The organism is Salinicola sp. CPA57, from assembly GCF_003206035.1.
Lineage (GTDB): Bacteria > Pseudomonadota > Gammaproteobacteria > Pseudomonadales > Halomonadaceae > Salinicola > Salinicola socius.
The window spans coordinates 115,343-173,013 of the sequence record NZ_PZJR01000009.1 but is presented as its reverse complement, the minus strand read 5'-3'; the positions used below and the strand labels follow the sequence as shown (position 1 = coordinate 173,013).

Below are 57,671 nucleotides of genomic sequence, written 5' to 3'. Positions count from 1 at the left end.
CGATGCCACATAGGCATCGCCGAGCATGCCGGAAAGTCGGGCACGATGTGCCGTATCCAGCGCGGTCAGGGTCAGGCGGTGTGCGGTTTCCGGCTCTAGCCGGAACAGCAGCGAGCGAACGAGGGCGTACATGAATGGATCTCGTCGGTAACGAAAGAAGTCTGTCGCGGCGGGCGAGTATATCCCAACCTGGTACCTCGGAACGAACCCTGCGCGCTCGAACCCGAAAGTCGAGGCCTGGAGACGAAAGCTTCGAGACCAGAAGCTTCGAGGCCAGAAGCGCTTGAGCGGAATACTCTGGGACGAAGGTGCCGAAGGAGCGGTTAGAGCGAGTGGTAAAACCCGGTGCCATGACCGACAGGCCCGGNNCCGGGCCTGTCGGTCTTTTCAGGACTTACTGCGTGTCGAGTTGCTGAACCCGAAGCGTATAGTTGTTGGCGCCGTTCATTGCCGACCCGAACCGCTGGCCCTTCACCCAGACGCGGTAGCGACCAGGCTGCAGCACGCTCTCGATATCGAAATTGCCATTGGCGAGCGAGCCTTCGTCACTGGCCACCGTCCTGCCATTGGCGTCGAGAACCTTGGCCTGAAGGCGATACGTACCCTCGTTGCCGGGGAAGGTCGAACTCTCGATCGACACCGTGCCCGCTTCGGCGACATCGAAGCTCAGGACCTCGCCTTGCTGGCGAATCATGATGTCGGCCACGATCTCGTCGAACGCGTCCGGCATCTGCGGCTGCTCGCTGGCCGAGGCGCTGTGGCCGCTTGCGGCAGTGGCCTCGGCGCCCGAACTCGGCGTCGCAGCGGCCCCGGTGTTGGTGGTACCGAAGGTGGCGTCTCCATCGTCCTGTCCTGCCGATCCGGTCCGAGGCGCGGTGCCGCCACCTGCGGCAACACTGCTGGCAGCCTGACGGCCCGGTGCACTCAAGGTTGCGACCTGATCGCCCTCGTCGACGAACGCCGTCGTCCGGCCGCTGGGACCGGGGCCACCGAACATGATGCCTCCGCCATTGTCCACGCCACCTTCATCACTGGTAACCACGTTGCCGCTGGCGTCCAGTCTCGCCACGTCGATATTGAAGCTGTTGCCACCGGTCTTGGTGGTGCCGAACTTCTGTCCGGAGACTTGCAGGGAGTAATCGCCGGGCTCGAGCGTTTCCGTCATCTTGAGGCCACCGGTGTTCCCCAACCCCGAACCGCTGGCCAGTACGTTGCCATTGCCGTCCACGAGCTTGGCGGAGATCTTGTAATCGTCCGATTCGCCCGGCAGAGTCGAGCTGGAGAACTGATACCGGCCCGCCTTGTCGACGCTGAACGGGTGCTGGTGGAGCCCACCGAAGAAGAAGCTGCGGCTGCGCGCGTCCGAACTGGACTTGAAGAACTTGGTCAGATCGACCTTGCTGGCCGCTTCCTGGGCATCCTTCAATGCCTCGCTCTGAGCCAGAGCCTGACTGCTGGCGCCGGCCAGACTCAACGCCACGAATAAGGTGGTAAATACGCGATACTTCATGGGGCCTCTCTGCACTCTGCGACCGAATCGGAGCCAAAGCATACCAGAGACGCCCGCCGGAGCACCTTAAAGGCTGGCCGGCGAACCCCTCTGAACTGAATAAACGCATGACTTGACGGTGCTCACCCGGCAGCCCTTAGCGTTGCCGAATGGCACCATCCAACATGGGCGACATCGCTGCCGCCCGGTCTGCAGGCCACCTTAGCCCTCGCTGTCACTCTCGGCAAGGTCGACCAGTTCACGGATGGCGACGGCAACCAGCGGGAAACTGATCTGCGCCCCCGTTCCGATTTCCGCCAGCAACGCATTCCAGCGGTCGAACAGCGGCGCATGCTGCTCCTGCCAGTGCTCGACTCGGGGTTCGATTTCCCGCGGGGCGTCCGACATGCCCAACACCCTGACCGTCAGTGCCAGCTGCTGACGATCGAGATCGTCGCGGAACGTCTCCCGCGCCTGCGCCTGCCAGCTATCGCGGACTTCCAGCGTGTTGATCTGCTGCATCATGCGTGGCAGTTCCAGACGCTGGCCGATAGCGTAGTAGGTCTCGGCCACCCGCTGGATCTTGTCGCCGCTGGTCCGTGCGGCCTGAATGATGCCGAGCCCCGCGTAGAGACTGGAAGCCGCCGCAACGATCGACGCCAGCGCTTCCGGCACCTTGGCCTCGATCAGCGCATCGCGGCGCTGACTCCAGGCTTCCCGCTCGTCGCCGCTGAGACGGTTGCCGATATCTTCCTGCAGCTGGGCCAGCTGCGGCGCGTACTGTTCGACGCACTCCTTGACGCCGAGCGAACCCCGATGACGCAGGAACCAGCGCGTCGCCCGGCGCAGCAACCGCATCAGATCGAGCATCATGGTGTACTGGGTCTGGCTGTCGACACGATAGTCCAGCGCCTCGATCTGCTCCCACAGCGGGTTGAGACCGAAGCTGTCGCGGGCGATGACGTACGCCTGGGCGATCTCGACCCGCGAGGCACCGGTGGAATCGCGCAGCTGACGCACGAAGGTGATGCCCATGTGATCGACCAGATCGTTGGCAATCTGGGTCGCCACGATCTCCCGGTTGAGACGATGCTGATACAGATCGTCCGGATAGCGCTCCGCCAGCGTCGCCGGGAACGCCTTGGCAACGTGCTGCTGCAATTGCGAATCCGCCGGCAGCTCGGCCGCGATAAGATCGCTCTTGAGCGTGCTCTTGGCATAGGAGATCAGTACGCTAAGTTCCGGCAGCGTCAGACCGCCATCGGCATTGCCGCGTTCGATCAGCTGTTCGTCGCTGGGCAGGAACTCGAGTTCACGATCGAGACTGCCGGCCGCTTCGAGTTCATTGATGAACCGACGGTACGGGCCGAGCCCCTCTTTCGACTGCAATTCGGAGAGCGACAGCGCCTGGGTCTGACGATAGTTGTCGCGCACGACCAGCTCGCCGACCTCTTCGGTCATCTCGACCAGCAGCTGATTGCGCTGCTTTTCGGTCATGTCGCCGCGCTGAACGATGCCGTCCAGCAGAATCTTGATGTTGACCTCGTGATCCGAGCAGTTGACCCCGCCCGCGTTGTCGATGAAGTCGGTGTTGACCCGAATGCCCCTTTCCGCCGCTTCCATGCGGCCGCGCTGGGTCAGCCCCAGATTACCGCCCTCGCCGATCACGCGGCAGTTGAGCTCGCGTCCATCGATGCGCAGGCCATCGTTGGCCTTGTCGCCGACATCCGCATGGCTTTCGCTGGAGGCCTTGACGTAGGTACCGATACCCCCGTTCCAGATCAGATCGACCTTCGACTTCAACATCGCGTTGATCAGGTCGTTGGGCGAGAGCTTGTCCTCCTTGATCCCGAAGACTTTCTTCATCGCCGTCGAGAGAGGGATCGATTTGGCATCGCGGGAGAAGATACCGCCGCCTTCGGAGATCGTCTTCTCGTCGTAATCCGACCAGCTCGAGCGCGGCTGGGCGAACAGCCGGTTGCGCTCGGCGAAGGACTTGGCGGCGTCGGGTTTGGGATCGACGAAGATGTGGCGGTGGTTGAAGGCTCCCACCAGCTGAATCTTGTCGGACAGCAGCATGCCGTTACCGAAGACATCACCGGCCATGTCACCGATACCCAGCACGCTGAAGGTGTCCTTCTGGGTATTCAGCCCCATCTCGCGGAAGTGGCGTTTGACCGACTCCCAGGCGCCACGGGCCGTGATCGCCATGCCCTTGTGGTCGTAGCCCTGAGCGCCGCCGGAGGCAAAGGCATCGCGCAGCCAGAAGTCATACTCGATCGAGATCGCATTGGCGTAATCGGAGAACGTGGCCGTGCCCTTGTCGGCGGCAACGACCAGATAGGGGTCGTCCGGATCGTGACGCACGACCGTGCGCGGCGGCACGACGGTCGTCCCGTCGAGATTGTCGGTGATGTCCAGCAGACCGCGAATCAGGATCCGATAGCACTCGATCCCCTCGGCCTGAATGGCGTCACGGTCGGCGTTTTCCGGCATCCGCTTGCAGATGAAGCCACCCTTGGCGCCGACCGGAACGATGACCGAGTTCTTGACCTGCTGCGCTTTCATCAGACCCAGAATCTCGGTACGGAAATCCTCGTTGCGATCCGACCAGCGCAGGCCGCCGCGCGCGACCTTGCCACCGCGCAGATGCACGCCTTCCATCCTCGGCGAATAGACGAAGACCTCGAACATCGGCCGCGGCTTGGGCATGCCCGGCACCCTGCTCGGTTCGAGCTTGAACGAGATGTACTCCTTGGCGCTGCCATCTTCACGCGGCTGGAAGAAGTTGGTCCGCACGGTCGCCTGGATCAGATCGACATAGCGACGCAGCAGCAGGTCGTCGTTGAGGCTGGCAACCTGGTCGAGCATCGCATTGACCTCGTCGATGCAGCTCTGGCACTGCGCCTCGCGCGACTGGGTCTCGGGCAACTGGGTCTCGGGCGAGAAACGCAGCGTGAACAGCCGCGTCAGCCCCCGCGTGATATCGGCATGGGTCGCCAGCGTATTGGCGATGTAGGCCTGCGAAAGCCCGATGCGCAGCTGCTTCATGTAACGTGCATAGGCCCGCAGCACGGCGACCTGACGCCAGTCCAGATCGGCGCCGATGATCAGCCGGTTGTAGGTATCGTTCTCCGCGTCTCCCACCCAGATCTTGGTGAAGGCATCGATGAAATTGTCGCGCATGTCGCCCAGGTCGACCTCACCCACGCCGTGATACTCGAAGGTGAAATCGTGGATCCAGTAGGTCTGCTGGCCGCTTGCGATGCGATAGGGGCGCTCGCTGATGACGCGCAGCCCCAGGTTCTCGAGGACCGGCAGCATGTCGGAGAGCGGAATCGGCGTATCTTGATGATAAAGCTTGAGATTGACGCTGTCGGCGGCGCTTTCGGCCAGATGGTAGAGGCTGACGCCGATCGGGGAGCCATCGTCGAGCGCTTCGAGATGGCGAATGTCATTGGCGGCGGTTCGCGCCGAGAAATCGTCCCGGTAGCTACCCGGGAAGGCGTCGCGGAAGGCCTGGGCACGGCGGTTACCCGCTTCCTCCCCCAGGGCCTCGATCAGCGCCCCGTGGAGCTCCTCGCGCCAGTTGCGGGCCAGGTTGATCACCTTCTTCTCCAGCGCACGCGCGTCGAACTCGACCGGCTTGTCGCCGTTGAATCTCAGCGTGAACTGGATCCGCGCCAGAATCGACTCGGAGAGGTACGGATTGAAATCGGCGAAGGTCGCGTCTAGCTCCTCGCACAGCAGATTCTGAATACGCAGACGCAGGTCCGTCGAGAAGATGTCACGCGGCACGAAAACCAGACAGGAATAGAACTGCCCGGCACGATCCTCGCGGATGAACAATCGCACCCGGCGACGCTCGCGGATATTGAGAATACCGAACGCGGTCCGGCTGAGCTCTTCGGTGGAGCTCTGGAACAGGTCATCACGCGGGTGCACTTCCAGCACCTGCAACAGCAGCTTGCCATTGTGACCTTTGGGATTGACCCCCGCTGCATCGATCACTGCCTGGACCTTGCGGCGAAGGATCGGCACGGTGCGCGGCGACTCGTTGTAGACCAGCGAGGTGAACAGCCCGAAGAAGCGCCACTCGCCGATCACCTTGCCTTTGCTGTCGTGGCGGGTGATGGCGATGTAATCCGGGTAGGTCGGGCGATGGACGCGAGCGTGATAGGCGCTCTTGGCGAAGTGCAGCAGCGCCGAACCTTCGTCCTGCTCGAATCGCACCGGCTCCTGGTAGCGCGGCTGGTCGAGCTTCAGCACCCCCAGTTCGCTACCGTCGACCCGTTCTTTGCGGGCCTTCTTGCCGCTGCCGACGAAGCGGCTCTCGGCGTACCCGAGAAACGTGAAGTGTTCGTCCAGCAGCCACTTGAGAAAGGCGACGGTTTCCTGCTGATCCGCCTCGGAGATAGCGTTCGCCGGCTGATTCTCCAGCTCGCCGATGACCTCGCGAACCTGATCGCACATCGGGTCGAAATCAGCGACGGCGGTACGCACGTCGAGCAGTACGTCGCGCAGCCCTTGTTCGAGATCGGAGAGCGTCTCGCTATCGGTATGCCGATCCACCTCGATCAGAATGATCGACTCGCGGGCCTCGGGGGCCTGCGGGGCACGGGTGCCGGTGATCCGCACCGCGTGGTGACGGGAATCACGTTCGACCGCCAGCACCGCGTTGTGGATCGCATGCAGGGTCAGACCGCGGCGATTCAGCTCCATGCGGACCGAGTCGACCAGAAACGGCATGTCGCGATGCAGCACCGCCACCACCGTATGCGGCGATTGCCAGCCGTGGGTTTCGAAATTGGGATTGAAGACACGCACCTTGGCTTCGTCGGGATCGAAGGTGCGCATGAAATGCCAAGCCGCCAGCGTCGCGCCGTAGATATCGTCGAGCTGCCGGTCCGCTGCCTCTTCGAAAGGCGCGGTGGCATAGAGATCCTCGGCGAATGCCGTGATCCGCTTGACCTTATCTTCGGGGAGTCGCTTGGACAGCTTTTCCTGCAGCTGTTCCAGAAATTCCGTTTTTCCCTCGATCGCGACGTGTTGCATCTATCACCTCGGCTGGCATCGACCGTCAACATGGCGGCCGCATTCAATAGGCTGGAAGCTTACGTCAGCGCCGCATGGCGCCCTACTCAGTTGAAGCTTCGTCATGACGCATGTCGGTTATGCATCACCGGCGGCACTTCGCGAGCACGCCAACGGTTGACAAGTCTCGTCGTTGAGCCATGTCGCTGGCGACATGGCACTTCGGATCACGCGTTGGGCAGACGCTCGAGCAATACCCCGCACTCACAGTGGTCGGTCCAGGGGAATTGGTCAAACAACGCCATCCGGACCACCCGGTGCGTCTGACTCAACTGTTCGAGATTGACCGCCAACGTATCGGGGTTGCATGAAATATAGACGATGCGGGAATAGCGCATCAGCGGCGCGCAGCTCTCCGCGTCCAGACCGGCCCGCGGCGGATCCACCAGTACGGTGGAAAAGTCGCATTCGTCGAGATCCATGGCCGCCACTCGGCGCCCCTGCTTTTCCCCGATCAACGCCTGAGCGAACTCTTCGGCCGACATCCGCGCCACATGCACGTTGTCGATACCGTTGGCCTCGAGGTTGGCCTGTGCAGAGGCGACCGAGGTCCGCGAGATCTCGGTGGCGACGACACGTCGGAAATTCTCTGCAAGCGCCACCGTGAAGTTGCCATTGCCACAGTAGAGCTCGACCAGATCGCCCTCGCTTTCGCGGGTCACACTCCGCGCCCAGCTCAGCATCGAGCGACAGATCTCGGCATTGGGCTGGGTGAAGCTGTTCTCGACCTGCTGATAGCGAAACTCGCGACCCTCCACCTCCAGTCGCTCCCAGACGTGGTCACGGTCCAGCACCAGACGCTGCTTGCGGGAGCGCCCGATCAGCGATACGCCAAGCTCGGCCTGCAGCTCGCGAGCCCTGGTTTCCCAAGCGTCATCGAGCGGCTTGTGATAGATCATCGTGACCAGCGACTCACCGCTCAACGTGGTGAGGAACTCGACCTGGAACAGCTTTCGCCGCATCAGCGGCTCGTCCCGGATCGCGTCCAAAAGCTGTGGCATCAATTCATTGATGCGCTCGCCGGCAACCGGAAACCGGTCGACACGGATGATGCGTTGAGCGACGCGCCCTCGCTGAAGCGGCGCTTCCGGGTCGGCCTCGAACATCGCGTAGAAAAGATCGTCCCCCTCGTGCCAGATCCGGAATTCGGCCCGCATCCGGTAGTGCGACGGCGGCGACGCGAACACCTCCAGCGGCGGCGGCGAGAAGCGAGCGAACTGTCGTTCGATGCGTTCGCGCTTGGCCTCGAGCTGCGCGTCGTAACCAGAAGGATCAATATCGAAGATCACCAAACCATCAGTCCTTAACAAGAAGTCTTTGAATCAGGCCATCGGCAACCGGGCCAATCGGTAGTCGACAGGAGAGATCCCGGCCTCGCGGCTATGGCACCTTCGGTGATGCCACCTCGAGCGCGGCGGGCGGCGCATAGCCATAGCGCGCCAGCGCCGCCGCCAATCCCTGGACCGTGGCAGCCGTGGCCCAGCTGAAATCGAAACCCATGCGCGTGACGCCTCTGCCGAGCCTGGATTCTTCGACCGCCCCCCCTGTCGCCGCCGTCGTCACACCAGTCATCGGCCCGTTGGCGAGCACGGACTCGAGACGCCTGGCGATGGCTTGCCCCGAGTCGATCCAGGCGACCTCCGGCGGCATCAAGGGCGCCAGGCAGTCACGCAGCAGCGGGAAATGCGTGCAGCCCAGCACCACGACATCGACGTCTGGCGCGACCCTGAGCGGTTCGACGGCCTGATGCAGCCGCTCGAGATCCACCGCCCGCCCCTGAAGCCGATGTTCGGCCTCGATGACCAGTGCGTCAGCGGCCACGCGGACGACCCGACAGTCAGGCGCGTGGTCGGCGATCAGCCTATCCAGATAAGGGCGATGAACGGTTGCGTGCGTAGCGAGCAGGCCGATCGCGCGGCTTCGGGTCATCTCCGCGGCAGGCTTGATCGCCGGAACGGTACCGATGACCGGTATCGACAGCCGAGCCCTGAGCGCCTCCAGCGCCAGGGTGCTGGCCGTGTTGCACGCCACTACCAAGGCGCGGGGTCGAGCCTGCTGACAGGCGCGGATGCAAACGGCAACGATCCGCGCCAACAACCAGACCTCGTCCTTTGTACCGTAAGGCAGTGCGGCATTGTCACAGACGTAGCCCAAGGATAGCCACGGCATCCGACGACGAATATCGGCGCTGACCGAAAGCCCCCCCGCCCCCGAATCGAAAATCAGCGCATCAATCATATGGCGTGCCGCCACCGAAATAGTCGAGCAGGGCGTCGATCAGCGCACGCAGGCGAGCTGGCATGTAATCGCGCTCGGCGTACAACAGGTGAACGTCGAGCGGCGGCATCTCGAATGCCTCGAGTACACGAACCAGCTGTCCGCTCCTCTCTTCCGCTGCCGCCAGCGATGCGGGCTTTAGTGTCAACCCCATGCCCAGCACGGCCGCTTCGACCAGCGCGCGGCCGTTATTGCAGGAGAGCGCCGGCTGCAGCCGAAAGCGATGGAGCTCGCCATCGACCATGAACGGCCAGTGAAGCCCGTGTCGGGACAGGGTGTAGTACAGGCAGCGATGATCCTTGAGATCCCAGGGATGCTGCGGCGTACCATGGTGCTCGAGATAGCCCGGCGAGGCGTACAGATGCATCGGCATCCGCATCAGCGGCCGTGCGATCAGGCAGGAATCCTCCAGCTCGCCGATGCGCACGACCAGATCGAAATCCTCGGCCAGCGGATCGACTCGCCGGTCCTCCAGCACCAGATCGAGCGAAACCGCCGGATGTGCCGCCTCGAAAGCCTGCAGTGCCGGCATCAGCGAACGGGCGCCGAAATCCACCGGTGCCGAGAGCCGTAGACGACCCCGCACTTCGCCGCGCTGTTCGCCGATCCCCGCTTCCAGTTCCTGCAACTCGTCGAGCAGGCGACTGGCCGTCGTCAGGTAACGCTCTCCTTCCGCGGTGAGCTGTAGGCGCCGCGTGGTGCGCACCAGCAGCCGCACTCCGAGGGCCTCTTCCAGCCGGGACACCTGCTTGCTGACCATGGCGTTGGAGACGCCCAGACGCCGAGCTCCACCGGCGAAGCTACCGGCGTCGATGACCGCACGAAATACCTGCATCGCCTGCAGTCGATCCATCCTGCCTCCTGTCCCCGTTCCTGTGGCTCATTCTACGCAAGCGGCGACGATCGCGCAGTGGCGATCGTCGTCGGGAGAATGACAGGTTCGGCGGTGGATGACGTTCAGGCTACAGCGGTGACGGTGCCTCTCGGAATTCCGTGTAGAGCTCCGGATAGGCCTCCTGCAAACGCGCCAGCTCGGCGCCCGCCTGAGGCGGCAGCTCCTGGGCAAGCCGCGCCAGATCCTCTTCGTCGAAATGTTCGCGAATCAGCGGAAACAGCTCTTCACGCTCGGCACGCAGGTAGGCTCGATGCGCCTCGAGATAGGACTTGAGATCATCGGCAAACTTGTCCATCGGCATCACCCCATCCATCAGGATCATGTCGATGTTTTGAGACAGCTGCATCAGCTGCTGATGGAGATGCTGGTAGTCATCAGCCAGGCGATTGCTCAGATCGCCGATCTCCGACTCCCGCGCCACCAGTCGATCGCTGCAGATGCGTTCCAGCGGAATGGTGAAACCGCTCATGTAGTCGAGGATGTAATCCACGACTTCCCGAATCAGCCGAAAGTCCGGGCGTTCGCCATCGGCCAGTGTCTTATGCTTGAGTTGCAACACATGCAGCAGGCGCGCCATGTTGGCATGGTCCTGACGCAGTTGAGTCAGCATGGGCATGGTGAGTCTCCTGTCCGTGAAGCGCGATGTCGGGTAACACCGCCGTGTCCGCCTAGTGTAGCGTCTGTCTTCGGAGTTGGCTCTGGAACTCGTGACCGTGAATCCGGAACGCGCACGGCGGTGCCGGAATGCATCGTCCGCGCTCCGGAGATCGGACAACGACCGCCAGCAAGGCGCCTTTGCAGCCAGAACAGGTCGGTTGCGCCCAGCATCCCTTCCCACGATCGATTGGGTCTACCTCCAGCGACGCGCTAGAATTTCCTACCCTAGCGGGTTTTTCGATAAACGCTCTACGCCTAACGTCTGAATCGCTGTAGCGAAATGTACGCTTTCGCTGCCGACAGCCAGCCCGGAAGATGCCATGGACCTTTTTGCCGACGACGCCTCCCGAGGCGAATCCCGCACGGACAACGCGCCGCTCGCCTACCGTATGCGACCGCGCACGCTTGACGATTACATCGGTCAGCAGGCACTGGTCGGGCCCGACAAGCCGCTGCGACGCATGGCGGAAACCGCCAGCGTGCGTTCGATGATTCTGTGGGGGCCACCGGGCGTGGGCAAGACCACGCTGGCCGAGATCCTGGCCGAGGCCTCCGGCGCACGACTCGAGCAGCTTTCTGCCGTGATGGCCGGGGTCAAGGACATTCGCGCGGCGGTGGAGCGAGCGCGGGAAGGCCAGATGCGCGAGCGCCAGACGCTGCTGTTTCTCGACGAGATCCACCGTCTCAACAAGAGCCAGCAGGATGCCCTGCTGCCTCACGTCGAATCCGGCCTGCTGACCCTGATCGGTGCCACCACCGAGAACCCCTCGTTCGAGGTCAACTCGGCGCTGCTGTCCCGGGCCCGGGTCTACGTGCTGAAGACGCTCGACGAGAGCGAGCTGATCACGGTCCTGAAACGCGCCCTCGGCAACGAGACGCTGGGGCTGGGTGCACGCAACATTCGCGCCAGCGACGACACGCTCTCGATTCTCGCTCGCGCAGCCTCCGGAGACGCACGCCGCGCCCTGGGCCTGCTGGAAACCGCCTGCGATTTCGCCAAGAGCGACGAACATGGCGAACACCTCGATCGCGATGCCGTGGTCGAAGTGATCGGCCATCAGGGCGCCGCCTTCGACAAACAGGGAGAGCACTATTACGACCTGCTCTCGGCGATTCACAAGTCGGTGCGCTCATCGCGCCCCGATTCGGCGCTTCTTTACATTGCCCAGTTCATCAGTGGCGGCGGCGATCCGCTGGACATCGTCCGGCGACTGGCCGCCATCGCATCGGAGGACGTGGGTAACGCCGATCCGCGCGCGCTGCCTCTGGTCATCTCGGCGTGGGATGCCTACCTACGTCTGGGCGACTACGAGGGTCAGCGTGCCATTGCCCATGCCGCAATCCACCTGGCGATCGCGCCCAAGAGCAATCGCATCGATCAGGCCTGGAGCCAGGCCAAGGCATTCGTCGCCCAGCATCCCGACCTGGAAGTGCCGGTCTATCTGCGCAATGCACCGACCCAGCTGATGTCGTCGCTGGGCTACGGCGACGGCTATCGATATGCCCACAGCGAACCCAACGGCTATCCCGCCGGCGCCGAACACGACTGCTGGCCTCCAGAGCTGCCTAGAACCCGCTTCTACGAACCCAGCGACTACGGCCAGGAGAAGCGCTTTCAGCAGATGCAGGCGTGGCGAGAGGAACTGGATCGGCAGGCTGACGGCGGCGCCTGATCCGCCACGTTCGGAGCGGCAGGGACTATCAGCAAGAGCCGCTCGTGTCTGATGGCTGCCAAAAGCACTCGCCCCCGTCGTGGCAACCACGGCGGGGGCGAGTCGACTGACGGACGAAAGCGTTACGGCGTCGCGGGCGACTGCTCTCGGATCACGTCAGCGCCCTCGGGGGCCTGAAACTGGAACTGGGCGGGATCGATATCGACGTTGGTCTGCGCATTGTCGAAGTCGATCGCGGTGCGTTGTCCGGTGCTGTCGGTCATCTGCAGCGCATCGAGTTTCTCGCTGTAGAAGGTCAGCTTGAGCTGCTCGAACAGGGTATCGTTGGCCTGCGGCACCAGGGTGAAGGTCTCGCTGGCGCCCTGCTGCTGTCGCGACACGTCGTAATTGTCGGAGAGCTCCGAGGCGCTCCCGGAGAGCAGCAGTGCCGGCGTGTGGGTGACGCGGTCATCCAGCGGCTGGATGGTGACCTGCTCGAGATCGGGATCGTAAAGCGACACCTCGTCACCGTCGGAAACCACCAACTGGCGATACGGCTCGTTCACGGCCCAGCGGAAATGTCCGGGGCGAGACAGCCACATATGCCCGCTGGTGTCCTGCAGACTCGAACCCGATGCATCCAGGATCTGCTGCGTGAAGTCCGCCGAATAGGTCTTCAGCGGCTCGAGCAGATGGGTCAGGCGATCGGCGGAGGCCTGATCCGCCAGCGCCGCCTGGGTCATCAACACCGGCGTCAACAGCAACGACCCGGCAACGGCCAACATCTTCATCTTGCGCATGCGCATTCCTTATCGTGAATCGACGACCTTGCATCGACGATCTTGACTCAATGGCGTGGAATCATCGTGGTGATGAGACAGCAAAACGGCCGTAGGGTTTAATCTCACCCTGCGGCCGCTGGCACCCGATCAGTGGCCGAGGGGCGGCGGCGCGAGCACCTCTCGCGAACCGTTGTTGCCCATCGAGGAGACGACACCGGCCTGCTCCATCGCCTCGACCAGCCGCGCGGCGCGATTGTAGCCGATCTTGAAACGACGCTGGACGGCGGAAATGGAAGCCCGCCGTGTCTCGGTGACGAACTGCACGGCCTCGTCATAGAGGGCATCCTGTTCGGCATCGTCACCGTCACCGCCGTCGGCCTCGAGCCCGGCAAGCGCGTCGGCGGAGACCCCGCCCGACAGAATCTCCTCGATGTATTCCGGCTCGCCGCGGCGTTTCCAGTCCTCGACGATACGATGCACTTCATCATCGTCGACGAACGCGCCGTGGACGCGCTGCGGCATGCCGGCACCGGCCGGCAGATAGAGCATGTCGCCGTGGCCGAGCAGGTTCTCGGCGCCACCCTGATCGAGAATGGTGCGAGAATCGATCTTGGAGGAGACCTGGAACGCCATGCGCGTCGGAATATTGGCCTTTATCAACCCCGTCACCACGTCGACCGATGGCCGCTGAGTGGCCAGAATCAAGTGAATACCGGCCGCTCGTGCCTTCTGGGCCAGGCGCGCAATCAGCTCTTCGACCTTCTTGCCCACGATCATGAACATGTCGGCGAATTCGTCGATCACCACCACGATGTAGGGGAGCTTGCCGAGCACCGGTGGCGGCTGATGCATCTCCCACGGCTGCGGCTCCCACATCGGGTCCTGAACCTGGGCACCGTGGCTTTCGGCCTCGTCGAGCTTGGCATTGAAGCCGGCGATGTTACGCACGCCCATCGCCGCCATGAGCTTGTAGCGTCGCTCCATCTCGGCGACACACCAGCGCAAGGCATTGGCGGCCTCTTTCATGTCGGTGACGACGGGCGCCAGCAGATGCGGTATCCCATCGTAGACGGAAAGCTCGAGCATCTTGGGATCGACCATGATCATGCGAACCTCGTCCGGCGTCGCCTTCAGCAACATCGACACGAGCATGGTGTTGATACCCACCGACTTGCCCGAGCCGGTGGTGCCGGCGACCAGCAGATGCGGCATCTTGTTGAGATTGGCGACCACCGGCTTGCCGCCGATGTCCTGACCCAAGGCCAAAGTGACCGGCGATTCGGCATTCTGGTAGACATCCGAGTCCAGCACCTGACGGATGCGAATCATCGCCCGGTTGGGGTTGGGAATCTCGATCCCCACCGTCGGCTTGCCGGGAATGATCTCGACCACGCGCACGCTCTTGACCATCAGCGAGCGCGCCAGGTCCTTGGCCAGGTTGCTGATCTTGGAAACCTTCACCCCGGCCGCCGGACGAATCTCGAAGCGGGTGATCACCGGCCCGGGCCAGGTTTCGACCACTTCCGCCTTGACGCCATACTCCCGCAGTCGCATCTCGAGCAGATCGGCCATATCCGCCAGCTGCTCGGGGGTGTAGTTCGGCTGTTCGGGGTCGGCGGGCGTGGTCAGCCGAATCGAGGGCAGATTGCCGCTCGGCTCCGGCATGTCATCCATGACCGGGCGCTGACTTTGCAAATGCTCGACGGTCCACAGCGTCGGCTGGTCGTCAGCCGCCGCTCTGGCTTGAGCCGCCGTCGCCAACTGCCCCCCCTCGCTCGACGTAGGCGTAGGCGTGGGCGTGGGCGTGGGCGTGGGCGTGGGCGTGGGCGTGGGCGTGGGCGCATACTGCGGCGTCGCGGCGGGCGTCGCGAGACCATTAGCGCCCCCGCGACTTTCCTCCACCGCAGCCCGATCGCCGTCGGCGATGTCGAAACGCGGTTCCTGACGCTGGGCTCGCTCGACCGACACCCCTGCCGACTCCTGCGCCGGTCCGGACGCAAACCCCGGATCCGAAGGCATTTCACCACTGTCCGCTTCGACTTCTCGCCAGTTCACACGCGGGTGACGGCGCTGATCGTCTGCCGGTTCGGTCGGGAACGCCTGCCGCGATGCGACTCTCGAATCGTCGCTATCGATCTCCGGTTCCTCGGTATCGAATGTCGATTCACCGGTATCGATGATCGCCCCGTGGTCATGGGTGGCCGTTGCCGAAGGCCGTTCGGCGATCGGTTCCTGACGTTCGGCACGAATGCCCCATTGATGCGTCGGCGCGTCCTCGTCGGTTGCGGACAGCCCGGATTCGCGGGCAGCACGCTCGGACTCGCCGCTGGCAACCCCCGAAGCGGGAGCTTGCTGACGGCGCTCGTACTGACTTGGCGGCGTTTCGACGAGTGTGGGCTCGGGGGCATCATCACGATCAGTGAACGGCTCGGAGGCGAACTCGCCTGCCGGTGCCTGAAAAGCATCGGGGATACGCCGCCGGGTAACGTCGGCGCGGAACGGTGCCCGTTCCGCCTTGCCATCCGACTCGATAACGGGCCTGCCTTCCGGTTCGACGGCGGAGATCGCGGAGGAACCAGCGACCACACTCTCGGCGCCATCGGTCGCGGAGATTCTGTTCGGCGTCGTGTCGATGGATCGCTCGTCGGAAGCGCGCTGAGCGGGAGAGAAATGCCGAGCCGATGTCGGTTCCGCGAACCGTGTCGGCGGTGTCGTCCGCGGCGACACGCCGGGGGCTTCATCCGGCGTCCGACCCAAAGTGGGTTCGCGAGACTCGTCACGCTGCTGACGAGCGGTGTAAGAAGACTCGGGACGCTTGGCGGACGGTGTACGTGCCGGGACGTCCCAGGGAATGTCGGTGCGACCGTCATGTCGCCACATCGAGCTACCGCGCTGTTCGTGTCCGTCGACGGCAGCACCGACGGCATCCTCCCACGCCGGTTCCTGACGGGTGGCATGGGCGCCACCCTCGTCGTCTTCCCAACGCTCCAGATCCGGCGCCTTGTTCCAGGGCAACCACCTGGCCCACCATGCGGTCTTGCCGGACGACGCTTCCTCCAGCGCCACGTTGTCGTCGTCCTCGATTGCCACGTCGTCGACACGATCATGGTCAGCCGCCACAAGACGTGCCTCGGCATTATCGAGACGGCGGTTAGCTCGCACTTCGCGCTGCTCGCCCGCCTTGGCTTTCGTCCACTGGAACAATCGGTTGAGCGAGCTGCCAAGCTCATCCATTACCGTCAACCAGGACATCCCGGAGAACAGCGTGAAGCCTGACATGAAGGCCGCGATCGCGATCAGCGTGGTGCCCCGCACGCCAACCAGCGACGTCAGCGAACCGGCGATGCCTCGGCCGAGAATACCGCCAGCCTGATTGGGCAGATCGCTGGAAGCGTTATAGAAATGCAGATCGCCCAGGGTGGTCGTGCTCATCAGCAGCAATACCAGCCCACCGGTGTGCACGGCCAGCGCCATGGGGTCCCAGGCAATCTGGACCTGGGACTGCCGCATCAGGCGCCAGGCACCCAGACCGAACATGCCAGGCCACCAGAGGGCGCTGGCACCAAACAGGGAATAGAGCACGTCGGACAACCAGGCGCCGATCCGGCCCATCCAGTTGGAAACCGACTGATCCGGCCCGCTGTGAGACCACCCGGGGTCCGTCGGCGTGTAGCTGAATAGCGCCAGTAGCAGAAAGACGCAAATGGCGAGCAGCAGAATCACGGCACCTTCACGTGTCACGCCCTGTAGGCGCATGATCACGTGGCGGGCCTGCTCCTTGGCTTGCGCTTGCGTAGATGAACGACGGCTCTTCTTGGCCGAACTCTTGGCACTCAACTGATCAACCCCCTCGCGCCTGGTCTGGCGTGGCGTAGCGCAATCAACGGCCACACCGCTGGCGGCATTCCATTCCGCTCACGGCGTTGGCGATCAACAGCCGAACCCGTTAACGGGTCCGGCCTCTTCGACCCGCCATCATACCGGGGGGCGCGCCGACATCACAGGGGGCGCCGACAGGTCGCCAGACCCGTCATCTGTCATGCATCCACTCAAGCCGGTAGCGTTTCGTCGGCCGTCGTTCGCGCCAGAGCAGCCCGGGAGGACGGCAAGGCGCCCAAGGGCGACTCCGGCTCGGCCTGTACCGTGCTGCGCAACCGGAATAGCGAGACGGTGTCCGCCAGTTGGCGACTCTGCTCGTTCAGCTGTTGCGTCGAAACACTGGATTGGCGCACGAGCGCCGCGTTGCTCTGGGTCGTCTCGTCGATCTGCGAGATCGCCAGATTGATCTGCTCGATCCCGTGGGACTGCTCTTCCGACGCCAGACGGATCTCCGAGATCAGCGTGCTGATGCGCTCGACCTGAGACACGATTTCGGTGACCCGCTGCCCTGCCTCCGCCGCACGCAGGTTGCCGCTGTCGACCTCGTTCACCGTCTTTCCGATCAGCGCCTTGATCTGCTGGGCCGATGTGGCGCAGCGCTCCGCCAAGCTGCGGACCTCCTGAGCAACCACTGCGAACCCTCGACCATGTTCGCCCGCCCGTGCCGCTTCGACGGAGGCGTTCAGCGCCAGCAGGTTGGTCTGGAAGGCAATGCCATCGATCACGCCGACCACCTCGGATATCTGCTTCGCCATGCCGACGATGCGCTGCATCGCTTCGGCCGTCGCCTCGACGGTACCCTGCGCCTCACCCGCCGCCACTGCGGTTCGTCGGGCCTGCTCGTCGCTCTCCTGCGCCCGCTGGGCATTCTGCCGCACCGTCGCATTGATCTGCTCGGTACTGGCAGCCGTTTCCTCGAGGCTCGCGGCCTGGGATTCGGTGCGCGATGCAAGCTCGCCATTGCCCGATGCCAGTTCGCGGGTATGGCTTTCGGTCTGCGCAACAGCGCCACGCACCTGGCCCACGATACGCTCGAGCCCATCGCCTATGCCGTTCATGGCACCGACCAATTGGCCGATCTCATCACCACGACGCGTCTCTATGCGCTGCGACAGATCGCCCTCTGCGAGAGCCTGCGCCAGACCCACGGCACGATTCATGGGTCGTGTCACCACCCGTTTAACGACCCAGTAGAGCGTGAAGCTCAAGCCCGCCGCGAGGGCGAGTGCAATCAGCAGGAACCGGTTCCGCGCCGCGACCACGCCGGCCTGAATCTCATCGACCGAAACCGATCCGGCCACGACCCACTGCCATTCGGGATAGCGCGAATAGAGAACCAGCCGCTCTTCGCCGCTCCTGGCGGCGTAGTCGATCTCGCCGGAGTCCTGGTCGAACATCGGCCTGAAGACAGCTCCGTTATCGCTGTCCAACAGATTCTGCCCTTCGTAGGGTCCGCCCGCGATCACCTCGCCAGCGCGATCGCCGGCTGCAGAGATCAACATGGTGTAACCCGCCTCGCCGATGCCCATTTCCCGAATGCGGTCCTGAACCTGGGCCATCTCGGCGCTGACGTCCACGCCCACGAACAGCGCCCCGACGACCTGGCCATCGCCATCCTGAATCGGCTGATACTTGGTGATGTAGGGAACGCCGAAAAGCGTGGCGAGACCGATGTACGGCTGATTTGCCATCAGCTTGGCGTAGCTCTTCGAGCCTCTGTCGAGCAAGGTTCCCATCGCCCTCTCGCCCTTCTCGTTCTTCAGCGAGGTGGAAATCCGCACGAAATCGTCGCCGTCACGGGCGAATATCGTCGCCGGCGTTCCCGTCTGGGCGGTGAAGCGATCCAGCTTCCAGGTGTTGTCGTTGAGGACTTCCAGCCCGTCCTTGAGCGTCGGCGTCGGACGTCCGGAAACCTCGACGAGCTGATCCGGGCTCAGGGCGAATCGACCGGAGTACTGGTCGGAGAAGATGTTCAGAAACCGATCCGCCTGCTGCTGCAGGCTGTAATCGAACAGCGACAGCATGTCTCCGATGGAGTCCTGCTGCGTTTGCAGTTCATGCGCAGTGGCCGCGCGCAGCTGTGACGTGCTGTTCTGGGCCATGGCGAAAGCCAACCCCATGAGCACGGCGACCTGCAACAAGGCGACGATGAGGGCCAGCTTGGTACCGATACTGGCGTGACGAAAGCGCTGTCGGAGTGCAGCCATGGATCTTTCCGCGAGTTATGGAGTCGAGGAGCTTATCGGCGGCCGCAAAGAGAATCTTGATGGCGGTCACGACAAAATCGTGTCCGGGCAAGACGCCATCCGGGTTTGCTATGCTGGGGACCGCTTTCTCATCCGGCCATCTGCATGCTGCCCTGGTTACCGCCTCACATCGTCGCTTTCCCACCCGCCTCCCAGGCGCTCGATGACCCTGACGGCCTGTTGGCCGCGGGCGGCGCGCTGACGCCCGACTGGCTATTGAGCGCTTATCGTCACGGCATTTTTCCCTGGTATGGCGAGGGCCAGCCGGTGCTGTGGTGGTCGCCGAATCCGCGCATGGTGCTGTTCCCCGAGGAGATCCGCATTCGCCGAAGCCTGGCCAAACGCCTGCGCAACGGCGGCTTTCAGGTCAGCTTCGATCACGCATTCGAGCGCGTCATCGCCGCCTGCGCCGAAACCCGCGCCGAGGCCGAGGGAACCTGGATCGACGACGCCATGCGCGAGGCCTACGTGGATCTTCATCACCTGGGCCATGCGCATAGCGTCGAGGTATGGCAGGGAGAAGTTCTGGTCGGCGGGCTGTACGGGCTGTCGATCGGCCGCATCTTTTTCGGGGAGTCGATGTTCAGCCACGTCCCCGATGCCTCGAAGGTGGCGCTGGTCCATCTGGCCCGGCGCCTCCAGCGTCACGGCTTCACCTTGATCGACTGCCAGATGCATACGCCCCACCTGGCCAGCATGGGCGCCAGAGACATCGCCCGGGATACGTTCCTCGACTATCTTGAGAACAGTCTCGGTCTCGGGAGTGAAAGCCTCGGCAACAAGGCTTCTCTCGAAAACGATCTCACTGCCCTCAACCCGGCCGATCCCTGGTCAACGGAGTCAACGTGAGCAGCGGCAATGCGAACAACCCGCAACGTCAGGCACGCGATCTTCGTTTTTTCCTGACGGTGCCCCACCCCTGCAGCTATCTGGCTGGCCGTGAAGCCACGACGCTGTTTCTCGACCCACAGGAAACCGTAGCTTCCGACGTCTACGACGCCCTCACGCTATTGGGATTTCGGCGCAGCGGCAGCAATCTCTATCGCCCCCATTGCGAGGCTTGCAATGCCTGCACATCGGTCAGAATTCCGGTCGAAGAGTTCGTGCCATCGCGAACACAGCGCAAGCTGATCAACCGCAACCGCGACCTTACCCTGCAGGTACGGCCAACCGAGTTCGATGAGCAGCACTACGCACTCTATGCGCGCTACATTCACGCCAGACATGCGGATGGCGACATGTTTCCTCCCAGCCGGGAGCAGTACCGAACGTTCCTGACCCAATCGCATCCCTTTGCCAATCTGCTGGAATTTCGGCTGGGCACTCAGTTGATGGCCGTTGCCGCCACGGATCTGCTCGGCCATGGACTCTCTGCGATCTACACGTTCTTCGACCCGGATCCGATCTTCGAGCGACGTTCGCTGGGCAGCTTTGCCATCCTCCGTCAGATCGAACTGGCCCGTCAGCGCCAATTGCCCCATGTCTATCTCGGCTACTGGATCCGTGCCTGCCAGAAAATGCGTTACAAGCAGGACTACCAGCCGCTCGAATATCTCAACGGCGGGCGCTGGCAACGCATGGTCCCGGCGACAGCCCTGCGCTAGCGCAACCGGCTCGGCAGGAGAGGTGCGAAAACGTCACGACACTCATGCCCGCGGACGAATTCTGGCCCGATTTCAAGCGTATTTTTGCCTTCCCCGACGAGATGGCCCATAATATCGCGCACTTCAGAGGCTCAAGGGCGGGCCGGCTCGATGCCGACGTGAATGGCGACACTGCCGTTCGCGTTGATTTACGTTGATTGCCGACCGCAAGGCGCCATGCCAGGCCCTCACACCAAGCCCCATGCTCAAACGTTCAAGAGGGATCGCCTATATGGCACGAGAAGATCATATCGAAATGGAAGGCGTCGTCGTCGACACGCTTCCCAACACCATGTTCCGCGTTGAACTGGAAAACGGCCACGTCGTGACCGCCCATATTTCCGGCAAGATGCGCAAGAACTACATCCGCATCCTGACTGGTGACAAGGTCAAGGTAGAGCTGACTCCCTACGACCTATCCAAAGGCCGCATCGTCTACCGCTCTCGCTAATTCCGCGGCCCATCTCGGCGTGACCCTGTCTCGGCGATCTCCCGCCTTCCGGGAAAATACCTGACCTCCTGGTCGGGCGTCAGGCAGACGAGAGCAGAGATGCAAAGAATCGAAAAACGCCTCGCCATGTTGCCATGGCGAGGCGTTGTCGTTTCCGTTCCACCGCAAGGCGCTGACCTTGTCAGGCGACCTCGGCCTCGGTCTCCAGTTGCAGTTCGTCGTTCTCGACCCGAACATGCACGGTGCCGCCATTGTCGGCCAGATCGCCGAACAGGATCATCTCCGCCAATGGCTTCTTGAGCTGCTCCTGAATGACTCGAGCCATTGGCCGCGCCCCCATCTCCCGGTCGTAGCCTTTCTGGGCCAGCCACGCGCGAGCGTCGTCATCGACATCGAGCTGTACGCGTTTCTCATCCAGCTGGGCCTGTAGTTCGACCAAGAACTTGTCGACGACATTGCGCACGATGGACGGCTCGAGACCATGGAACTGGATGATGCCATCGAGACGGTTGCGGAACTCCGGCGTGAACGTCCGCCGAATCACTTCCATACCATCGGTAGAATGATCCTGCGTCTGGAAACCGATCGAGCGACGAGAGATCTGCTCGGCACCGGCGTTGGACGTCATGATCACGATCACGTGACGGAAATCCGCTTCACGGCCGTTGTTATCGGTCAGGCGGCCGTGATCCATCACCTGCAACAGCAGATTGAAGACCTCGGGATGCGCTTTCTCGATCTCGTCGAGCAGCAACACGCAATGCGGTTGCTTGGTGATCGCCTCGGTCAACAGGCCACCCTGGTCGTAACCAACGTATCCCGGCGGCGCACCGATCAGGCGCGATACCGTATGCCGCTCCATGTATTCCGACATATCGAACCGCACCAGCTCGATTCCCATCAGATGGGACAGCTGTCGTGCGACCTCGGTCTTGCCGACGCCGGTCGGGCCGGCGAACAGGAAGCTGCCGACCGGCTTGTCCGGCGACTTGAGCCCGGCCCGGGACAGCTTGATCGCCGCGGACAGACTGGTGATCGCCTCATCCTGGCCGAACACCAGCATCTTCAGATCGCGCTCCAGATTGGAGAGCAACTTGCGATCCGAGCTGGAGACGCTCTTCGGCGGAATTCGCGCAATGGAGGCCACCACGGCCTCGACCTGCTCGACATCGATCGTCGCGATTCGCGCTTCCGGCGGCAGCAGACGCTGGTGAGCACCCGCTTCGTCGATGACGTCGATCGCCTTGTCGGGCAGATGACGATCGTTGATGTAGCGATCCGCCAGCCGAGCGGCACTCTCCAGCGCCGCATCGGTATACTTCAACTGGTGATGCTCCTCGAACCGGCCCCGCAACCCCTTGAGGATGCGAATGGTGTCGTCGACGGTCGGCTCAGGCACATCCACCTTCTGGAATCGACGCGCCAGCGCGCGATCCTTCTCGAAGATTCCACGGAACTCCTGGAAAGTCGTCGAACCGATGCAGCGTAGCTCACCGGAGGAGAGCAGCGGCTTGAGCAGGTTGGACGCATCCATGACGCCACCGGACGCTGCACCGGCCCCGATCACCGTGTGAATCTCGTCGATGAACAGAATCGAATTGTCCTGCTTGCGCAGTTCGGCCAACAGCCCTTTCAGCCGTTTCTCGAAGTCACCGCGATACTTGGTGCCCGCCAGCAATGCACCCATGTCGAGCGAATAGACCACCGCGTCGGCGATCACGTCTGGCACGTCTTCCTCGACGATGCGCTTGGCAAGGCCTTCGGCGATGGCGGTCTTGCCGACACCGGCTTCACCCACCAGCAGCGGATTGTTCTTGCGCCGACGAGCAAGAATCTGCACCACGCGCTCGAGTTCGTGGTCGCGGCCGATCAACGGATCGATCTTGCCCAGCCGCGCCTGATCGTTAAGGTTGGTGGCATAGTTGGTCAGCGGGCTCTGACCATTCTCGGTGGCCGCCTCTTCGCCCTCTTCGGACTCCTGGGAAGGCTGCTGAGACTGACCATGACCCGCCACCTTGGAGATGCCGTGGGCGATGTAGTTCACCGCGTCTACCCGCGCCACGCTCTGTTGCTTGAGGAAGTAGACGGCCTGGCTCTCCTGCTCGGAGAAGATCGCCACCAGCACGTTGGCACCGGTCACTTCACTCTTGCCGGAGGACTGGACATGGAAAACGGCACGCTGAAGCACGCGCTGGAAACCCAGCGTCGGCTGCGTTTCCCGATCTTCCTGCTCTTCGGGAATCAGCGGCGTAGTGGAATTGATGAAATCCTGCAGATCGGCACGAAGCTTTTCCAGATTCGCCCCACAGGCATTCAGCACATCGGCTGCCGAGGCATTATCGAGAAGTGCCAGCAGCAGGTGCTCCACGGTCATGAACTCGTGTCGCTTGGAACGCGCCACGGTGAAGGCCGTGTTCAGGGTGAGTTCAAGTTCTTTACTCAACATGGCAGTCCCCTTTTAGCCACTGAGGGCATCGGTCGGCACTTTCACAATCGGGCACAATCAGCGGTTCCGCAAGTCTTCAAAGACAAAAGCGTTGACGATGTGTGTCCGCCACTTATTCCGCGGCATCCACGTCACACATCAGCGGATGCTCGCACTCTTTCGCGTATTCATTGACCTGATGACACTTGGTCTCTGCGATGTCGCGGGTGAAGATGCCACAGGTCGCACGGCCCTGGGTGTGGACGGCCAGCATGATCTGTACGGCTTTCTCGCTATCCATGGCGAAAAACCGCTGTAGCACTTCGACGACGAATTCCATCGGCGTGTAGTCGTCGTTGTACAGCACGACCTTGTACATGGGTGGCGGCACCAGTTGCGGGTCCGACACCTGCTCGGCGACATATCCCTGATCTTCATGATCGGGGTCGGGAGGACGCGTCATTCCTAGACGCACCGGCTCCCTGGAAAGGTAGGTCGACACTCTGTCTGCGATCTCTGACATACGGTTCTTGGCACAATCTGGATGAATCCCTGGATGCATCGGCTCGGGTACAAGTTGGGACTGAGGTCAGGTATTGGATACCATCGGAGGCCCGAGGTTCCTTGAAGATGCGGCCGACGGGGTTCGTATGCAAGCCCTCATTCAAAATAGTCACGACAGGCCCCGACCGCCACGATGTCGCTGTCGAAAGCCACCACCCCACTAGCTCGGAGGCGCGTCGACGATCGACATGAGTCGAATCTATCTACTGCATAAGCCCTACAACGTGCTCTGCCAGTTCACCGATGACAACGGGCGAGGCACCTTGGCTGACCACATCGAGATACCCGGCATCTACCCGGCCGGGCGACTCGATTATGACTCCGAAGGGCTACTGCTGCTGACTGACGATGGCGCTTTGATCCATCGTGTCAGCGACCCGCGGCACAAACTGCCGAAGCAATACTGGGTCCAGGTGGAGGGCGAACCGGACGAGAACGCGCTCAAGGCGCTGCGCGAGGGAGTTACGCTGAAGGACGGCCCGACCCGGCCGGCCAGGGTTCGGCGCCTGACCGGGGCGGAGCCCGCGCCCCGCACTCCTCCGGTGCGCTACCGCGAATCGATACCCACGACCTGGCTTGCGATCGAACTGCGCGAGGGGCGTAATCGGCAGGTCCGCCGAATGACAGCGCATGTCGGCCACCCAACGCTACGCTTGATCCGCACCGCGATAGGGCCGTGGCGACTCGACGACCTGGCACCAGGCGATTGGCGCAGCGAGACCATCAATGTCCCCGCACGACCGCCGCGGACGGCCTCGGACAAGCATTCAAAGCCACGTCGCAACCGCTGAACGGCGCGTCCAGGCAGGTCGCGCCGACCACGGCATTTCGGGTAGCGGGCTTTCGAATTGACCCAGACCGGGTATGATCGGCCTGAGCCCTGCGCCCCGAGGTCGGGGAGACACGTATCGAGCTGGGCGTATCGAGTCGGGAGAATAATGACATGAATCGCTGGACACCCCGCGTGACCGTTGCCGTGGTCGTGGAACGGGCCGGTCGTTACCTGATGGTGGAAGAGGATCGCGGCGGGCCGTTCAGTCTGTTCAACCAGCCCGCCGGGCACCTGGAGAGAGGAGAGCGCCTGATCGCCGCCGCCGAACGGGAAGTTCGTGAAGAGTCGGCCTGGCAGGTTGCCATCACCGACTATCTGGGACTCTACGTTCACCAGACCTCGGATGGCATCACGTTCCATAGCCACGCCTTCCTCAGTCTGCCGCTGGCTCACCTCGGCAACTCTCTCGACAAGGGCATCATCAGCGCCCACTGGCTAACCTATGACGAAATCGACGATCTCAACCGCAACCGTCGCCTGCGCAGCCCGGTCGTGATGCAGCGACTGCGCGATGCCCGCGATGGTCGTCGCTACCCGCTGGACGTCATCCGCGAACGCTGACGCGACTCGCCACGGGCGGCCCCCAGCCTACTCCGCCATCAAGTACGACCGGGCTCGATGCCGCGGTCCGCTTTCGGCTATAATCCCGGGTCATTTATACGGTCGACTAGAACTCGTCGTTGCACCAGCGGTTGGCGAATCCATTTGCATCGCCCGCCCCCACCTGCCTCGGAAATCGCCATGACCACAGCCAGCTTGCCCAGCGATACCGTGCGTTCCTCCCGCGAAGACGCCTTGTCATCCAAGGAGGCTCGGAGAGTCATCGTCGGCATGTCGGGGGGCGTCGACTCCTCCGTGACCGCACTGTTGCTGCTCCAGCAGGGCTATCAGGTCGAAGGCCTGTTCATGAAGAACTGGGACGAAGACGACGGCACCGAATACTGCACGGCGATGGCGGATCTGGCCGATGCCCAGGCGGTGAGCGACACGCTCGGCATCAAGCTGCACACGGCCAACTTCGCCGCCGAATACTGGGACAACGTCTTCGAGCATTTCCTGGCGGAGTACCAGGCGGGTCGCACACCCAACCCGGACATTCTTTGCAACCGCGAGATCAAGTTCAAGGTCTTTCTCGACTACGCCGAGCGACTCGGCGCGGATCTCATCGCCACCGGGCACTACGTCCGTAGAGGCATCGACGACGCCAGCGGCCAGGCCCAATTGCTCAAGGGTCTTGATGGCAACAAGGACCAGAGCTATTTCCTCCACGCGGTGCCCGGCGATGCCATCGCGCGCACGCTGTTCCCTGTCGGTGAACTGGAAAAGCCCGAGGTCAGGGCGTTGGCGGAGCGTCACGGCCTGGCCACGGCACGCAAGAAGGATTCCACCGGCATCTGCTTCATCGGAGAACGCCGTTTCAGCGATTTTCTCAGGCAGTATCTGCCGGCCCAGCCCGGCCCCATCGAAACCGCGGAAGGCGATCGGGTCGGCGAACACATGGGGCTGATGTACTACACCCTGGGACAGCGGCGCGGTCTGGGTATCGGCGGCCTCAAGGATCATAGCGAGGACCCGTGGTTCGTCGCCGCCAAGGATCTCGAGCGCAATGTGCTGGTCGTGGTTCAGGGCGAACATCCGTTGCTCTACAGCGATGTCGTGTACTGCGAGCCGGCGACCTGGGTCGCCGGCAAGCCGCCGGCAAGCACTCGCCTGCGTGCCAAGACTCGCTATCGCCAGCAGGACGTTCCCTGCGAGGTCACGCTACTGGCCGAGGGCGAACTCGAGGTTCGCTTCGATCGGCCGCAGCGCGCCGTCACGCCGGGCCAGTCGCTGGTGCTCTACGAGGGCGATATCTGTCTCGGCGGCGCGGTCATTCGTGCCACGGCAACGGCCGAGGCGGCGGCCGGCGCCGCGGTTGCCGATACCCTCTCCGACGCCGCCACCCTTAACGCCACGACGGGGAGTCAGCGTTCGGCATGAATCCAACGCCCATTCAATCGGCACCACTCGACAGTCAGGGTCGCCAGGCGCTGGCGCTGGCAGGCGTCTTCCAGGCAGCCTCCGTGGTCGATCAGCTCGCCCGCACCGGCCAGTGCGACGAACGCGCCTGGAACACCCTGCTTCGCGCCACGCTGGAGACCGATCCGCCGAGCTTCGAATCGATCTACGGCGGCCATCACAACAACCTGCGCCTGGGGATCGATACCTTGCTGGCAGTGATGTCTCGTCAGCACGCCCAGCCGGCCGTGATGCGCTACGGCTTCTCGATGGTTCTGCTGATGCAGCGGCTGCGCAAGGACGATGCCATGATGAGCACGCTCGGACAGCGTCTGGGCCGAGTCCAGGGCCAGGCCGAACATTTCGGCGAAACGCACGAGAACGTGATCGCCAGCCTCGGCGAACTCTACCAGGAGACCCTGTCGACCTTCCGTTATCGGATCGTGGTGCAGGGTGAACCCAGCCTGCTGCAGAGCCGCCACATGCCGGAACGCATCCGTACTGCCCTGCTCGCCGGCGTTCGCTTCGCCCTGCTGTGGCATCAGCAAGGCGGGCGGCGCTGGCGCCTGATCTTTCAGCGTGGCGCCATCAAGCGCACGCTGCGCGAGCTCGACGGCAATTGATGTCGAACCCATGAATTCGTTAACCGCGAGCCCCGTGCTCGTGCGAGCCCTCGGGAACCCAAGATGATCGAACTCTCCGCATTGACCGCCCTTTCACCCGTCGACGGCCGCTACGCCGCCAAGGCAGCGCCGCTACGCGAGCATTTCAGCGAATTCGGCCTGATCCGCGCGCGCGTGACCGTGGAAGTTCGCTGGCTCGAAAGACTGGCTGCGCATCCGGGCATCCCCGAGGTGCCGCCGCTCTCCGTGGAGGCCCAGGCCTTTCTGGACAATCTGGTCAAGACGTTTTCCGTGACCGACGCCGAGCGCATCAAGACCATCGAGCGCACCACCAATCATGATGTCAAGGCCGTCGAGTACTTCATCAAGGAAGCCATTGCCGATCAGGCCGAGCTGCATGCCGTCACCGAATTCGTGCACTTCGCCTGCACCAGCGAGGACATCAACAATCTCTCCTACGCGCTGATGATGCGCGATGGGCTCACTGCCCTGCTGCCGACGATGCGCAAGGTCCATGATGCGATCGCCAGGCTGGCCCACGAGCACGCCGAACAGCCGATGCTATCGCGAACCCACGGCCAGACCGCCAGCCCCACTACGCTGGGCAAGGAGATGGCCAACGTCGCCTACCGCCTGCAGCGCCAGCTCAGGCAGATCGAATCGGTCGAATTGCTGGGCAAGATCAATGGCGCCGTGGGCAACTACAACGCGCATCTGGCAACGTATCCGGAGATCGACTGGGCCGACAACGCCCGCACGTTCGTCGAGTCGCTCGGCCTCACGTTCAATCCCTACACCACCCAGATCGAGCCGCACGACTACGTCGCCGAACTGTTCGATGCCATCAGCCGCTTCAATACCATCCTGATCGACTTCGACCGCGACGTGTGGGGCTATATTTCGCTTGGCTACTTCAAGCAGCGCACCGTTGCCGGCGAGATCGGCTCATCGACGATGCCGCACAAGGTCAATCCGATCGACTTCGAGAATTCCGAGGGCAATCTGGGCCTGGCCAATGCGCTGCTTGATCATCTGGCGCGTAAACTGCCGATTTCCCGCTGGCAGCGCGATCTGACGGACTCGACCGTATTGCGCAACCTGGGCGTCGGGCTGGCCTATGGTTTGATTGCCTACGAAGCGGCACTCAAGGGCATCGGCAAGCTGGAAGCCAACCCACAGCGACTCAATGACGATCTGGATCAGAGCTGGGAAGTGCTGGCCGAACCCATCCAGACCGTCATGCGCCGCTACGGAATCGAAAAACCCTACGAGAAGCTCAAGGAACTGACCCGCGGCAAGCGCATCGATCAGGCCGGTTTTGCCGCCTTCATCGACACGCTCGCCCTGCCGGACGAGGTCAAGGCCGAGCTCAAGGCGCTGTCGCCGGCGAGCTATATCGGTAACGCCGCCGATCAGGCCAGAGCGCTTTAATCCCCCAATCACGCCAAGGCAGGAGATCGACATGACGTCGGCCAACACGCCCCGCACACTGCTGGGCGGTCTCACGCCCGCCCAGTTCCTCAGTCAGCACTGGCAGAAATCGCCGCTGTTGATCCGCGGCGCCCTGCCCGATTTCGTCTCCCCACTGGAACCGGACGATCTGGCAGGTCTGGCCTGCGAAGAGGGGATCGAAGCGAGACTGGTCGAGGAGAACGGTCCCGACAAGGCGTGGCAGGTGAGCCATGGCCCGTTCGACGAGGATACCTTCTCGCGCCTGCCGACCAGCGGCTGGTCGCTGCTGGTGCAGGCGGTGGATCACTACGTACCCGAGATCGCCGAACTTCTGGAAACGTTCGATTTCCTTCCCAGCTGGCGACTCGACGACGTCATGGTCAGCTACGCCCCGACCGGAGGCAGCGTGGGCGCTCACATCGACCAGTACGACGTTTTCCTGCTGCAGGCCAGCGGTCGGCGGCGTTGGCAATTGGGGGGCAGCCCCGGGGACGACGCGCGCCTGATCCCCGGGATCGACCTGCGCATTCTGGAGAACTTCACGGTCGACGCTGATCATGACTGGGTGCTGGAACCGGGCGACATGCTCTATCTGCCTCCCGGCGTCGCCCACCACGGCGTCAGCGACTCCGACGACTGCCTGACCTACTCGATCGGCTTTCGGGCGCCGTCCACCGATGAAATCGTGACCTCGTTCGCCGACTATATCGGCGAACAGCTAGGCGATCGACAGCGCTATGGCGACGCCGATCTTCAGCCACCCGCCGCCGTTGGCGAGCTGGACGATCAGACCATTGCGAGGGTTCGCCGGCTATTGATGGAGGCGATCGACAGGCCCGAGCAGATCGCGCAGTGGTTCGGCCGAGCCATGACGCAACCCAAGTATGTGGATCAGCTGCTTCCCTCGGAGTCCCCGACTGACCCGGCCGAGCTGCGCATTGCGCTGGAAGCGGGTGGAGAATTGCGCCGCACGCCAGGATCGCGCTTTGCCTGGCGTCGACTTAGCGACGCTCAGGCCACGCTGTTCGCCGATGGCGATGCCGTCGTCTGCGACCTTGGACTGGCCCACTACCTGGCCGAGAATCCCCTCATCGACGCCGATGTGCTTGGCTATTCCGATAGCGAGCGCCTGCTTGCGGCGCTTGTCGACAGTGGTAGCCTGAGTCGCCCCGATGAGGACGACCAGGGTTGACAGTGGCGCAGCAACCAGCCGGTCGCTTCCACCCAACCTGTCGAACAGACCTGCCGAACGCAGTGGTCGACGACAGGCCCGCGAACGACAAAGCCCCGAATGACTGGACTCGTTTTAGAACACTGTTTTAATGTAGTGGTTTGATGTACCGGGCAAGAAGCCATATCTGGATGTTAAGGAGAATCGATCATGAAACGACTCATCGCCCCCGCCCTCGTCATGAGCCTGCTGGCCCTGGCCGGCTGTACCAACAACTCGACCTACTCAGGTGATGTCTATCGTGGAGATCAGGCAGGTACGGCACAATCTGTCAGCTACGGCACCATTCAATCGGTTCGTCCCGTCCAGATTCAGGGCGGCAATGGCGAGAGCGTTCTCGGTAGTCTCGGCGGCGCGGTGATCGGGGGCCTGCTGGGCAACCAGGTCGGCGGCGGCTCAGGTCGCACCATCGCCACCGCTGCGGGCGCCCTTGGCGGGACCGTTGCCGGCAGCAAGATTCAGCAAGCGACCGATCGCGTCGACGGCTACGAGCTCGAGATTCGTCAGGACAGCGGACAAAACGTCGTGGTCGTTCAGAAGGCCGATCGCAACTGGCAGGTTGGCCAGCGCGTCAAGCTCGTCGCCAGCGGTTCGAGCGTGAGCGTCGCTCCCTACTGAGCGAAGGCATGAAGACGGAGAAGCGTTGCCCTTCCGTCACATCGTTATCAACGGCGCCCTCGAGGCGCCGTTTTTGTTAGTGTGATACTAATTTCAGATGTCGTAGACGCTTTACATACGTTATTGTATGTTGCGTAGGCTAGGTCATTCGTCGAAGGGAACAATACGATTCATGAAGGGACTCATGTGGGCGTCAACCAGCGTCGCCATCGCTCTGGCAAGCATTTCAGGCTCGGTCTGGGCCGATGGCATCCTGACGCTGAAATCGGAAAACGATATTTTTGCCAGTGGCGGTGACGGCCACTATACCAACGGCCTGGAAGCGGACTGGTCCTTCCGACCCGACCGCGACCACTGGACACGCGCACTTGCCGACGCCATACCCGGATGGAGCGCGGCATCGCTGGATGGTGCCGCTTACCGCTTCGGACAGCAGATCTATACCCCCGAAGACATCGATCAGCGAAAACTGATCGAGGACGATAGACCCTACGCGGGTGTTCTCTATGCCGGTCTTTCGCTATTCGATGATGAGCAACTGGTCGGATGGCGCCGCACCAGCGGCGTGTATGTCGACGTCGGTCTCGTCGGCCCGGGTTCCGGCGGCCATACGGTGCAGCAGAACTTCCACCACCTGATCGACAGTGACGAGCCCAAGGGCTGGCACAATCAGCTTCACAACGAACCATTCGTCAACGTTGCCTATCAGACCGCCTGGTGGAAGCAAGGTCAGCTGGGCCCACTGGAAGCCGAGTACGGCCCTTCAGCCGGCCTGGCCATCGGCAATCTGTACACCTACGCCGCAACGGGTCTTGGGCTACGCCTCGGCCAAGGACTCGACAAGAGTTTTGGTGTTCCCGCCGTGGCACCCTCTCAAGGCAGCCGAATCTTCTTCGAAGCCAACAGTGGCTTCAACTGGTACCTCTTCGCCAATGTCGAGGGTCGACTCATGGCCTACAACATGTTGCTGGACGGCAATACATTCGAAGACAGCCATTCCGTCGATCGCCGCCCCTGGGTCGGCGACGCGCAGGCCGGCCTGGCTGTTTCGTGGAATCGCTGGCAGCTGACCTACAGTTCGGTCTGGCGCACCCACGAGTTCGAAACTCAGGACAGCGGCGACCAGTTCGGCTCCATCACGCTTTCGACCTGGCTATAACGGCAATTTCACGCGCAGCCAGGCGTCCTCGTCAGCTTTCCTTCAGTCGGTGTCAAACGCAAAACGGGCGATGCTCGAGGCATCGCCCGCATTCCAGGTCGGCCAAAACGACCGATACCGGACTCAGTGCAACTTGGCTTTGCGCATGCCCCAGCAGGCGACTCGTTTGCCGACCCAGATCCCGATTGCCAGCAGGATCAACGTCAACAGCATGGAAACGGGTTTCACGATGAAGGTCGCCCCCAGCACCGCCAGCGCGACCGCCATGATCCAGCGATCCTGAGCGGGGTCTCCCTGCAGTTGAACCGGCAACCGGCGTTTGACCGCCCCTCCAAGCCCGCCATCCCACGCCTTGAGCAATAGAAACAGTAGAACGGCAAAGGCAACGAGCCAAACGACAAAAACGGTCATGACGAACTTCTCCTCAACCGGGAATCATGGTGGTCTATGCTCGGATCAGGGTAACCACCCCCGTCAGGCGGTGCAACCGCCACAGATGCCGTCTGGCGGGCGCGAATACCCCCGATAAGGTCAATATCCGACCCATTGCGACCTGACAGAAAGGTCATGGCACGTTAGGATGGGACAGACATGCACAAACGCAAAGGTTTCAAGATGCAGATTGCCCAGAACTCCGTGGTCGCGTTCCACTACAAACTGACCAATGATGCGGGAGAAGTACTGGACAGTTCCGAAGGTCGGGATCCGCTGACCTACCTACACGGTGCGGGCAACATCATTCCGGGGCTCGAGAAAGAACTCGAGGGCCACGGTAGCGGTGACAAGCTCCAGGTCGCCGTCGCACCGGAAGAAGGTTACGGTGAAGTGCAGCCGGCGCTGGTCCAGGAAGTTCCCCGCGATGCCTTCCAGGGTGTCGACGATGTCGAGCCGGGCATGCAGTTCCAGGCGCAGACCCAGGAAGGTCCGCTGATGGTCACGGTCACCAAGGTCGAAGGCGATACCGTTACTGTCGACGGCAATCATCCGCTGGCTGGCGAGAAGCTGAACTTCGACGTGGAGATCGCCGAAGTGCGCGAAGCGACCGAAGAAGAAGTGTCTCACGGTCACGTTCATGGCGAAGGTGGTCACGAGCACTGATCAAAGCGAACCCCGCCCGGGCGGGGTTCGTTGCCTGGCGTCATTGATCGCCATGCAACCGTCATGTAAAAGGGCAGCCTAGCGGCTGCCCTTTTCATGTTACGCGGTGGTGAAAATTCACCGGCACGACGCCGTCGTCGCCATCGAACTTTCGCCAACACCGCTCGTCGCCTCGAATCCCTTCAGCCTTCGCTGGCCAGCATCACCCGCTGAGCCAGTTGCGTGCGTTCAACGGGGCGCCGCGCCTGCCAGTAATATCGCTTCCAGTAGACGTTATCCAGACGGGACAACTTCACGCCCTGTGACGCCGAGGCGTGAAGGAAGTAGCCGTCCCCCACGTAGACGCCAACATGATTGTAGGGCCCCGGCGGTCGGAAGAAGACCAGATCACCGGCCTTGAGATTCGTTTCCGTCACCCGACTTCCTTCCAGCACCTGCTCTTCCGTCGTACGCGGCAACTCGAAAGAGAAGGCTTCTCCGAACACATGTTGCATCAACGCGGAGCAATCGATACCCCGGTGTGTCGTTCCGCCAAGCACGTAGGGCGTCCCGACCCAGCGCTGATGCTCATCCAGCAGCGCCCGACGAATCACCGTTGGAGAGACAACCTGCGGCCGGAAGTCCTGCAGCGTCTGGGGGGGCGGCGGAACATCCCGAGGGATGCTGACCGCAACGGTTCGAGATTTGACCAGTGGAAGTGAATACTGAGCGTTTACCTGTTGTTGTTTTACAGGAGCAGTGCAACCGGAAATGACCATCGCCAGTGCCAGCCCCATGGCTGTGCGTCTTAGCATTCAGCGAGCCTCGTTCGCCTGTGAGCCGTCACGGGCACCGCCTAACTTCACGGCAACTCATGGGGAGTCACCTGGCGAAATGGAGTCGCTGTGGTGGTGACACACCTCGACGAGGTGTCACCGCCAGAACGGCCTGTATTCGGCTCTGATAATCGGACAGAAAAAAGCCACGACCTCACTTGGCAGCGGGCGTAGCACAGCGGAATCATATGTCATTAAAACCGCTTTGGCGAGAGCTGTTGATCAACAAACCGCGTCAATGCAGCTGGCGGGACTCACCCGGCAGGATATCGACATGGAACGATGTCCAGTGAGTCATGGCGCAGCCGGGGAAATCGAGGCTTGCCCAGGCACCGGCCAACAGAGGCGATGCCTCGAGCCACGCAGTCAACGCCTCCCGAAAACGCAGCAGAAACGCCTCGCGCTCGGGGGTGTCGTCCATGAAAAATCCGAACCCGCTGTACAGTCCTTCGGCATAGTCCTGCCAGCTGCTGTAGTGGCGCTCCGCCAGCTGCAATGCCGTATCCAGATAGCGGGAGAGCCGCGCCTCGTCGAGCCAGTCGAGCTGACGCCCGGCCAATGCCAGATCGACCAACTGGGCGATATCCCAGGCCGTCATGTCCTGATCGTTACAGTGACAGGCGTTATCCCTTACATGCTTGAGCCGCAAAAGATGCACCCGATCCTCTTCTGCGCACTCACCCGATTCAAGGATCGCGATTTCCGCTTTCAGCCGGGTTCGGTTCAGAGTGTAGGGCGCGTAGTTGACCTGATAGTCCTGGCGATCGCCCGCTTCAACGAGAAAGTCCAGAAAGTCGACGAGGCCGCGAGCCCCCTGCAACGCATACTGATGCTCTATCCACTCTCCCAGCGCCTCCTGATCTTGCGGCGCCAGAGGCTGCGGCGCCTGCCATAGAGCCTCGTTGAGCGGGCCCGCCAGCGATATCGCCGTGAACCGCCTCAGTGTCGGCCTCACGCCCGGCTCCAGCCAAGTCAGTGACCGAGACGGCGTCAGCCAGTGGAACGGCGATCCCGGATCGCGACGATGCCAGGCGATGTCGTCCGCCAGCGAGACCTCGTCTGGCGTCTCATCCTGACTCAATACGATTTCCCAGGCATGCCACGCCGACAGCATGCGCAACGGATCGCTATAGAAGCGACTCAGCACGTCACATAGCGACTGCGCCAACGCTTCGATCTCTGTAGCCGGATAGCGGCCGCTGTCGGACGCCATCACCAGATAGAACGCATATTTTTCCGCCATCGAGATCGTCGCCGCATGATCGGCACAGGCGGCCAGTCGCTGCGACGAGCCCCGCGGGAGCTTGCGGCCTGCGATATGACGAGAATCGGCAGCCAATTGATTGAGATGGTGGGCCTGGGCCGGCATCCAGAATCGGGCCAGCCCCGCGGCCCCTTCCTCGCAACGCAATCCCAGGACATCCTCGAGATAGCGTTCGGCATCCTGGATTCGCGCCTGTCCCAGCGGCTCATCGAGATGTCGACGATGGATCAGATCGGGATCGCGAATCGAGGCAACGGTCAAAACCCAACTGCCGGCCCCTTCACGATGCTGCCGGACGAGTTCACGCGCTGCCTGGCGCTGTTCATCTCCCAGGATTCGGGACAATGGCATCTTCCAAGGAGTGACAGCAGCGCCGAGCAGATCGGCCCAATCCCGTTCGAAACTGTCTCGCAGGTCGCGACCTTCGAACAGGCTGCGGCCGCGTTGATAAGCCTGCGCAATCGCTTCCCAGTCAGCATAGCGCTGCTGCAAAAGATCGATCGCATGGGCCGCAAAACTCTCCGCCTCCGATGCCGAGAGCCAACCGGCGCAGTAGCCGAGATAAGCCTGATCGACCAGCCGAAGCCAGTCCCACGCGGCCCAGTCCGACGGCTCCTGATCATCCAGGAAACGTAGCAACACCCGGCCGTAATCCTGCTGGTCATTCAACCCGGACAACCACTCTGCACGAGTTTCGGGGCCCTGCCGCGCGACTCGAACCGCATCCATCTCCCAGCCGTAGCGGTGACCCTGGCCGGCGAGCCAGAACAACAGGGACTTGAGCTCATCCCGACCATTGACCTCTCCCTGCTCACGCAGCAACGCTTGATGCTGCCGGCGTTCATCAGAGGAAGATTCGACTGGCCAGGCCAGCACGGGTGCCATGGCGGCCCTGGCCCGCCACAAATCGGTGGGCCAGAGCGGAACCACTGCCTCGGTCGATCCCAGACGGTGTCGAAGCTTCAGCCAGGAAACGCCTCGCTGCTGACGTTCCCGAACCAGCAGTTCCTGCCCGGCGGCGTCCAGTGCCGGATCGTTCAGAGGCGCCAGCGCCTGCAGCCAGGCCTTGAGCGTCGAAAAGCTCTTCACGATGTCGCTCGCCAAGGCGAGAAGCCAGGCTTCATCGGTACGCTCAGGAACCCATCCGACCACACTGCCCAGCGCAAGCAGTTCGAGCCCTGCCAAGCGCGAAAGCGGCAGACCGTCCGTACTCGCAGCCTCTTCCCACAAGCGCCATGCAAACTCGTCACGCCCACCGACGCCCAGCGACAGCAAGCGCTCGAACGCCTGATCGGCGCTGAGTGCGAAGCGAGGATCGCTGACAAGGGGCCAACCACAAAGCGTCAGTTGCTGAGCCCACCACGGGACGAGAAGTTCGCTCAAGAGAGACCTCGTGCAAGGAGAAACGGCTTGCGCCTACCTGCCGGAATGACTCAGTGGCAGGGCGCGTGCGGCGGCATAGTATACCGGAAAGGTCGGCGTGCGCCGATGGCTCGGCGCACGGCGGAACGGCGGGGAGATCTAGCTCAACTTCTCGGTATGGGAACGCGATGTGCTGCCGAGCAGATGACGTAACAGGAATTTTCTGACGCGTACCACGAACTGTTCCTGGAAAAGCACGCAGAAGCATACCGTCATCAAGAGGAACAGCGGATACAGCCAGAGATGCAACTCCCCCGCCGCGGCCAGGCAGCCCTGAAAATCCGTCAAGCACAGTTCAGGCTCGCCGGACATTACCCGCTCGACGCGCGAGAACACCGCATAAAGCGGGACATGCAGCGCAAACATCGGCAGCGAGGCGCCCCCCAGCCGGGACGCCCAACGCATCAACCGAGGACTACGGGGCTCACCCCAATGTGCCGCCACATAGATCAACGCCAGCTGGGCCGGTAGCAGCAGACCGTTGTGCAACGCGTAGTACCAGGCGTGGCCCAACCCCAGCAAGTAGACCGCGAGAACGACACTGACCGCCACCACCGCCAGCGTCAGGCAGCATTGGGAGAACGACATCAGCCGTCCTTGCGCCTTGCGCTGCGCGTAGAACGTGCACAGCAGAATACCGGCGGCAAACTCGGGCAGTCGAATCAGGGGGTTGCGATGCAGGATGCCGGTTTCCGGGACACCGTAATCCGTCGTCAGAATGACATACAGCGGCGGGATCAGGTAGATCAGGTTGACCAGCACCATGGCGCGACGCGGGTGCGCTAGCCGGCGCAGTCGAGGCGCCAGCCACGGGAACGTCAGATAAAAGAAAAAGAGTGCCGATATCGACCAGGAGGGCGGATTGAAGGTCAGGTAAAGAGGATTCCACGCATGCAACAATGTGAGGTTGAGCAGCAGATTGATGCCGGTTTCCAGCGACCCCATGGTGTGATTGAGGCTTTTCCAGTCGAGCTGCCCGATGTCGTTGTTGACGTCGTAGACCACGAATTGCAGCGAGATATCACTGTCCCCCGGCGCAATCGCCAGATAGCCGACCAGCGCCGAGACTGTCATGGCAAGAACCAGCGACCCGATGTGGATGGGATAGAGATTCGAGAAACGTTTCAGCCAGAAGCTTCTGGGCGGTTCGCGCATCTGATACGACGAATCGAGATAGACGTGCGTCAGTAGAAAGCCTGACAGCACGAAGAAGGCACTGGTCGAGAAAAACCCGATATCGGTCACGTAGTGAGACCAATCGCGTATGGAAGGATAGTTATGAAGCGTATGGAAGATGACGATATAAAGGCCGAGCAGAAAACGCAGCCATTCGAGTCCAATGAAGCGTTCTTTGCGCGTGGCGGTCGTTGAATCAGGCATCCGTTGCAGATCTCTGGCCGTCAAAAGGCGCTAGTGTACCTGATTCCGTTGGTTAAACGTGCCGCCGAGTTTCAACAGTATCGTCGAGTACGTTTTCTTCACGAGAAAGCCGCGCAATCGCGCGGCTTTCTGTGTTGAGCGTCGATCGATACGGCACTCGCCTAGGCTTTTTTGACCTTGGCCACGATCCACAACAGTATGATGGCACCGATGGTCGCAACGACCAGAGAGCCGATCAGGCCGTTCGACGACAGTCCCAGCAGACTGAACAGGAAACCGCCGATCACGGCCCCGACGATGCCGACGACGATATTGCCCAGGATACCGAAACCACCGCCACGCATGACTTTCCCGGCGATCCAGCCAGCGATGCCACCGATAATCAGCCACAAGATAAAGCCCATAGTCTTACTCCTTGATTCCCTTCAGGGTGAACAGTCGACAATGCGTTGTTAACGCTGCCTTGCTTAAGCGTAGTCATCAATCGATGAATCTTCGAAGACTGCGACGAAAAACGGGCCGGATGTTGCCGGCCCGTTCTCCAGTCACGTGCTCCCGGAGTTCATGATCAACCGAATGCCGGTACCCGCAGGGATGCCCGCGACGGCAGGCCATGCTGATGCCAGGAGCGATGGGCATCGCCATCTTCCCAAACTCTCCAGTGGAGCTGAGACAGCATTACCGGGTCGTCCAGGAATGCCAGGCGTTCGAGATTGTTCATCGATGCCGGTCCCTGCGTGACGGCCCGTGTCACGCGCTCGTGGCGCCTGCGCTTCAGCGGGGCAGCCTGCGCATGACGCGAAGTGCCCAGCGCCGTCGCCAAGGCATTGGATACCGGATCCACCACGACTTGAATGAAGTTCGGCGTCGGCGCGGCCGCGTTCATTCTCCCCAAGTAGCGCACCATCCGACGCAACACCCGCGGCGGATGAGTCTCTTCGGGAATTCGGAACAGCCTGGCTCGGAAGCAGGCGCTACCCAGAGACACGCGACTCGATAGCGTCGACACCGGGATCGATATCATCATCGCGCCCACGATCGGTGACAGCCACCACAAAAAGGTTGGCTCCATGAAGTAGACGCCCACGGCCCAGACGGCACCGATGACGGTCTGACTCCAATGATTGCGAATCGCATCCCCCCAGGTCGTGTCACTGTTCTCACGGGACGGTGATCGCCACTGGATCGCCCAGCCCATGATCGAGGTCAGCACGAAGCGGGTGTGGAACAGCATGCGTACCGGCGCCAAGGCCATCGAGAACAGGGATTCCAGCACCATGCTCGCCAGCAACTTGAACGGTCCGCCAAACTGGCGACTCCCCTGAACCCACACCAGGATCACGCTGAGCACCTTGGGCAGGAACAGTAGCGTCGCGGTCGCGCCAAAGAGCCCGACGGCAAGCGTCGGATTCCACTGCGGCCACACGGGGAACATCATCCCCGGCTCCGGGAAATAGTTGGGCGTACTCAGGGTGTGGACGGCGAGTAGTGCCGTCGACAACACCAAGAACAGAAACCAGAGCGGCGCCGAGATGTAGGACATCAACCCCGTCAGGAACACGGCCCGATGCACCGGATGGATTCCCTTGGACAGAAACAGCCGGAAGTTCATCAGGTTGCCGTGACACCAACGGCGATCGCGTCCGAGCTCCTCGAGCAGGTTCGGCGGCATCTCCTCGTAACTTCCTTCCAGCTCGTAGGCGATCCACACACCCCAGCCGGCACGCCGCATCAGCGCCGCTTCGACGAAGTCATGAGAAAGAATCTCCCCGGACATCGACCCCTTGCCGGGCAACGGCGCCAACATGCAGTGCTGCATGAAAGGTGCCATGCGAATGATGGCGTTATGCCCCCAATAGTGCGATTCACCCAGCTGCCAGAAGTGAAGGCCGGCCGTGAACAGAGGCCCGTAGACACGGGTGGCGAACTGCTGCATCCGTGCGTACAGGTTCATGCGTCCGGAGGCACGTGGTGCCGTCTGCACGATGCCGGCATCCGGATGCGCCTCCATCATCTGGACCAGACGAGTCAGACAGGCGCCACTCATGACGCTGTCGGCGTCGAGCACCAGCATGTAGCGGTAGAGCGCGCCCCACCGCCGGCAGAAGTCATCGAGATTGCCGCTCTTGCGTTTCACGCGACGCTGACGTCGGCGGTAAAACACCTGCCCGAAAGCTTCCATGTCCCGGCACAAAGCCAACCAGGCGTGGGTTTCCTGGATCGCGATATCGGGGTCGAATGTATCGCTCAGGATGAACACGTCGAAATGCCGGCCGTTGCCGCTCTGGCGAATCGATTCGATGGTCGCCCGGACACCGGCGAAGACGCGTGGCACGTCTTCATTGCAGATAGGCACCAGCAACGCCGTGCGCGCCTCCTCCGCGATCGGTTCATCGCCGACCTCGGAATCGATGGCGTATCGGTCACGCCCCCGAAGCAACTGAAAGAAGCCCATCAACGCGGTCCAGAACCCCGCGGACACCCAGGCGAACAGCAGGACGAACAACGAGAGAATGGCAATCTCGAGCCACTGCTGCCCTTGTCCCGGCAACACCGTTCGCATCTGGTTGGCGGCGATGATGCTCTGGCCAAAAATCAGCACCAGCAGCACCCAGCGCCTGGCACTCGCGATCATCTGCCAGCGTGGCGCCGGTTTGCTCTCGCGGTGTTTACGCCGGAAACCGCGGCCAGCCCAGCTCCTGGAGCGCTGACCGAACCGCACGAAGGGGTTGGTCGACCATGCTTCCGGTGCCAAGGGCGTCCGTTTCAGCGGCGGGGCCGTCTTTACGCGCGTGACCCCGTGCGCATCGGTGCTCAGGATCTCGGGCGGTGCCAGCGGCGGTTCCGCATAGGCAAGAGCCAGCCGGCGTCCTACCGAACTGGCGGCCGGGTCGTCGTCATCGACCTCGCCACCGCCCAACGCCGCATGCAGCGATGCCATGTCGTGAGTGTCCAGGTCGCTGGAGAGCAGCTTACGCCGCTCGTCACGACTCTGGGCTTCCAGCGCCAGCCGTTCCAGGTAGTGTTCGGCCGACGCCATCCGTGAGGCGGGCGTCGCTTCAGCCATTGGCAGGCAGCCGGTAATACCAGGTTTCGGATACCCGCTTCTCGCCCTGATTCAGATAGGCGCGAATATCCAGCGGCTTCGCGTTGTCGCTGCGCTTGATCTTGACGAAGACGCGCCAGCCGCCGGTCGCGGTGTTGCGCTCGGCGTGACTGTCTACCAGCTCGCCGTTGTCGCCGACACTGGCCTGGACGCTCAGGTTGGCATCGTCATCGAGTCCGGAGAGCGAGGGACCCTCGAAATCCAGTACGAAAGCCAGAGAACCGTCGGCCTCTCGAACCAGGTTGTCTTTACGCACCTCGCCGCGAGAACGACGGGTCTGATCGACCCACGCCAGCGATGGGTCGAGGTAGCGACTTTCGTCCTTGGTCACTGTGAAGCGATAATCGTAGTCCAACGGTTGGTCAGGCTGCGGCGCGGTTTCCGGCAACCACATCGAGACGATGTTGTCGTTGGTTTCGTTGGGCGTCGGAATCTGGATCAACTCGATCTTACCCGCACCCCATTCGTTCTGCGGCTCGACCCAGGCACTCGGACGCAGGTCGTAACGGCTGTCCAGATCCTGATAACTATCGAAATCGTGACCGCGCTGCATCAAGCCGTAGCCACGGAGGCGTGGCGTTGCCTGCTCGTTGATCATCAATTTCGCCGGGTTGGCCAGCGGACGCCAGGTCCAGCCGCTCTGGGAGTCGCTGATCAGCAAGCCGTTGGAGTCATGAATGGCCGGGCGGTAGTTCACCGTCTCCGAAGGCTGTTCCGGGCCATACAGGTACATGCTGGTGAGCGGCGCCACACCGAGCTTCTCGACGGAACGGCGCAGGAAGATTCGGGATTTGACGTCGACGACCGTATCGGCGCCGGGGCGCAGGACGAATCGATAGGCGCCGGTCAAGCTGGGAGAATCCAGCAGCGCGAAAATCGTCAGGTACTGGCTCGTCTGGCTCGGCTTCACGACCCAGAATTCCTTGAACCGCGGGAACTCCTCGCCGGAGGGCAAACCCGTATCGATGGCAAGACCGCGCCCGGAAACCCCATAGACCTGGTCTTTACCTACGACGCGGAAATAGCTTGCGCCGAGGAAAACCATCGTCTCGTCTTTACGATCCGCCTGATTGAGGGCGTAATTGACCTTGAAGCCCGCGATACCCAGGTTTTCATCATCGTTGACGCCATCCGGCAGATCGAGATTGCCGTAGGTGAAATCATCAGGCTTGTAGGTGAAATCGTGCACGCCCTGATCGTCGACGCTGTGGAGCTGGATAGCGCTGTCGTAGTGCATGCCTTCGTGGAAGAAGCTCAGGGTGAAAGGCACCCCGTCCCCGCTCCAGACATCCCGGTCACGCTTGTACTGGATCTGCTCGTACTGGCCATAATCCAGATTACGCAGCGCGTCCGGCAGGTTTTTTTCGGGTTCGCTATAACCCTGCTTTGAAAGGTCCTCGGCTTTCTTCGCGACATCATCGAAACCAAAAGCCAACACATTTTGGGCGATACCGCTGAGCAGCAACCCGGTCAGGGCTACTACCGGAAGAAGCGCCTTGCGTTTTTCAAGGTTACTCCGCCGGATCGATGCACTCACACTCATACTCCTGTCATAACTATCTTGGCCGATATCGACGAGCTCGAAGCGTTCAAGGCCGTACATACCGATACTGAGATGATTAGCCGTACTGAGCCAATTTGACCACGTCACTGGAACCCAGCGCGCGGACGCTACTCACGATGAAAGACGACGAGATAGCGAAGCCTCCGTGCTTCGTACTGCCGCAGTCTAGCATACGCTACACTACGGACACGGAAAGACCACCGTGCCGGCCTCGGATTGCGCTGACGCGCTGTTCACTCATGCTCCGCTAGTGCAGACCCGGTTCACCGATGGACGAGGCCGACGAATGCGTATCGAATCGTACCTCAATCAAGCGATCATGGCGGCCGGGGTACGTCGTTGGCTGGGCATAATGGCGTATCTGGTCATTTTCAGCTACCCCCTTACCCAAGCTGAACGCCTCTACCGCGATGATATCTGGCGGAGCTTTCATGGGGAAATGGGGTGGGTCTCCAATGGTCGCCCGCTCTCCAGCCTGTTCGCCCTGCTCGTCAATGGTGGCCCGCGCCTTGCCGATATCGCGCCGCTGCCGCTATGGCTGGGGCTGGCTGCCGTTGCCTCCTCGATTCTGTTGTGGCGCCGCCGCCTGCTGGCATTTGATACGGGTTATGCCTGGCTGGCGATGTTGATTCTGGTCGTACAGCCGTTTTTCCTACAAAACCTCTCCTATCATTTCGACGCGATGCCCATGGCGCTGGCATTGGCGTGCGCCATCACCGGGATTGCCTGCGCCCTGAATCCCCGCGAGCACCAGCGTTGGCAGGCACGATTTCGCTGGCTGGCCGGTGGGGCCGGTATCCTGGCATCGCTGTTTTTCTACCAGCCCGCGGCCAACGTCTACTTTGTCCTGCTCGCGTTTCACGTCCTCTTGAGCGTCTCCCATCAGGGCCGACCGGACTGGCCCCGACACCTGGGCGCCCTGGCCGTGGGGTTAATGGCACTGATGATATCGAAATTCGTCTCCGCGCTGCTGATTGCCGGCGACTACAGCGTGCAGCACAGCAAACTGGCGCCGCTCGACCAGCTGCCCTTGCATCTGGTCGCTCAGACCGGACGGTTCTGGCACTACGTCGCCAGCATGCTGGATCCGCCGACCGGGTGGCTGTTCCTCGGCTTGGCTGTCGTGGTGCCGCTCGGCCTGGTGATCGCCGCGGTTCGACAGCGCAACGCTGTCGGACTGGCGGTGATGATCCTGGTGCTGGCCTGTCTGCCCATGGGCGGACTGGGTTTTCTCACGGCGCTCGCCAGCCCCATCTGGCAACCCCGGGTGATGATGGGCTTCGGCGCGGTATATGCCGGCCTGCTGTTCTGTGCGCTGCACTGGCTGTGGCGATCACGCCGACCCACCGCCGGATGGTCGCTGCTGGGCTGGCCGCTCGTGGTGGTGGCGCTCGGCACGCCACTGACCCTCGCCTACGCCTACGGCAACGCACAGCGCCAACAGGCGCTCTTCGCCGACGACGTCTCGATGAGATTGATCGACGATCTCGCCACGCAGCCTTCTCCCGCAGCGCTGATCATCGAAGGGTCTTTGCCCCTCACGCGCGCGACGCGCAGCGCGATCACCGTACATCCTCTGCTCGGTGAGCTGATTCGCCCCTATCTCGATAACGGCTACTGGTGGGGCTATCAGGATCTCTATCGTCGCGGACTCTCCTCCGCTTTCGAACTGGGGGACAATCCGGCGCTGCGCCGACGCTTCGAAGTTCAATGCCGAGACTTGACGCCGCTGGCCCGACGCGCCTGGTACACGCTCTATCGGTTCGAGCAGAGCTACGTGGTCTCCTTCGAGTCCCCCTGTCACCACACCCTGACGACGACGGAACTCCCGCTCGACGACTGAGCCGGTCCTGGCAGCGTCATCTTTTCGATGATCGATCTCTCGACCGCGCCATCAGCGATAGCTGGTCTCTCGACGTGCCTTGACCTCGAGGGATCCACAAACGCCCAAGCTCAAAATCCACAAACGCCTAAACATTGGACGAGCTATGTCAGACAAATGGCGAATGGCGGTTTGACGCCAGTTACCTGAAACTGCCGGGGTAATATGGCGGCGGCGTCTTGGAGAGCCGCCACCGGGATGCATTCAACAAGGACACCTTCCAATGCATGCATGGACTCTGATCTCGTTTTTGTTCTTTACGGGGTTGGTCGCCTTGATCACCTGGCGTATCACTCACCGTGACGATCTCAGCAATACGCGCGGCTACTTTCTCGCCGGGCGCAGCCTCAGTTTCCCGCTGATCGCGGGCTCTCTGCTGATGACCAACCTCTCGACGGAACAGATGGTCGGGCTGAATGGCGCAGCCTTCTCCGACGGGTTGAGCGTCATGGCCTGGGAAGTCGTTGCCGTCGTCGCTCTGGTGCTGCTGGCGCTGTTCTTTCTGCCTCGTTTCCTGCGCAGCGGTATCGCCACCGTTCCACAACTGTTGCAGGAGCGGTTTGGTCCGACGACGCAACTGATCTGCAACGTCATCTTCCTGGTCGCCTACGCGGTCATCCTGTTGCCGATCATTCTCTACTCAGGTGCCGTCGGTCTTCAGGGCATGCTGGATCTGCCGGTACTCACAGGTATCGAGTCCAGCACCACGCTGCTGTGGCTGACAGTCTGGGGTGTCGGCATCATCGGCGCGATCTACGCCCTGTTCGGCGGCCTGCGAACGGTCGCCGTCTCCGATACCATCAATGCCATCGGCCTGCTGGTTGGCGGTTTCCTGATCGTTTATCTAGGTCTCAACGCCGCCGGCGACGGCAACGGTATCGCTGCCGGCTGGCAGGCTATCCAGCAGGCCCAGCCTGAACGCCTGAACTCCCTGGGTCGGCCGGATCAGCAGGTTCCCTGGCCGACACTGTTTACCGGCGTTTTCCTGATCAACCTGTTCTACTGGTCCACCAACCAGCAGATCATTCAGCGTACCTTCGCCGCCAAGAGCCTTTCCGAAGGCCAGAAAGGCGTGCTGCTGACAGGTTTCCTGAAGCTGCTCGGCCCGCTTTATCTGGTGCTCCCGGGCATCATCGCCTACCAGCTCTATGCCGATGAAGGCATCGCCGGCGATCAGGCCTATGGCTACCTGGTCTTCCATCTGCTGCCGCCTTGGCTGACCGGCTTCTTCGCCGCCGTCATGGTCGGCGCCATCCTGTCGTCGTTCAATTCGGCCCTGAACAGCACCACGACGCTCTTCAGCCTGGGTATCTACAAAGGGATCTTCAAGAAGGAAGCGAGCGAGCAGCAGGTGGTCAACGCCGGCAAGATCTTCGGTTGGGTGATGGCTGTCGCAGCCATGGTGATCGCCCCGCTGCTGGCCGGTCAGGACAGTCTTTTCGACTACCTGCAAACGATGAATGCGATCTACTTCATTCCGATTCTCGCCGTGGTGATCGTGGGTCTGCTGACCAAGCGAGTGCCGGAGTCCGCTGCCATCTTTGGCCTGATCGGCGGCATCGTGATGATTGCGGCTGGCTACTTCGTACCGCCCTTCAATGGCATTCTGGAGATCACCAACCAGTATCATTTCGTGGCCGGCGTCTTCGTGGTGCTGGTGCTCGGCATGCTAGTGATCGGCAGGATCGCGCCGCGCCGAGAAGCTTGGGTCCACGAGGACGTCAAGGCGGTCGATCTGACGCCCTGGAAAGGAGCGGTGCCGGTAGCGATCGTGCTGCTGATTCTGGTCTTCGCCATCTACTTCGCCTTCGCCGGCTAGACCGACCTTGCGCATGACCGCCGCCCCGCTTCTGCGGGGCGGCTTCATTTCCATTCGCGCTCTTGCCCCGCCCCCCTTCCGCCCGCACATATCGTTTACCATACGATCAGGTTTCATTCGGGAAGAAGCGATGCGCAGACAACTGACACATGAAGTTCAGAACCTGATCGACCGCGGGCGGGATCGTCAGCTGCGCCTGGCGGTCACCGGCCTGTCGCGTGCCGGCAAGACGGCGTTCTTGACCTCGCTGGTCAATCAGCTGCGTCATGCGGGTATCGACGCCCGTCTCGATCTGCTCAAGTCCGCCCGCGACGAGCGTCTGCTGGGCGCCCAGCGAGTCTCGCAACCCGATCTCGGCATCCCGCGTTTTCCCTACGATGAAGCCATGACTTCGCTCGGGTCGACACCGCCGCGCTGGCCGGAGCCGACCCGCGGCATCAGCGAGCTGCGCCTGCAGCTACGCTACAAGACGCGGCGCGTGCGTGGATTATTGGGCGATACCGCGACGCTGACGCTGGATCTGATCGACTACCCCGGTGAATGGCTGCTGGACCTGCCGCTGCTGGAACACGATTTCCTCAGCTGGAGTGCAGCCCAGCTTGCCAGCATGGGCCCGGAACGTCGGCAGTATGCCGAGACCTGGCAAAAATCCGTCGCCGAACATTCAGCCGACGAAACGGTGGATGAGTCGCGTCTGGCCGAACTCGCCGAGCGCTACGCCGTCTCCTTGCGCCAAGCGCGAGAGGCCGGATTCTCTCATCTGCAACCGGGCCGCTTTCTGTTGCCAGGCGATCTGCAGGGGGCGCCGGTGCTGCAGTTCTTTCCGCTACCCGGCGTCGGCGAAAGTGACCGCCAGAGACTGGAATCGCTGCCCGCCTCCAGCCTTTACCAGACACTGAAGACGCGTTTCCGCTTCTACCAGCAGCATGTGGTCAAACCCTTCTATCGCGACTATTTTCGCCGCTTCGATCGCCAGATCGTGCTGGTCGACGTACTCGGCGCGCTCAACGCCGGGCCGGAGCGCTTCGAGGATCTGTCGCGGGCGCTCGCGACCTTGATGCGAAGCTTCGACTACGGCAAGCGCAGTCTGCTGAACCGGCTGTTCTCGCCGCGCATCGATCGCCTGGCGATAGCCGCCACCAAGGCGGACCACGTCACGCCGGACCAGCACGCCAATCTGGTCACGCTGCTCGAATCGCTGCTCGCCGACCCGATCAAGGATCTGCGCTATGCCGATGTCCCGGTACGCGCTTTTTCGCTGGCCTCGATCCGAGCCACCGAACCGCGTGAAGTCGACAACGACGGCAAGCGCCAGCCGGCACTGCGTGGCCATGGTCTCGACGGAGAGCCACTGCTGGTCTATCCCGGCGACGTCCCGGCCAAGCTGCCGGAGCCGACGTTCTGGCAACGCCAGGGGTTCGCTTTCACGGATTTCCGACCGCCGCCGTCAACAGCGGCCGCGCTGCCCCATATCCGTATGGATGCCGCCATGGAATGGCTGATAGGAGACAAACTGCGATGAGCGATCCACGCCCCGGACAACGCTTCGCCTTCGACGAGCCGCCGACGCCAGCCGACGACACCTCGCTCCACGGCGCCCAGGTCTACCTGCCCACTCAGGCCAGCGATCCGTATACCGCAGCCGACGACCAGGACTCACCCGCTCTCGACGCCGCCGTCAAACCACCGCGCAAACGGCGCTGGGGGTTGATGGCGATCGTGGGTGCCACGCTGGGCCTGGGCACGATCGAGGCGGTGCAGTCGCTTTACACTTCGGCTCTTGGCGGTGACTGGCTCTCAGGCGCCTGGAGCATGGTTGCGCTACTCGCGGTGGGGCTGGGCGCCAAGGCGCTATGCGGCGAACTGTGGCGGCTGCGCAAGCTGCGCCGGCATGCACGCCTGCGTCAGCAACTGGACGACGAGTGGGTCGACGACACGACGGATGCGCACAAGGACCCTGCTGCACTGGCCGATGAGCTCCGCAGCCAGATGGGGCTTTCCAAGGATCATCCGCACTGGCAATCCTTCCTGCATGCCCACGAGGCACACCACACCGCGCAGGAGACCCGCGAACTGATCGCGTATCACATTCTCAACCCCCGCGATCAGGCGGCACGGCGACTGGTGACCCGGATGTCCAGCGAGACCGCCGTCATGGTGGCCGTCAGCCCGTTGACACTGGTGGACATGCTGCTGATGGCGTGGCGCAACATCGCCATGCTCGATCGGATTGCCGCGCTTTACGGATTGCAGCTCGGCTATGCCAGCCGTCTGCGGCTTTTCAGGGAAGTACTGCGCAACATGGCGTTTGCGGGCGCCAGCGAAATGATCAGCGACGCCGGCATGGATCTGCTGTCGATGAACCTGGCCGCCAAGCTATCCACGCGCGCGGGGCAGGGTCTGGGCGCCGGGTTGCTGACGGCACGCCTGGGCCTTCGCGCCATGCGCACCACCCGGCCGATCGCCTTCGCGCGCGACGAACAGCCGCGTCTCGCCGATCTTCGGCGCGAAGTGTGGCAGCAGCTACGCAGACTGGACGATGGCTCGAAAGCGGAGTGAGGCGATACCTTTCCGACGAGCTTTCGGGCGAAAGCGCCGTCCGTCAGTCGAGGACGAAAAACTGGCGTAGCGCACGCGCCACCGCCGATTCGTGATGGGCGCCGATGGTCCTGGCCCGAGGCAGTTGATCGATGACCTCGGGGTGCGCGTTGGAGACGACATAGGCGTTGCCCGCCAGCGTCAGCATCTCGATATCGTTGAAGTTGTCACCGAAGGCCAGTGCCCGCTCGACGGGGATGTCGAGCGCCTTCAGAGCGCGGCTCAACGCAGTCGCCTTGTTCACGCCCCGATACATGATCTCGAGCGAATTGGCTGCCGAGTAGGTGATGTGCAGCATTTCCCCATGACGTTCGCGCAGGATGCGCTCCAACGGCTCCAGCAGTGCCGGCTCACCGATGTAGAGCACCTTGCCGACGTGCTCGTGTTCCAGGTGCTGCATGTCATCGACCTGATAGGTAAACCCCGACATCGCGTGAAGCGGCAGCAGCTCCGGCGCTTCGGCATCGATCAGCCACCGATCCTGGGTGTAGAGGTTGAGCCTGACCGTTGGCGGACGCGGCATGTCCACCAGCGCCTGAACCAGCGCGGTCGGCACCAACGTTTCATTGACGAGCCGATCCTCGGAATCGTGGAGGTGGGCGCCGTTGCTACTGATGATCCAGGCCGGAATCTCCAACTGACGCCGAATGGCCGCGATATCGTGGTAGTGGCGCCCGGAGGCCAGCACGATCACCTGCCCCTGGGCGGACAGCGTGCGCAGCGTGTCCCGGGTCAAGGCGTCGACGCGGTGCTCGGCATTCAACAGGGTGTTATCGAGATCGCTGGCGATCAGGTACTGGGACATGGAGTCTTCCTTGGGGAACGGCATCGAACTCTTTGCCATGCGCCTTTTGCGACGAGCCCTTCGCGACGAACCGGTTGCGACGAACTCGTTGCAGTGGGCTCTGGGCAACGAACGCTGGGCGGGAAACGCGCCGTGACGAACGGCTCACGGCCAGTTTACAGCCTGGAACCTTCGACCGCTTGTTGAGCGCATGGACGTTCAGTGTCACGGGCGGGGCAACGGGCGTCAATCACCCGCTGACCCGACAGACCATCCGGTGCTGGCACCCGCGGCCGACTCAAGCCTTGAGACTATTGGCGACCGCACCAGCCTGACGCCCCATCACCAGGTGCACGACGCCGTGCCCGACTTCCTGGATGCCGGCGGCTCCCAGCCCCTGCAGCGCGGCGTCGTCCATCTGTGCCCGATCCTTCAGCTCCAGCCGTAACCGGGTCGTCGCCACGGCGGCGACGTTGCGAAGATTTTCCGCACCGCCCAGTGCCGCCAGCCACGCATGACGTGAGGCGTCATCGAGCGTGGCCTCGGTGAGGGCCGCATCGCTCTCGGTCGCGGCCGGTACCGTCAGCGTCTTGCCCTGATCGCGGACCGCCGCTCGAATATCGTCTGCGACGGCATCGGCGATCGGGCCCAGAATCACCTGCAGGCCACCGCCGCGCAGATGCAGAACGCCCCTGGCGCCGAGCGCCTTGAGCGACGGCTCGTCAATGGCGGCATCGTCCTGCATCACCAGCCGCAAGCGCGTGGTGCAGGCGCCGATGCTGACCAGATTGGTCGCCCCGCCGAGTGCCGTCACGAAGGCGGGCCCGCGCTCGCCGGGATCGTGGCTGACGGTTGCCGTTGCCGCTTCCAGTTCGCGACCCGGCGTCGGCAGATCGAAGCGGACGATCGCCCAGCGGAAGATGCCGTAATAGAGCGCGAAATAGCAGAGCCCTACCGGGATCATCATCCAGCCGTTGGTCGAGAGACCGTAGGAGAGCGCGTAGTCGAACGCCCCGGCCGAGAAGGTGAAACCCAGTTTGACGTCGAGCATGTTCATCAACGCCATCGAGATGCCGGTGAGAACCGCATGCATCGCATACAGGGCAGGTGCCAGGAACATGAACGAAAACTCGATCGGCTCGGTAACGCCGGTCAAAAACGCGGTCAACGCCAGTGACAGCAGCAGGCCGCCGACCTGCGCACGGCGAGACCTGGCGGCCGTGTGGTACATCGCCAGTGCGGCCGCCGGCAGACCGAACATCATCACCGGGAAGAAGCCGGCCATGAAACTGCCGGCCGTCGGGTCGCCGGCAAAGAAGCGATTGAGATCGCCCGTGGCGCCGTCGTAGCTACCGAACACGAACCACACGAAGCTGTTGAGCACGTGATGCAGCCCGGTCACGATGAGGACTCGGTTGAGCACGCCGTAGACGAACAGGCCGAGATCACCGGCATCGATCAGCCACTGACCCAGTTGATCGATGCCCTGCTGGATCGGCGGCCAGATCAGACCGAATATACCCCCGAGCACCACGGCGGAGAGCCCGGTGACGATGGGAATGAAACGGCGTCCGCCGAAGAAGGCCAGATAGTCCGGCAGCTTGATCGACTTGTAACGGTTGTAGAGCAATCCGGCCACGCTGCCGATGATGATGCCCGAGAGCACCCCCATGTTGATGTCGGGATTCAGCGTTTCCAGCACTGCCGTGAGCACCAGATAGCCGATCACCCCGGCCAGACCGGCAGCGCCGTTGTCGTCGTCGGCAAAGCCGACCGCCACACCGATGGCAAAGATCAGCGCCAGGTTGGAAAAAATCGCGTTGCCCGCGTTGGCGATGAAGGCGATATCGAGCAGATCGGGCTGGCCCATGCGCAGCAATAGCCCGGCCACCGGCAGCACTGCGATGGGCAACATCAGCGAACGGCCGAGTTTCTGAAGACCGGCCATCAGCCGGGAACCGAAAGTCGTGGTCATGACGCGCTCCTCAAGATCTTGTTGTCGTATGGCTGGCGTCGGGATCCGCTGAGCCGGTGCCGGGTTTTGCCTCGCCGGGACTCGAATGCGCTGCTTCGACGCGCTGGCCGCTTGCACCCGTCACGCCATCGTCACCTGCCGGCGCTTCTTCCAGCAGGCTTCCCGACAGCTCCTGCAGCGCCTGTCTCACGGCAGCGGCGTCGGCCAACGCGAGCAGCAACGGGAGTCGTGCGGCCAGCGCGCCGGCATCCAGCCGACGCAGGCCCGCCTTGACCGCGGCGATACGCCCGGGTTCGACGGAGAGCTCGTCGACGCCCATGGCCGCGAGCAGAGCGCCCGCCAGCGGGTCCCCCGCCGCCGCACCGCAGACGGCAACCGGACACTGACCGGAAGCGCCGTCGAGACACGAGGCGATGAGCCGCAGCACGCCGGGATGGAGAACGTCGCTGCGCAGCGCCAGCGACGCCACCTCTCGGTCCATCGCCAGCGCGTACTGGGTCAGATCGTTGGTACCGATGGAAAGGAAATCGGCTTCGCGCGCGAGATCGTCGGCACACAGCGCAGCCGTCGGCACCTCGATCATCACGCCCAGCGCCGGCAACCGCTCGATACCCAGGCTGGCCGCCCGGGACGCGAGTCGTTGCCGTACCCAACGCAGCTCGCCGACATCGGCAACCATCGGCACCATCAGTCGCAGCGCCGTCAGACCATCTTCGCAGAGCGGCAGATCGCGCCCGGCTTCGAGCAGCGCATCGAGCTGGGTCTCGAACAGCGCCGGCTGCGTCTGCCACAGCCTCACGCCCCGCTCTCCCAGCGCCGGGTTGGGCGTCGCCGGTAACCGCAGGTAGGGAAGCTGCTTGTCGGCACCGATATCCAGCAGGCGGACGACCACCGGCTTGCCGTCCATCGCCTCGACGGCGGCGCGATACTCGGCCTGCTGTTCGGCGAGCGTCGGCGCCGTCTGCCGCTCCAGAAACAGGAACTCACTGCGCATCAGCCCCACACCGTCGGCGCCCGACCGTGCCGCCGACCGCGCTTCCGCACGGGTGGCGATATTCGCCGCGACGTGAAGCCGGCGTCCGTCTAGCGTCGTTACGGGCTCGAAGGCCGCTGCGCGCTCCGACTCGGTCTGTCGCCGCTGCCTGACCTGCTCGGCATCGATCGCCGCCAGACGCTGCGCGTCGGGCGCAAGCTCGAGTACACCGTGACGGCCGTCGCCACGACTATCGAGACAGGCGTTGTCGCTTCTGGCTTCCAGCAGCCCGTCGCCCATGGCCACCAGGCATGGCAATCCCCGTGCTCGCGCCAGAATCGACACGTGGGAGGTCAATCCACCGGAGGCCAGACATAGCCCGGCAATCCGATCCGCCACCGCAACGAACTGCGAAGGGGTGAGCTCGCGGGCGATCAGAATCGCGCCGTCGAGACCCGAGATGGTAGCCGCCGCCTCGGTGGCGAAGAGCTGCATGACCTGACGCTGCAGATCGCGAAGGTCATCGGCCCGCGCCGCCAGCAGCGCATTGTCGCCACCACGCAGGCGTTGAATCTCGCGCTCCAGCGCCAGGAACCAGGCGCGTCCGGCGCTGCGCCCGTTATCAATTTCCGCTTCGGCCGCCCCGCGTAGATCGGGATCGTCCAGCCAGGCGCGGTGCGCCTCGAAGATTTCCGCCTCGGCCTGCTGTCCGCCTGCCTGGGCGGCCTGCATCGCCTGGACCAGCGTCGTGTCAACGTCCCGCAACGCCGACGTCAGCGCCTCGCGCTCCTGCTCGGTGTCGGCGGCGCTATCGGGCACCGGAGGCAATGCCATCTCGTAGCGAACCAAGGGCCCCACCACCAATCCCGCACTCGCGACCAGGCCGGTCAAGCCGCCGCCGGCGGACGTCCGTGACGCCTGCCGCTGACCCTCGGCCTGCGATTGCGGTGGTACATCACGCTGCGTGGCATCCGCTTCGGCGGTTTCCAGCAGCGTCGTTGCCGCATCGACCGCTGCCTGGGCGCTCGAACCCCGAGCGACAACCCGAACGCGATCCCCCTGAACCAGGCCCAGGTTGAGCAGTGCGCTGAGGCTGGCAGCGCTGGCCTTGGCGTTGTCGTTGTCGTTGTCGATCTCGGCGGACTGATCCTCGCCGGTCCGAATCAGCGTCAGTTCCACCGCGTGCTGCCGGGCGATGGCTCGCAGCCGCGACGCCGGACGGGCGTGCAGGCCACTGGCACTGGCGATCACGGCTTCACCGCTGGCGAATTCTCCGTCCGCCGACGCCTCGCTGCCCGCGTCATCGAGCCCGGCAGTCGCCACGGCGGCGGAGGTCGCCTGCCACTGCAGCAGATCCTCGCCCATCTCGACGATCGTGCCCGGTGCGACCAGCGCCTCGAGCGTGGTGTCTGGTCCGTTGGTGAGCACGATGGGGGTGACCAGCGCCTTGGCACGTTGCGCCAGGCGATCGGCATCGAACCGGCATAGCGGGTCACCGGCAGAGACCCGCTCGCCGGTCGCGACCAGCAGCTCGAACCCATCGCCATCGAGATCGACGGTATCGAGGCCGATATGCAGCAGCCATTCATGGTTGGCATCGTCTCGCAGCGTGATCGCGTGCGCGGTTCTTGCGCACTGAATGATCTCTCCGTTGCAGGGCGCATGCAGCGTCTCCCCCAACGGATCGATGGCGATGCCTGGCCCCATGGCGCCTTCGGCGAAGACAGGGTCAGGCACTTCTGTCAGCGGAACCACTACCCCGCGCATCGGGGCCCTGAGAAACCGTAATGTGGATGACATGAAGACTCCCGGCTTGTTGTTGTTCCACTCCTGCTCCGGTCCGGCATGCGCCGAATTCCGGACACCTGGTCGCGCGACCCGCGACCGCAAGATAGCGTCGGCGATTCAGAGCGTACGGGTCACCTTCTGCAGGTGACGCGGCCGATCCGGATCGCCGCCTCGGGCCACGGCCAGCCTGGCGGCCATCACGTAGAAGCTCTGGATCACCGACAGCGGCTGCAGGTCGTCGTGACCGGCGTCGATCAGCGGCAGCTGGCGCGCGCCGACACTATCGTCGGCAGCCAGCAGCACCCTGGCGCCGATACTCTCCAGCCAGACGGCCAGCTCCAGCAGCCCGGCCTGATCCGGCCCCGGCGGCGCGAACACCAGCACCGGATAGCCCGGCCCGATCAGCGCCATCGGGCCATGACGAACTTCGGCGGCACTGAACGGCTCGGCCTGGATGGCGCAGGTTTCCTTGAACTTGAGCGCCGCCTCCTGGGCCACGGCGAGTCCTGCACCCCGGCCGATCACCAGCAGCCGGTCGACATCGATCAGCGCGTCCACCGCCGGCTGCCAATCCAGCCGCGCCGCGGCTTCCAGTGTCGGCGGCAATGCTTCCAGCGCCGTCAGCAGTGTTTCGTCCTCGGCCCAGGCGCCGATCAGATGCGCACAGGCGGCCAGGGTGGCGAGATAGCTCTTGGTCGCCGCGACGCTTTTTTCGACGCCCGCCTGCAGCGCGATCTCGCACTCGGAGGCCTGCCCCAGCGGCGAATCCGGCGTATTGACCAGTGCCACGCTACGGGCACCGCCGACGATCAGTGCCTTCTGCGTCGCAACCAGATCGGGGCTGGCGCCAGACTGCGAGATGGCCACCGCCAATTGCCCCCGGACCCGCCAGGGCGCGTTGGCGACCGTGGTCAATGACGGCGGCACCGACGCCATCGGCAAGCCGAGATGTTTCATCCCCAGATAGGCGAAGTAGGCGGCGGCGTGGTCGGAGCTGCCCCGCGCCACCGTCAGCGCGCCACGCAGATCCGACTCGCGCAGCGTCCCGCCGAGCTCGGCGAGGTGGGCGGCATTGGCCTGCCATTGCGCCCGCAGGCATCCGGGCGCGCTCTGCGCCTCTTCCAGCATCAGTGACATCAGTGCCTCTCCCGCGGCGCAGCCGCCGCCTGTGGTGTCGTCCGTTGTTGCGAGCCCGTCTGTCCCTGTCCCGTCGACGAGGCGTGGTGGGCGAGCTCGCCCCCCACGTAGACGGCGTCGATCTCGAGTCGCGCGTTCATGACCACGACATCGGCGCGACAGCCGATATCCAACCGACCGATCTCGGTCTCGCCGAGAAAATCGGCGGGATACTGGGACAGTCGCCGGCAGGCGTCGTCCAGACCGAGACCGATCTGGACCAGATTGCGCAGCGCCTGGTCCATGGTCAGGGTACTGCCCGCCAGCGTGCCGTCGGCCAGGCGCACGCCCCCGAGGCATTTGGTCACATGCTGCTCGCCGAGACGGTATTCCCCGTCCGGCATGCCGGCCGCGGCCGTGGAGTCGGTCACGCCAAAGAGATGGGGAATGCAGCGCAGCGCCGTGAGGATGGCGCCGGGATGAACGTGAAGCAGATCGGGAATGATCTCGGCATAGTCGGCGTGCGCCAGCGCCGCGCCGACCATGCCGGGCTTGCGGTGATGGAGCCCGGTCATGGCATTGAACAGGTGGGTGAAGCCGTGAGCGCCATTCTCGAGCCCGGCCACGCCCTCCTCGTAGCTCCCCAGGGTGTGGCCCATCTGCACCCGCACGCCACGCTCGCGCAGCTGCCCGATGAGTTCGGCATGGCCCGACAGCTCCGGCGCCAGCGTCAGCAGCCGGATCGGTGCCAGTTCCATCAGCGCCTCGACGTCCGCGATCGCGCCGGGGTGGGCATACGGGGGCTGCGCGCCCAGCTTGCCGGGGTTGAGATAGGGGCCTTCGAGATGCACCCCCAGGAGTCGTGAAGCGCAGGATGGCGGCGCGGCGATCAGTCGAGAGATATCCCGCAACGCCTGCTGGATATCCGATACCGGTGCGGTCATGGTGGTGACCAGCAGACTGGTGGTCCCGAAACGGACGTGGGTTCGCGCCATGGTCGCGGCGGCGTCGCCCCCTTCCATGGCGTCCGCTCCGCCCCCGCCATGCACGTGCAGATCGACGAATCCCGGCAGTAGCCGCGGATATTCGTTCGTGCCGGGATCGACCGCCTCGCCCTCGATGGCGGCGATTCGGCCATCGCGCCAGTGGAGCGTGCCGAGGCGCCATCCTTCGGGGGTCAGAATATTGCCGTAAAGCATGCTGCCTCCTGCTCGAGCGATCTCATTGCGTCAGTTCCACCATGAAGTCGTAGTAATCGGTTCGGCAGTAGGTCACCGTCAATTCCCCCGGCCGGCCGTCGGCGAGATAGCCGAGCCGCGTCATCATCAGCAGTGCGCAGGATTGCGGCACCTGGGCAAGCGTCGCCAGCTCGGCATCGGCATTGACCGCCGACACATGCTGCAGGGCCCGCACGATCGGCGTGCCCAGATTGTCGAGGTGGCGGTAGAGCGAATGGGTGACGCCCTGCGGATCGGGCAGTACCCGGCTCGGCAGGCAGCTCTCCTCGACCGCGACCACCACGTCATCGGCCAGCCGCAGGCGCTTGAGCCGTGACACCTGATGATCCGCGTTCAACCCCAGCCGCAGGCTCTCCTCCACCGTCGGCGTTCCCAGACTCCGACTCAGCCAGCGCGAGCTGGGGCGATGACCGCGCTGGGTCAAGAGCTCGGTAAAACTGGTCAATCGTGTCAGCGATTGATTGAGCCGCGGGGCAATGAAAGTGCCGGAGCCATGGGTTCGCTGAATCAGGCCCAGTGCCACCAGCCGATCCAGCGCCTTGCGTGCGGTGATGCGGGAAATATTGAGCGATTCCGCCAGCACTCGCTCCGAAGGCAGGGCCTCGCCGGTTTCCCAGTCACCCGCTTCGATCGCCTGGACCAGCTGCTGGGCCAATTGACGATAGAGCGGGGTCGACCGATCGGCATCCAGCCTGAGCCGCGATAGCGTTGATTCCATGGCAAGTCGGCTCCGGCGTCGCTGTGATCGATATCCGTGGCTGATACCACTTCAATACCACCAACATAACCACTCGCATACCAATCCACCAGACCCGCGACGACCAACTTTGGTCGAACCCGGAGCGCAATCGGTTCGGCCGGATCGAACCTGGCTCGACGACG

At 62.9% G+C, this 57,671-nt stretch carries 43 protein-coding genes (1 of these 43 cut by a window edge); 18 read left to right on the top strand and 25 right to left on the bottom strand.

Features of this window, described 5'->3' with window-relative positions; translation table 11 throughout:
* The 7 genes from DOM36_RS10635 to DOM36_RS10605 all read right to left on the bottom strand — a co-directional run.
* A protein-coding gene (locus tag DOM36_RS10635; protein WP_075569890.1) for a quinone-dependent dihydroorotate dehydrogenase crosses the window boundary here: on the bottom strand, nt 1-132 show its 5' portion. Its footprint begins 897 nt before the window's first position; the window shows 132 of its 1,029 coding nt (coding positions 1-132); its start codon is at nt 130-132; the stop codon falls past the left edge of the window.
* 262 nt (nt 133-394) lie between these two features.
* The gene (locus DOM36_RS10630) at nt 395-1,510 is read right to left on the bottom strand and encodes a hypothetical protein (RefSeq protein WP_110643077.1); all 1,116 of its coding nucleotides are present in this window, start codon (nt 1,508-1,510) and stop codon (nt 395-397) included.
* 201 nt (nt 1,511-1,711) lie between these two features.
* Complete coding sequence (locus DOM36_RS10625) at nt 1,712-6,544, bottom strand: NAD-glutamate dehydrogenase (RefSeq protein ID WP_110643076.1); 4,833 nt, start codon at nt 6,542-6,544, stop codon at nt 1,712-1,714.
* A 206-nt stretch (nt 6,545-6,750) separates the two neighbouring features.
* Entirely contained in the window at nt 6,751-7,875 is a 1,125-nt protein-coding gene (gene trmA / locus DOM36_RS10620) for a tRNA (uridine(54)-C5)-methyltransferase TrmA (protein ID WP_110643075.1), read from the bottom strand.
* Nucleotides 7,876-7,963: 88 nt separating this feature from the next.
* Nucleotides 7,964-8,821, bottom strand: coding sequence for a glutamate racemase (gene murI / locus DOM36_RS10615; protein ID WP_075569894.1), 858 nt, complete (start codon nt 8,819-8,821; stop codon nt 7,964-7,966).
* Nucleotides 8,814-9,713, bottom strand: coding sequence for a LysR family transcriptional regulator (locus tag DOM36_RS10610; protein WP_110643074.1), 900 nt, complete (start codon nt 9,711-9,713; stop codon nt 8,814-8,816). The genes murI and DOM36_RS10610 overlap by 8 nt, the downstream gene beginning before the upstream one ends.
* A 109-nt stretch (nt 9,714-9,822) precedes the next feature.
* Nucleotides 9,823-10,365, bottom strand: a complete 543-nt coding sequence (locus DOM36_RS10605) for a hemerythrin domain-containing protein (protein WP_075570013.1) — start codon at nt 10,363-10,365, stop codon at nt 9,823-9,825.
* Nucleotides 10,366-10,732: 367 nt separating this feature from the next.
* Here DOM36_RS10605 and DOM36_RS10600 point away from each other — a divergent pair, with 367 nt between their 5' ends.
* Nucleotides 10,733-12,085, top strand: a complete 1,353-nt coding sequence (locus tag DOM36_RS10600; RefSeq protein ID WP_075569896.1) for a replication-associated recombination protein A — start codon at nt 10,733-10,735, stop codon at nt 12,083-12,085.
* A 122-nt stretch (nt 12,086-12,207) separates the two neighbouring features.
* Here the strand turns inward: DOM36_RS10600 and lolA are convergent, their stop codons facing one another.
* The 3 genes from lolA to DOM36_RS10585 form a co-directional block, all read right to left on the bottom strand.
* The gene (lolA, locus tag DOM36_RS10595; protein WP_075569897.1) at nt 12,208-12,864 is read right to left on the bottom strand and encodes an outer membrane lipoprotein chaperone LolA; all 657 of its coding nucleotides are present in this window, start codon (nt 12,862-12,864) and stop codon (nt 12,208-12,210) included.
* A 129-nt stretch (nt 12,865-12,993) separates the two neighbouring features.
* Nucleotides 12,994-16,602, bottom strand: coding sequence for a DNA translocase FtsK 4TM domain-containing protein (locus DOM36_RS20575; RefSeq protein WP_110643168.1), 3,609 nt, complete (start codon nt 16,600-16,602; stop codon nt 12,994-12,996).
* A 293-nt stretch (nt 16,603-16,895) separates the two neighbouring features.
* The gene (locus DOM36_RS10585) at nt 16,896-18,932 is read right to left on the bottom strand and encodes a methyl-accepting chemotaxis protein (protein ID WP_110643073.1); all 2,037 of its coding nucleotides are present in this window, start codon (nt 18,930-18,932) and stop codon (nt 16,896-16,898) included.
* 144 nt (nt 18,933-19,076) lie between these two features.
* On the opposite strand from DOM36_RS10585, the gene aat reads away from it, so the two are divergent.
* The 4 genes from aat to infA all read left to right on the top strand — a co-directional run bounded on the left by aat (nt 19,077) and on the right by infA (nt 21,065).
* The gene (gene aat, locus DOM36_RS10580) at nt 19,077-19,820 is read left to right on the top strand and encodes a leucyl/phenylalanyl-tRNA--protein transferase (protein ID WP_110643072.1); all 744 of its coding nucleotides are present in this window, start codon (nt 19,077-19,079) and stop codon (nt 19,818-19,820) included.
* Nucleotides 19,817-20,575 (top strand): arginyltransferase, encoded by a 759-nt coding sequence (locus DOM36_RS10575; RefSeq protein ID WP_110643071.1) that lies wholly within the window; start codon nt 19,817-19,819, stop codon nt 20,573-20,575. The genes aat and DOM36_RS10575 overlap by 4 nt, the downstream gene beginning before the upstream one ends.
* Before the next feature lie 44 nt (nt 20,576-20,619).
* On the top strand, nt 20,620-20,772 hold the full coding sequence (locus tag DOM36_RS20305) for a hypothetical protein (protein WP_158025874.1): 153 nt from the start codon (nt 20,620-20,622) through the stop codon (nt 20,770-20,772).
* 74 nt (nt 20,773-20,846) lie between these two features.
* The gene (gene infA / locus DOM36_RS10570; protein WP_013332816.1) at nt 20,847-21,065 is read left to right on the top strand and encodes a translation initiation factor IF-1; all 219 of its coding nucleotides are present in this window, start codon (nt 20,847-20,849) and stop codon (nt 21,063-21,065) included.
* A 181-nt stretch (nt 21,066-21,246) separates the two neighbouring features.
* Here infA and clpA read toward each other — a convergent pair whose 3' ends face one another.
* A complete protein-coding gene (gene clpA / locus DOM36_RS10565; protein WP_075569902.1) occupies nt 21,247-23,511 on the bottom strand; it encodes an ATP-dependent Clp protease ATP-binding subunit ClpA in 2,265 nt (754 codons plus the stop codon).
* Between the two features lie 112 nt (nt 23,512-23,623).
* A complete protein-coding gene (clpS, locus tag DOM36_RS10560) occupies nt 23,624-23,953 on the bottom strand; it encodes an ATP-dependent Clp protease adapter ClpS (protein WP_232823796.1) in 330 nt (109 codons plus the stop codon).
* A 289-nt stretch (nt 23,954-24,242) separates the two neighbouring features.
* Here clpS and DOM36_RS10555 point away from each other — a divergent pair, with 289 nt between their 5' ends.
* The 8 genes from DOM36_RS10555 (at nt 24,243) to DOM36_RS10520 (ending at nt 31,967) form a co-directional block, all read left to right on the top strand.
* A complete protein-coding gene (locus tag DOM36_RS10555; RefSeq protein WP_110643070.1) occupies nt 24,243-24,845 on the top strand; it encodes a pseudouridine synthase in 603 nt (200 codons plus the stop codon).
* 152 nt (nt 24,846-24,997) lie between these two features.
* Entirely contained in the window at nt 24,998-25,447 is a 450-nt protein-coding gene (locus tag DOM36_RS10550) for an NUDIX hydrolase (protein WP_075569905.1), read from the top strand.
* A gap of 180 nt (nt 25,448-25,627) precedes the next feature.
* A complete protein-coding gene (gene mnmA / locus DOM36_RS10545) occupies nt 25,628-26,866 on the top strand; it encodes a tRNA 2-thiouridine(34) synthase MnmA (protein WP_110643069.1) in 1,239 nt (412 codons plus the stop codon).
* Nucleotides 26,863-27,507, top strand: a complete 645-nt coding sequence (hflD, locus tag DOM36_RS10540) for a high frequency lysogenization protein HflD (RefSeq protein WP_075569906.1) — start codon at nt 26,863-26,865, stop codon at nt 27,505-27,507. Before mnmA ends, hflD begins: the two co-directional genes overlap by 4 nt.
* A 66-nt stretch (nt 27,508-27,573) precedes the next feature.
* The gene (purB, locus tag DOM36_RS10535; protein ID WP_110643167.1) at nt 27,574-28,938 is read left to right on the top strand and encodes an adenylosuccinate lyase; all 1,365 of its coding nucleotides are present in this window, start codon (nt 27,574-27,576) and stop codon (nt 28,936-28,938) included.
* 31 nt (nt 28,939-28,969) lie between these two features.
* On the top strand, nt 28,970-30,151 hold the full coding sequence (locus DOM36_RS10530) for a cupin domain-containing protein (protein ID WP_110643068.1): 1,182 nt from the start codon (nt 28,970-28,972) through the stop codon (nt 30,149-30,151).
* 189 nt (nt 30,152-30,340) lie between these two features.
* Complete coding sequence (locus DOM36_RS10525) at nt 30,341-30,808, top strand: glycine zipper 2TM domain-containing protein (RefSeq protein WP_075569908.1); 468 nt, start codon at nt 30,341-30,343, stop codon at nt 30,806-30,808.
* 172 nt (nt 30,809-30,980) lie between these two features.
* Nucleotides 30,981-31,967 carry a lipid A deacylase LpxR family protein gene (locus DOM36_RS10520; protein ID WP_232823795.1) on the top strand — a complete coding sequence of 329 codons (987 nt, stop codon included), beginning with the start codon at nt 30,981-30,983 and terminating at the stop codon, nt 31,965-31,967.
* A gap of 123 nt (nt 31,968-32,090) precedes the next feature.
* Here the strand turns inward: DOM36_RS10520 and DOM36_RS10515 are convergent, their stop codons facing one another.
* Nucleotides 32,091-32,378: a hypothetical protein gene (locus DOM36_RS10515; protein WP_075569910.1), complete on the bottom strand. Its 288-nt coding sequence runs from the start codon at nt 32,376-32,378 to the stop codon at nt 32,091-32,093.
* A 204-nt stretch (nt 32,379-32,582) separates the two neighbouring features.
* Between DOM36_RS10515 and slyD the strand changes: the two genes are divergently transcribed.
* Nucleotides 32,583-33,065 carry a peptidylprolyl isomerase gene (gene slyD, locus DOM36_RS10510; RefSeq protein WP_075570015.1) on the top strand — a complete coding sequence of 161 codons (483 nt, stop codon included), beginning with the start codon at nt 32,583-32,585 and terminating at the stop codon, nt 33,063-33,065.
* Nucleotides 33,066-33,247: 182 nt separating this feature from the next.
* On the opposite strand, the gene DOM36_RS10505 is transcribed toward slyD, so the two are convergent.
* The 6 genes from DOM36_RS10505 to DOM36_RS10480 form a co-directional block, all read right to left on the bottom strand.
* Nucleotides 33,248-33,859: an NlpC/P60 family protein gene (locus tag DOM36_RS10505; protein WP_075569911.1), complete on the bottom strand. Its 612-nt coding sequence runs from the start codon at nt 33,857-33,859 to the stop codon at nt 33,248-33,250.
* Nucleotides 33,860-34,115: 256 nt separating this feature from the next.
* Nucleotides 34,116-36,527 carry a DUF1266 domain-containing protein gene (locus tag DOM36_RS10500; protein WP_110643067.1) on the bottom strand — a complete coding sequence of 804 codons (2,412 nt, stop codon included), beginning with the start codon at nt 36,525-36,527 and terminating at the stop codon, nt 34,116-34,118.
* A 138-nt stretch (nt 36,528-36,665) separates the two neighbouring features.
* Nucleotides 36,666-37,946 carry an acyltransferase gene (locus tag DOM36_RS10495; protein WP_110643066.1) on the bottom strand — a complete coding sequence of 427 codons (1,281 nt, stop codon included), beginning with the start codon at nt 37,944-37,946 and terminating at the stop codon, nt 36,666-36,668.
* 161 nt (nt 37,947-38,107) lie between these two features.
* The gene (locus DOM36_RS10490; protein WP_071233199.1) at nt 38,108-38,350 is read right to left on the bottom strand and encodes a GlsB/YeaQ/YmgE family stress response membrane protein; all 243 of its coding nucleotides are present in this window, start codon (nt 38,348-38,350) and stop codon (nt 38,108-38,110) included.
* A 164-nt stretch (nt 38,351-38,514) separates the two neighbouring features.
* Nucleotides 38,515-41,013: a glucans biosynthesis glucosyltransferase MdoH gene (gene mdoH, locus DOM36_RS10485; protein WP_075569914.1), complete on the bottom strand. Its 2,499-nt coding sequence runs from the start codon at nt 41,011-41,013 to the stop codon at nt 38,515-38,517.
* Entirely contained in the window at nt 41,006-42,589 is a 1,584-nt protein-coding gene (locus DOM36_RS10480; RefSeq protein WP_232823794.1) for a glucan biosynthesis protein G, read from the bottom strand. The genes mdoH and DOM36_RS10480 overlap by 8 nt, the downstream gene beginning before the upstream one ends.
* Nucleotides 42,590-42,902: 313 nt before the next feature.
* On the opposite strand from DOM36_RS10480, the gene DOM36_RS10475 reads away from it, so the two are divergent.
* The 4 genes from DOM36_RS10475 (at nt 42,903) to DOM36_RS10460 (ending at nt 48,876) form a co-directional block, all read left to right on the top strand.
* On the top strand, nt 42,903-44,459 hold the full coding sequence (locus DOM36_RS10475; protein ID WP_110643064.1) for a glucosyltransferase domain-containing protein: 1,557 nt from the start codon (nt 42,903-42,905) through the stop codon (nt 44,457-44,459).
* Between the two features lie 262 nt (nt 44,460-44,721).
* Nucleotides 44,722-46,317, top strand: a complete 1,596-nt coding sequence (locus DOM36_RS10470) for a solute:sodium symporter family transporter (protein WP_075569916.1) — start codon at nt 44,722-44,724, stop codon at nt 46,315-46,317.
* A 130-nt stretch (nt 46,318-46,447) separates the two neighbouring features.
* Nucleotides 46,448-47,839: a YcjX family protein gene (locus tag DOM36_RS10465; protein ID WP_110643063.1), complete on the top strand. Its 1,392-nt coding sequence runs from the start codon at nt 46,448-46,450 to the stop codon at nt 47,837-47,839.
* Nucleotides 47,836-48,876, top strand: a complete 1,041-nt coding sequence (locus tag DOM36_RS10460) for a TIGR01620 family protein (RefSeq protein WP_110643062.1) — start codon at nt 47,836-47,838, stop codon at nt 48,874-48,876. The genes DOM36_RS10465 and DOM36_RS10460 overlap by 4 nt, the downstream gene beginning before the upstream one ends.
* Before the next feature lie 43 nt (nt 48,877-48,919).
* Here the strand turns inward: DOM36_RS10460 and DOM36_RS10455 are convergent, their stop codons facing one another.
* From DOM36_RS10455 to DOM36_RS10430, 6 genes are all read right to left on the bottom strand, one after another.
* Complete coding sequence (locus tag DOM36_RS10455) at nt 48,920-49,720, bottom strand: HAD family hydrolase (RefSeq protein WP_110643061.1); 801 nt, start codon at nt 49,718-49,720, stop codon at nt 48,920-48,922.
* Between the two features lie 277 nt (nt 49,721-49,997).
* Nucleotides 49,998-51,674 carry an N-acetylglucosamine-specific PTS transporter subunit IIBC gene (gene nagE, locus DOM36_RS10450; RefSeq protein WP_110643060.1) on the bottom strand — a complete coding sequence of 559 codons (1,677 nt, stop codon included), beginning with the start codon at nt 51,672-51,674 and terminating at the stop codon, nt 49,998-50,000.
* A 10-nt stretch (nt 51,675-51,684) separates the two neighbouring features.
* Nucleotides 51,685-54,447: a glucose PTS transporter subunit IIA gene (locus DOM36_RS10445; RefSeq protein WP_110643059.1), complete on the bottom strand. Its 2,763-nt coding sequence runs from the start codon at nt 54,445-54,447 to the stop codon at nt 51,685-51,687.
* 105 nt (nt 54,448-54,552) lie between these two features.
* The gene (locus DOM36_RS10440; protein WP_110643058.1) at nt 54,553-55,572 is read right to left on the bottom strand and encodes an SIS domain-containing protein; all 1,020 of its coding nucleotides are present in this window, start codon (nt 55,570-55,572) and stop codon (nt 54,553-54,555) included.
* A complete protein-coding gene (gene nagA / locus DOM36_RS10435) occupies nt 55,572-56,750 on the bottom strand; it encodes an N-acetylglucosamine-6-phosphate deacetylase (protein ID WP_110643057.1) in 1,179 nt (392 codons plus the stop codon). Before nagA ends, DOM36_RS10440 begins: the two co-directional genes overlap by 1 nt.
* Before the next feature lie 22 nt (nt 56,751-56,772).
* Nucleotides 56,773-57,507, bottom strand: a complete 735-nt coding sequence (locus DOM36_RS10430; protein ID WP_110643056.1) for a GntR family transcriptional regulator — start codon at nt 57,505-57,507, stop codon at nt 56,773-56,775.
* Nucleotides 57,508-57,671 lie beyond the last annotated feature (164 nt).

What these genes read in the sequence shown, in the direction of transcription:
- lolA (WP_075569897.1), bottom strand. Translation starts at nt 12,864, where the DNA reads ATGCGCAAGATGAAGATGTTGGCCGTTGCCGGGTCGTTGCTGTTGACG.
- DOM36_RS10525 (WP_075569908.1), top strand. Translation starts at nt 30,341, where the DNA reads ATGAAACGACTCATCGCCCCCGCCCTCGTCATGAGCCTGCTGGCCCTG.
- DOM36_RS10470 (WP_075569916.1), top strand. Translation starts at nt 44,722, where the DNA reads ATGCATGCATGGACTCTGATCTCGTTTTTGTTCTTTACGGGGTTGGTC.
- DOM36_RS10490 (WP_071233199.1), bottom strand. Translation starts at nt 38,350, where the DNA reads ATGGGCTTTATCTTGTGGCTGATTATCGGTGGCATCGCTGGCTGGATC.
- DOM36_RS20305 (WP_158025874.1), top strand. Translation starts at nt 20,620, where the DNA reads ATGCCCGCGGACGAATTCTGGCCCGATTTCAAGCGTATTTTTGCCTTC.
- DOM36_RS10550 (WP_075569905.1), top strand. Translation starts at nt 24,998, where the DNA reads ATGAATCGCTGGACACCCCGCGTGACCGTTGCCGTGGTCGTGGAACGG.
- clpS (WP_232823796.1), bottom strand. Translation starts at nt 23,953, where the DNA reads ATGACGCGTCCTCCCGACCCCGATCATGAAGATCAGGGATATGTCGCC.
- infA (WP_013332816.1), top strand. Translation starts at nt 20,847, where the DNA reads ATGGCACGAGAAGATCATATCGAAATGGAAGGCGTCGTCGTCGACACG.
- DOM36_RS20575 (WP_110643168.1), bottom strand. Translation starts at nt 16,602, where the DNA reads ATGCGCCTACAGGGCGTGACACGTGAAGGTGCCGTGATTCTGCTGCTC.
- hflD (WP_075569906.1), top strand. Translation starts at nt 26,863, where the DNA reads ATGAATCCAACGCCCATTCAATCGGCACCACTCGACAGTCAGGGTCGC.
- DOM36_RS10530 (WP_110643068.1), top strand. Translation starts at nt 28,970, where the DNA reads ATGACGTCGGCCAACACGCCCCGCACACTGCTGGGCGGTCTCACGCCC.
- DOM36_RS10465 (WP_110643063.1), top strand. Translation starts at nt 46,448, where the DNA reads ATGCGCAGACAACTGACACATGAAGTTCAGAACCTGATCGACCGCGGG.
- murI (WP_075569894.1), bottom strand. Translation starts at nt 8,821, where the DNA reads ATGATTGATGCGCTGATTTTCGATTCGGGGGCGGGGGGGCTTTCGGTC.
- mdoH (WP_075569914.1), bottom strand. Translation starts at nt 41,013, where the DNA reads ATGGCTGAAGCGACGCCCGCCTCACGGATGGCGTCGGCCGAACACTAC.
- DOM36_RS10455 (WP_110643061.1), bottom strand. Translation starts at nt 49,720, where the DNA reads ATGTCCCAGTACCTGATCGCCAGCGATCTCGATAACACCCTGTTGAAT.
- DOM36_RS10630 (WP_110643077.1), bottom strand. Translation starts at nt 1,510, where the DNA reads ATGAAGTATCGCGTATTTACCACCTTATTCGTGGCGTTGAGTCTGGCC.
- DOM36_RS10430 (WP_110643056.1), bottom strand. Translation starts at nt 57,507, where the DNA reads ATGGAATCAACGCTATCGCGGCTCAGGCTGGATGCCGATCGGTCGACC.
- nagE (WP_110643060.1), bottom strand. Translation starts at nt 51,674, where the DNA reads ATGACCACGACTTTCGGTTCCCGGCTGATGGCCGGTCTTCAGAAACTC.
- DOM36_RS10445 (WP_110643059.1), bottom strand. Translation starts at nt 54,447, where the DNA reads ATGTCATCCACATTACGGTTTCTCAGGGCCCCGATGCGCGGGGTAGTG.
- slyD (WP_075570015.1), top strand. Translation starts at nt 32,583, where the DNA reads ATGCAGATTGCCCAGAACTCCGTGGTCGCGTTCCACTACAAACTGACC.
- DOM36_RS10495 (WP_110643066.1), bottom strand. Translation starts at nt 37,946, where the DNA reads ATGCCTGATTCAACGACCGCCACGCGCAAAGAACGCTTCATTGGACTC.
- clpA (WP_075569902.1), bottom strand. Translation starts at nt 23,511, where the DNA reads ATGTTGAGTAAAGAACTTGAACTCACCCTGAACACGGCCTTCACCGTG.
- DOM36_RS10515 (WP_075569910.1), bottom strand. Translation starts at nt 32,378, where the DNA reads ATGACCGTTTTTGTCGTTTGGCTCGTTGCCTTTGCCGTTCTACTGTTT.
- DOM36_RS10585 (WP_110643073.1), bottom strand. Translation starts at nt 18,932, where the DNA reads ATGGCTGCACTCCGACAGCGCTTTCGTCACGCCAGTATCGGTACCAAG.
- nagA (WP_110643057.1), bottom strand. Translation starts at nt 56,750, where the DNA reads ATGCTTTACGGCAATATTCTGACCCCCGAAGGATGGCGCCTCGGCACG.
- DOM36_RS10605 (WP_075570013.1), bottom strand. Translation starts at nt 10,365, where the DNA reads ATGCTGACTCAACTGCGTCAGGACCATGCCAACATGGCGCGCCTGCTG.
- DOM36_RS10625 (WP_110643076.1), bottom strand. Translation starts at nt 6,544, where the DNA reads ATGCAACACGTCGCGATCGAGGGAAAAACGGAATTTCTGGAACAGCTG.
- DOM36_RS10440 (WP_110643058.1), bottom strand. Translation starts at nt 55,572, where the DNA reads ATGTCACTGATGCTGGAAGAGGCGCAGAGCGCGCCCGGATGCCTGCGG.
- mnmA (WP_110643069.1), top strand. Translation starts at nt 25,628, where the DNA reads ATGACCACAGCCAGCTTGCCCAGCGATACCGTGCGTTCCTCCCGCGAA.
- DOM36_RS10460 (WP_110643062.1), top strand. Translation starts at nt 47,836, where the DNA reads ATGAGCGATCCACGCCCCGGACAACGCTTCGCCTTCGACGAGCCGCCG.
- DOM36_RS10505 (WP_075569911.1), bottom strand. Translation starts at nt 33,859, where the DNA reads ATGCTAAGACGCACAGCCATGGGGCTGGCACTGGCGATGGTCATTTCC.
- DOM36_RS10610 (WP_110643074.1), bottom strand. Translation starts at nt 9,713, where the DNA reads ATGGATCGACTGCAGGCGATGCAGGTATTTCGTGCGGTCATCGACGCC.
- aat (WP_110643072.1), top strand. Translation starts at nt 19,077, where the DNA reads ATGCTGCCCTGGTTACCGCCTCACATCGTCGCTTTCCCACCCGCCTCC.
- DOM36_RS10520 (WP_232823795.1), top strand. Translation starts at nt 30,981, where the DNA reads ATGAAGGGACTCATGTGGGCGTCAACCAGCGTCGCCATCGCTCTGGCA.
- DOM36_RS10555 (WP_110643070.1), top strand. Translation starts at nt 24,243, where the DNA reads ATGAGTCGAATCTATCTACTGCATAAGCCCTACAACGTGCTCTGCCAG.
- DOM36_RS10600 (WP_075569896.1), top strand. Translation starts at nt 10,733, where the DNA reads ATGGACCTTTTTGCCGACGACGCCTCCCGAGGCGAATCCCGCACGGAC.
- DOM36_RS10475 (WP_110643064.1), top strand. Translation starts at nt 42,903, where the DNA reads ATGCGTATCGAATCGTACCTCAATCAAGCGATCATGGCGGCCGGGGTA.